Raw genomic sequence first — 52819 nt, 5'->3', positions numbered from 1 at the left:
GGCTCGTCCTGACCGCGCCGATCTGCGCCTTACAACGTTCATCGCAACCTCCAAACTCCTGGTGTTGCGACGACCGTTTGAATCCGCCCAATACGTATCCATTAAGTACACCGAGCGCCTGGCTGAAGCAGGTATAGAACCTTCCGTCGGCAGCGTTGGAGATTCCTATGACAACGCTCTCGCCGAAACGATCAACGGCCTTTACAAAGCAGAGGTGATCCATCGGCGTGGACCATGGCGCAGCTTCGAGGCCGTAGAGTTCGCGACCCTGGAATGGGTGGACTGGTTCAACAATCGACGGCTCATGGAGCCCATCGGCAACATCCCGCCTGCCGAAGCCGAGCAACGCTACTACGCCATGCTGGAACAACCCGCCATGGCGGCATAACTTAAACCAAATGGCCTCCGGCAAACCCGGGGCGGTTCAGACTCATTAGTGGTCCGCGTCAGATCGCGCGCCAAATGCGCGACTCTCGACATAAGGGATTGAATCGGACGTAGCGTCAGATTGTAAGGTCTTCAATGCAGCTGGCGACCGCGCCTGGCCGTACAACAGCGTCCGGGCGACCAATTGGGAATGTGTCCTTTTGAGCTCAGATTGCAGAACGCCCGTGATGCCTTGAAACGCCTCAGTGAAGTCGCCTCGGCGAATCATTGCAAGATCTCGCGATGAAACGGGGAGTGCAGGAGAACCGGATGCTAAGATCGGAGCAGCATCGCCTCGTGGTGATTGCCGATTTGAGATATTGCTCATGGTGGAGGTCGCCTTCCGGAGATCAGCGCTTCGCTGCTCAGAGTGGAATGGAAGTTGGAGGCCATGCAGCTGGTTGTGATCCGCCTCCCGCGAACCTGTAAATGGCTTGCTCGCGCCGAAACGGAGCAGGGCTGTAGGCATACACGTTCGCACAGTGTTTGGTTCGCATCCTCCTATCGCGACATCTTCGTCATGCCTGGCTGCAATGATTGAGCCATCGTACGAAAGCTGGTCGGATTATGAGCTGGCTCACAGCTTGCTGAGCAATCTCAGGAGGGTTCAGGCCTTAGGGATTACCAACGCCTCCTCGATACACGCAGCGAACGCTCAACGAGCCCGACTGCATGCCTGCCTCATTCGAGGCCCAACAATCGGCTCCTTTCGAACAGGTCGCATGTCCGAGGCGGCCATCCTATGGCCCGGCTCGCCGCGCGAGTTGAGCAAGTAGAGACAGTGGAACGGCTTCTCGGTCCCGACGGGTCGCTTGCCACCTGGCCGCGTCGCAATTCCACTGGTCGCACCCAAGCAGTGGAGCGACGCCCGACGAAGTCGAACGAAATCCGCCGGATTACAAACTTTCGTATAGTCCTTCAAAACCGTTTCGATGTGGAACGTTTACCTCCGTACAGTTGAGCGATCGATGCAATGTCTATACACGTCCAGAGTTCAGTGCTTCTTGAGCGTGACGCTTCCGCATCGGAGGCCGACGCGATTAAAGGTCGTCGATCGCGGGACGACATTAACATGCGCAGAGAAACGATTTGTCAAACCAAGCGAGCAAACGGCGGATCGCTCTCATCACCGGCATCACCGGGCAGGACGGCGCCTATCTCGCCGAATATCTGCTGTCGCTCGGCTATGTCGTGCACGGCATCAAGCGGCGTTCGTCCTCGTTCAACACCGCGCGGGTCGATCATCTCTACCAAGACCCGCATGTCGGCAAGGTGCCGTTCCTGATGCACTACGGCGACATGACGGATTCGACCAATCTGATCCGCCTCGTGCAGCAAATCCGGCCGACCGAGATCTACAATCTCGCGGCCCAAAGCCACGTCGCCGTCAGCTTCGAAAGCCCCGAATACACCGCCAACGCCGACGGCATCGGCGTGCTGCGGCTCCTGGAAGCGATCCGCATCCTCGGCATGGAAAAGGAGACGCGGTTTTATCAAGCTTCGACCTCCGAGCTCTATGGCCTGGTCCAGGAGATTCCGCAGAAGGAGACCACGCCGTTCTATCCGCGCTCGCCCTACGGCGTCGCAAAGCTCTATGGCTACTGGATTACGGTGAACTACCGCGAGGCCTACGGCATGTTTGCCTCCAACGGCATCCTGTTCAACCACGAGAGCCCGATCCGCGGCGAGACCTTCGTCACCCGCAAGATCACGCGCGCTGTCGCCCGCATCGAACTCGGCCTCGAACAGACGCTCTATCTCGGCAATCTCTCGGCCAAGCGCGACTGGGGCCATGCCCGCGACTATGTCGAGGGCATGCACAAGATCCTCCAGGCCGACAAGCCGGACGATTTCGTGCTCTCCACCGGCGAGATGCACTCCGTGCGCGAGATGGTCGAGCTGTCGTTCGCGCAGGTTGGTCGCCGCATCGAATGGCGCGGGGAGGGCGTTGACGAGACCGGCGTCGACACCAAGACCGGCAAGACGGTGGTGAAGATCGATCCGACCTATTTCCGCCCCACCGAGGTTGATCTCCTCGTCGGCGACGCCAGCAAGGCGCGCGAGGTGCTTGGCTGGACGCCGAAGCGGAGCTTTGCAGAGCTCGTCGCGGAGATGATGGTGAGCGATCTGGCAGACGCAAAACGGGACGTGGCGAGTGGCAAACGCAACGTTTGAGCTGACCGGCAAGAGCGTCTACGTCGCCGGCCATCGCGGCATGGTCGGCAGCGCGCTCATGCGCCGGCTCGAAAGGGAGGACGTCAAACTCGTCACCGTGGACCGGCGCGAGGTCGATCTCTGCAACCAGGCCCAAGTGTTCGACTGGTTCACGCGCGTGCGGCCGCAAGTGATCTTCCTCGCCGCAGCGAAGGTCGGCGGCATCGTCGCCAACAATACGCTGCGCGCCGAGTTCATCTACGACAACATCGCGATCGCGGCCAACGTGATCCAGGCCGCGCATCGGAACGGCGCCGAGAAGCTGATGTTCTTGGGTTCGTCCTGCATCTACCCGAAGCTGGCGGAGCAGCCGTTGCGCGAAGATTGCGTGCTGACCGGCCCGCTCGAGCCGACCAACGAGCCCTATGCAATCGCCAAGATCGCCGGGATTAAGATGGCCGAGGCCTATCGCAGCCAGTACGGGTGCGACTTCATCAGCGTCATGCCGACCAATCTTTACGGGCCCGGCGACAATTATCACCCCGAAATGAGCCACGTGGTCGCGGCCCTGATCCGGCGCTTCCATGAGGCCAAGGTTTCGGGCGCAAAAAGCGTCGTAGTTTGGGGCACCGGGACGCCGCGGCGCGAGTTCCTCTATGTCGACGACATGGCCGATGCCTGCGTGCATTTGATGAAGACCTATTCGAGCGCGGAGCTGATCAACATCGGCACCGGCGAGGACATCACCATCGCCGAGTTAGCCCGCATCGTCGCCGAAGTCGTCGGCTACATCGGCGAGATCAGTTTCGATACCTCCCGGCCCGACGGCACGCCGCGCAAGCTGCTCGACGTCAGCCGTCTCGCGAGCCTCGGCTGGCGCGCGAGGACATGGCTTACACATGGAATGCGGCAGGCCTACCAAGCCTTCTTGGCGGCACCGGCTACATCGGACAAACGGAAGAACCATGCAGCTGCTAGCCGCTGATGGCGCTCATTGTTCGGTTCCAGAAAGTTGCTTTAGGATCTTCCGGCGAATTCGACCGGGCTCCGGTGTTCCTTGGAACTCGCGCACCGCCGGGTGACGCGTGCCCGATGGAGGGCAGGCACGGGCTAGACTGGCCGAAGCTATGGCGAGCGAATTGGTCAGGCGAGCCTTGCGGGACGCTTTGTTTTGAACTCGAGGTAAACTGATTAGCATGTGCGGAATTGTCGGTATCTTGGGGCGCGGTCCGGTCGCGGATCGACTCATCGATTCACTTAAGCGACTGGAATATCGCGGCTACGACTCAGCAGGCATCGGAACGCTCAAGGGAGATCATATCGAGCTTCGGCGCGCCGAGGGCAAGCTGAGGAACCTTGAGACACGCGTTCGCCGCCATCCGCTCTCAGGCCATGTCGGGATCGGGCATACGCGCTGGGCTACACATGGCAAGCCGACCGAGCACAATGCTCATCCGCATGCAACGGACAATGTTGCAGTGGTCCATAACGGCATTATCGAGAATTTTCGCGAGCTGCGCGCGGAGCTGAAACAGCATGGCGCCTGTTTCGCTTCTGAAACAGACACCGAGGTGGTGGCGCATCTTATCGACTCTCATCTGAAAAAAGGCTGCTCGCCGCAGGACGCGGTAAAAGCCTCGCTCCCGAGGCTAGTGGGCGCGTTTGCGCTTGCAATCCTGTTCAAGGGTCAACACGACCTCATGATCGGCGCCCGGAAGGGCTCACCGCTTGCGATCGGCCATGGCGAAGGCGAAATGTATCTCGGATCGGATGCTATCGCGCTTGCGCCCCTTACCGACTTGATCACCTATCTTGAGGACGGCGATTGGGCCGTGCTCAACCGCAACTTCAGCGTGGTTTACGACGCACAAGGCACGGTCGCCCGCCGCGAGGTGGTGAAATCTGGCGCGTCGTCGGTTCTCGTCGACAAAGCAAACTACCGCCACTTCATGGCCAAGGAAATCCACGAACAGCCAGAGGTGATCGGGCAGACGCTGGCGCATTACGTCGATGTCGCCACCGAGAGCGTGGCGCTGCCGCAGGAGCTTCCGTTTGATTTCAACGAGATCGGACATATCTCGATCACGGCTTGCGGTACGGCAGGCTATGCCGGCCATATCGCCAAATACTGGTTCGAGCGGCTGGCTCGTATTCCGGTCGAGCTCGATGTCGCCTCCGAATTTCGCTATCGTGAGGCACCGATGCGCAAGGGAGATCTTGCTATCTTCATCTCGCAGTCCGGCGAGACGGCCGATACGCTGGCCGCGCTCCGCTATGCCAAATCGCAAGGCCTGCATACGCTCTCGATCGTGAACGTTCTGAGTTCGACCATTGCGCGCGAAAGCGGGACCGTGTTGCAGACACTCGCCGGACCTGAAATCGGCGTTGCCTCGACCAAGGCGTTCACATGCCAGCTTGTCGTCCTGGCGGCGCTTGCGGTCGCTGCCGGCAAGGCGCGGGGTGAATTGTCGGAGAGCGACGAGGTCGATCTCGTGCGAGCGCTGATCGAAATTCCCCGGCTAGTGATAGCGGCGCTTGGCAGCGAGCCGCAGATTGAGAAGCTCGCACGCGACATCGCCAAATCACGTGACGTGCTATATCTTGGTCGCGGCACCTCGTTTCCACTGGCGCTGGAAGGGGCCCTGAAGCTGAAGGAAATCTCCTATATTCACGCCGCTGGCTATGCGGCCGGAGAGCTCAAGCACGGCCCCATCGCCTTGGTCGACGAGAGCGTTCCCGTCATCGTCATCGCTCCTTGCGACCGGCTCTTCGAAAAGACCACCTCGAACATGCAGGAGGTCGCCGCACGCGGCGGCAAGATTATCTTGATAACGGACGCTTGCGGCGCCGCGGAGGTGTCCATGGATACACTCGCGACGATCGTGCTGCCGGAAATGGGGACGACATTTACGCCCATTGTCTATGCCATTCCGGTGCAGCTCCTGGCCTATCACACGGCCAACTTCATGGGCACGGACGTCGACCAACCGCGAAATCTTGCGAAATCGGTTACCGTCGAATGAGCCAAGGCCAATTGCCGAAATTATGCCGGAAACGTCAGGCGCTTACAGGTTGGTCGATCGTGCCCTGATGGCAGATTCGCGGCCATCAAACGCACTCGGCTGGCGTGAGATTTTCTCCGGAACCGGCCATTTCAAACGAGAGGAACCTCGCCATGTCACCACCGTCCATTGGGCACGCGTCAAATGCCAAATCGCGCATTGGTGCCATCTTACGTGCGACGAGCGGCAACTTCCTCGAGCAGTTCGACTTCTTCTTGTTTGGGTTCTACGCCAGTGCCATCGGAAACGCATTCTTTCCATCAGGAAGCGAAACGGCTTCACTGCTTAACACTTTCGGTGTGTTCTGGCTGGGTGCCTTGATGCGACCTGTTGGCGCGATCGTGCTTGGAGCCTATATTGACCAGATTGGCCGTCGGCAAGGCCTGATGATCACGCTTTCGATCATGGCCATTGGCACCATCATCATCGCCTTTTGTCCCGGCTATGCGACGATCGGCATTGCCGCACCCGTGATCGTGCTGTTCGGACGGCTGTTGCAGGGATTTTCTGCCGGGGTTGAGGTTGGCGGCGTTTCCGTCTACCTCTCCGAGATTGCCACTCCGGGCAACCGCGGTTTTTACACATCGTTTCAGTCCTCGAGCCAGCAGGTTGCGATCTTTGTCGCGGCTCTTATCGGATATTTTTTGAGCGAAGCACTTCCGGCCGAAATGGTTGCCTCCTGGGGCTGGCGGATCCCGTTCTTCCTTGGCTGCTTGATCGTTCCGCTTATTTTCTTCCTGCGCCGGACACTGGAGGAAACTCCGGAGTTTCTGGTCATGAAGAACCACCCAACGGCCCGCGAGGTCTTCGCCTCCACAGTTGCGAACTGGCGCATTGTCATTCTCGGCATGATGATCGCGATGCTGACGACTACGACCTTCTATTTCGTCACGGTGTACACGCCTACATTCGGCAAGCACGTATTGCAGCTGTCGTCGCAGAACACGCTCTTGGTAACGCTTTTGGTCGCCGTGACGAACTTCATCTGGAACCCAATTGGCGGGGCGATTTCAGACAAAATCGGCCGGAAGCCGATCTTGCTGACGATTGCCGGCCTCGCCTTGGTGACCGTATATCCGGCGTTGTCTTGGCTCGTGACCGACCCAAGCTTTGGCAAGATGCTGGTGGTGGAGATGATATTCTCGTTCTACTTTGGGACCTATAGCGGCGCCATGTTGGGCGCTCTAGTCGAAATCGTGCCGAAGCACGTTCGCACAACCTGCTTTTCTTTGGCCTTCGCACTCGCCGCAGCTCTCTTTGGCACGTTGACGCCGTTCGCATCGACTTGGCTGATCCATCGGACCGACGACAAGGCTTCGCCAGGTTTTTGGCTGATGTTTGCAGCTTTGCTCGGCATCATCGCCGCGCTGACGATTTATCCAGGAAGCACAAAAAGAGTTGCGAAACCGTCGAGACCCGAGCGGTCTAACAGGGCCGTAACCGCGCAATTTGCCACGCATTAGCACGCGCCCCCACGGGGACGTTAACGGCCCGAGACCGCACCGAACTTGGTGCGTGACCGCCCTTGCGGTGATCTCACGGTGGTGCGCGGCCGACTCTGCCGGTCACGGTTCTTCCTATGCGATCGCGGGCAGTATCGGGACGAGCTGGCGCTGATGTTGACCGGGAGTGGCTGAGCATTATCAGCTAAGCCCGGTTCCGTCTGTCGTCGAAGGGCACGATGATAATGCCCGCACGTTGCAGTCACGCGAAACACTCAGATCTCGCGCGAGGGGACAGATCCCTCGCGCGAGCTCCGCGCAGCGAATTCGGCGGGGTACTCTGTACGGCTGCCACACAAACTGAACGGCCACCTCGTCAGGCTGCATGAATTTCCCGAGCGAACCGGTGTCTCGCACCACGAGAGCGACGGGCCAATGCATGACCACGACCCAGGCCATCGCTGGCTCTGCTCGATCGGCCGCGACTTCACGCGCCGGTCGCTTGTGCGGACGAGGTACCGCGCGCGAGCTGTGCGAGCTCCTCCTCAAGCATAGGGTTGCGCTTGAACATGGCCTCGATCAATGCTTGCGCCGGCTGCTCGGCCGCCTCCACCCACGTCGCCTTCTCCGCGCGCGCGGCGGGCGCGAAAACACGTTTGACCACCGTCGGAGACCCCCTCAGACCGCATTTGGCCATGTCATCCACGCCAGCATTTTGGGCGCTCCACTTTACGATTGTGGCACGGGCGGCGCGCAGCGCATCTATCATTGCACCGCGGCGAATTTGATTGGTTGCCTCCAACATGCTGACCAGACACGGCAGCTTGGAACGCAACACCTGGACGCCGCCTTCGCAGCGCCGTTCCGCCTCGATTGTGCGTGCTTTGAAGTCCAACGCTTTGACTGTGGAGACGTACGTAAGCTGCTGGACCCCGAGCCTCTTTGCGATGCCAGGCCCCACCTGCGCCGTATCGCCGTCGATCGTCTGCTTGCCTGTGAATATGACGTCCGGCGGGCCATATTCCCTCCCGATATTGCGAACGGCGCACGCCAGCGCGTAACTCGTCGCCAGCGTATCGGAGCCCGCGAAACTACGATCAGTGAGCAGGACAGCGCGATCGGCACCAAATGTCAGTGCCTTTCGGAGAGATTCTTCGGCCGACGGTGGCCCCATTGTGAGGACGGTAATTTCGCCGCCGAACCTAGCTCGTAGGTCGAGCGCAGCTTCCAGTGCGAAGAGATCATATGGGTTGATGATTGTCGGCACGCCCTGGCGCATGATCGTATTGGTAACAGGGTGCACGCGGATTTGCGCGGAGTCGGGGACCTGTTTGATGCAGACGATGCTGTGCATTACTTCTCCTAGGATGCTGAGCCGGCTCCCGACGAGCAGCAAATGTCATACCACCCCAGGCATTTCGCCGATGAGGAAGGCATGCAAAGACTGACGGCGACTCGGTTGTCGCAACTACGACGGCTTGAGCATGGGCGCGTCTTGAGCTGATCTGAGTTACGGGCAGCAACGGAGCCGCAGCAATCACGCGCCGGTTTCACGCCAAGCCAGTTTTCAGGGGGAATACGTTGCAAACAGACGATGACAAAGCCCGCCGACGCGAAGACGCCCTACACTTCACCGGCGAGCGCATCCCAACCAAGGCATGAGGCTAGTATTCGTATCATGCATTTTAACTGGCAACCGCCTCTTCCCACGCTCTCCTATCCCAGTCGGACGAGCGCGAGAGAGGAGCGGCCCGACGCTTTAGAAGCGCTTGATCTCGATACCGTGTCTTCGCAAGGCATAGCCAATCTGGCGCGGGGTTAGTCCAAGCAGGCGCGCCGCTTTTGCCTGTACCCACCCGGATCTTTCCATGGCTGCGATGACGCGCTCGCGATCGGTGAGTTTCGCAGCACCCACCGCGGGTCGCCCCGGTGGCCCTAGCGGTGTCAGCTCGCTGCTGACCGGCTGAACGGCTGTTATAGCTTCTGGAGGCGGCATGCTCAACCTCGCGGGCAGTGAGAAATGGGGGCTCGGCTGTCGTGCCATTTCCTCCGCTCCACACTTCCATAGCATGGCCGACAGGCACTGCCCGTGGCAGCATGCAAAATCATGTCTTACGATCGACGATCCTTGCGCGAGGGTTGCGGTCCGCTGCACGCAGTTCTCGAGCTCGCGGACATTACCGGGAAATTCGCAAATCGTGAGGACCTCAATCGCACTTGAATCGAACACCAGAGCACGTCCGTTTTCATTGTTGAAGTTCTTCAAGAAGCGAGCGGCGAGAAGCGGAATATCAGTGCGTCTTTCGCGCAGCGGGGGCAGTAGCAGAGGAACCACGCTGATGCGGTAGTAGAGATCGGCACGAAACTCCCTCCTTGCCACCGCCTCTTCAAGATTTCTGTTCGTAGCTGCAATCACGCGGACGTCGACTTTGATCGTCTGATTGCCGCCGACCCGCTCGAATTCCTGCTCCTGAAGCACGCGCAGGAGCTTCGCCTGGAACGACGCCGAGATCTCACCGATCTCATCTAGAAACAACGTTCCCTTGTCGGCGAGCTCGAAGCGACCCTTGCGCGCATTGAAAGCACCCGTAAACGCCCCCTTCTCGTGACCGAACAATTCGGATTCTAGCACCGTCTCAGTCAGGGCTGCGCAATTCAGCTTGATAAAGGGGCGTTTGGCCCGCGCTGAATGCTCGTGAATAGCCTTCGCGACCAGCTCTTTTCCGGTACCCGATTCGCCACGCAGCAGAACCGTGCTGTTGGATTTTGCGATCACCTGGACCTTCTCAAGTAACGCGCGGAGCGCCGGGCTGTCGCCAATAATTCCGTCGACTTGAACCTTCTTACGCTCCGGCCCATGAGGCTTTGGTTCGGCCAGCTGCTTCTGCAGTCGGAACTCCTCGTCCATAAGGCGCCTGCGATCGCGCTCAACAATGGAATGCAGCTTCGCGGTCTGGCCCACAAGGCTAGCGACCATGGTCAGCAGGTGGAGGTCGTCATCGAGCTGCGCGCGCATCCCGTTGTCTGCGATACGGTCAATGCTCAGCGTACCCGCAACTTTCTCGTCAATGTCTATGGGAACGCCGATGAATGCAACACGCGTATTACCGGCGGCATCTAGCATCTCGACGTCCGAAGAACTGAAGGCCGAATGCAGCGCTACGTTCTCAACGATGAGCGGCTGCCCCGACGCCACGATTTGATCAATTGCTCCTTGCGGCAAGCGCACCCCGCGGCGCGAATCGCGGTCTTCGTCCCGACCGTCGCCTACGATCATCTGGGGCACGCCGTCATGACCGAAGAGACACACGATTCCGCGGCGCATCTGCACGAGCGATTGCAGACGCTCGATGACGCTCTCCAGCTTGGCTTCGAGCTCGGCTCGGCCGGTCAGCGTGTGCGCCATTTCAAAGATCGTGCTTAGCGATTTCTCTTGCGACGGCACAATATAACCGGAGGGGTCCGCGTCGGAGGTTGAGTTTAGTTTTTCGCGCAGGGAAACGTTGTCCAGCATAACGACTTCTCCGTTCCTTTCTTGATCCTCCCGTGATCTTGATCGGACTTGTTGGACGCGTGTTGCATGCCCCTCGATCTGACATCCGGTTCTCAGGGCGGGGCGAGAGATGACGCCTCTTCATGGCACGTCGGCAGCACCTACAGTGACTAGGTTTGCTGCGTTAATCTTTCAACTCCCTGGCGGATTCGCCCTGGCCAAAATGACTTCCATCCGGGATGGCCCAGATGAACCGGGCTTCGCCAGGGGCGAGTTCATCACAAGTGTTGTCCGCCATTGATCGGGACTTCGGCGCCAGTGACATAACTTGCCGCATCTGAACATAGGAAGAAAATGACCTTGGCGACTTCCTCGGGTATACCCACTCGGCGAAGTGGGATCTTTGGCACAAGATGCGCTTCCGTGGCAGGCGACAAAATGTCCGTCTTGATTTCTCCGGGCGCGACCGCATTGACGCGAATGCCATGTGAGGCGTAATCGTGCGCCATTTCGCGCGTGAGACAAGCGAGCGCAGCTTTCGAAGTCGCATATGCCGTGCCTGCAAATGGATGCACGCGCGAGCCGGCGATCGAAGTCACATTGACGATCGAGCCTGAAGCCGCTTTTAGCTCATCGAACAGACCTTGGGCGAGCAGGATCGGCGCCACCAGATTGAGGTGGAACACGCTCATCCAGGTATCGACTGAGGTCGCCAGCGACGTCAGCCGGGCACCGTTCGGCATTTTTGGTGACGTTCCGGCATTGTTTACCAGTCCATGCAATGGTGCGCCGGCAAGGCACTCCTTGATCTCGGCAATCACGCGCGGCAGCGTCCGATGGTCGCTCAGGTCGACTTTGATATAGCTGTCGCCCTCTGAATTCCATGGGCAGCGCACCGCGTCGAAGGGTTGGCGCGCGCAAGAAATGACGCGCCAACCGGCTTGCGAAAACAATTTTCCGGTGGCACGACCGATGCCGCGCGATGCTCCGGTCAATACCAGCGTCTTCCGCTCACGCAGCAGGCGGCGCGCTCGATCGGCGTGAATTGGACCGCCAAAGTCCGTTTGCGACGATCGAGCTGGGACCGCTTTGTCATTTAGTAGACCCAGATTCACATGCCGCTCCCGTCCGCTTCCCTCGGCTGAGCACCTGGTGCAGGATCCGGGCCAAAGCGATACAGGGCACAAGCGGCGAACCTTTGCGACCCAAATGGCAGGTTCCGAACATCTCGCCTGTTCGCTTTTCGACAATGGCAACGCCCCGGCAATGGCGGGACCATCGCCGTGTTTCCGGGCGCGTTACAAATGCGTGCGGGCTCGATCTTCGAGCCGAGAAGCCGGCGTTTACACCGCGAGCTGACTACATCGCTCTCCCCAGGTGGCCTGAGGCTCATTCGCCAGGGAAGATAGATCAGCTCCCTTTGGCGGAGATCAGGACCGATGCCAGTTTCGTGCAATACCTTCTCGGCCGCTGTGCGCGCGCGCACATGCGGCTGTTGATCAATCCGATACGATGGGCCAAGGGTCTTGCTGTTCGCAAGGTCCAACAAAAAGGACGCGATGAGCGCATGAATGAATAAGACTAGCTAGTGGCAAACAGATGGCCCAGCAAAGGCGATCTATCCACCGGGCGCGCCCTTGTTGCTGCTGGAACATTCACACGTGATTGGCCTGCTGCGTTGAACGTCGGACAACAATCACTGTGCTCTTCGCCGTCTGCCCGGGGATCGCAGTTTTTGGCTGCGACGATGATACGCCATAGCCCTTCCGGACGACACCGCTTAAGCATGGCGGCGCGAAGCATTACGTAGCCACGCCGCTGGCGCTCGTGGTATTGGCCGAGGCTTCGCACCCGTACGCCTGATCGTGCCGGCATCACATCCGTCGCACAAGCAGCCGTATTACCGGTCGGCCGGCCAGGCGTCGCACCCGGGGCGGAAATCACCACCGTTTCGTTTCTGCGATATACCTCGCCAAGCAGATGGTCGACGCCAGCACTGTCAGGCCGATGATCTCGGCAGGCCATTAAGTAGCCCGAGCAGCCTCGTGGTAAGTGGTTCGGCGCGGAATAAGGCCCCCTTTGGTCCGCGCGCTAAACTGGTAGCGCTCGCGTCCTCAGAACTGGTCGGGATTGCGGAGCCAGAGAAGCGCGGGCTGTTCGAGCATCGTCGCGGCCTCCCTCGCGGTCGTTTTGGGTCTCGACGATGTCGCGGTGATGGGCGCCGGATTTTGGAATCGGCGAGCACGGTCGGCCATTCCCCGGTCGACGTCAGGCTCAGCCAGGACGGCCTGCGCGATCGCCTTGGCCCGCCAGCACGTAGCTGGCGGCCAGCACTCAATGCCGCGCCGCAAGCTGCGTGCCTGGCTTTCGTGGTCACCTAAACCACGCTCTCCGCTTCACGCGGCCGTGAGCATAGGACTCCTGCAGTCGGATGCGGCCGCCATCATTGCGGCTACATCCAACAACAGTGCTAGTCACATGAAATCATCCTCGTACGCGTATCTGGGGGAACCTGGTGCGCTCTCGGTATCACTGCTCCTGTTCTCCTCAGCTTTGGAGAGATAGAGTCGAGGTTTGTCCGCACTCTGCCATTCACCGGCACTGTTCTTCGTCCACTTGTCGGGATGCTGCGCAGGATCGAGTACCATGCCTCCATCAGCTTGGAGGTCTGTCATTCAGGAAGTACGCTGGTGCTCCCGCAGAAGATGAGCTTCCGCCAGAAGTCGATTCGTCTAAGCGCATCTGTGCAAACGTGTCAGCGAAGCTTTCGGTTCCCGCATCGGTTTGCCAGCTGGCGTCATGCGTGTAGGCGCTATCGGACGATCCACCAATTCGACCATACATAACTGTTCGCTCTCCTATTTTTTGCATTCGGTTCAGGCCAGCAAGGCGCGGGAGATACCCATAAATTGCTTGCTGACGACTAGCTGTTCTCCCCGACGCACAAACCAATCAGAATTGGCTCAAGTCGACGAAATTAGGTTGCAACTCGGCTTGACGAAGCTCGCGCATCGGTTCTGCTACGTCCGCCGGATCAAAAAACGGAAGGGCTGTTGCTGGCTCGAGGCGACGGGGCCTGCTACTGCAGCGTCGGCTCCCGGTCGACGGGCTTCACTAGGCTCGGCCAATCATTGCTTCATGCCCCTGCGTACCAAACCTAAACGTCGCCACCAGCCCGCAAGATCGGGTGGGACTGCGCGGCCGACCTGCTGTAAACAGCCCGACTTGGGTAAAGGCAGTGTGACCAGCGAGACCAGAATAGCGAGCGCCGGGAGCAAAAGCCCATGCGCCCGCTGTCGAGATTTGGACCTGATTTACGCTCGAGACAGCGGCTTCTGGAAATGCCAAATATACAGCTCTGACCGAACGCCGCACTCGATCACGTGCCGCAAAGGGGCAGGCCTCTTGTTGAGAGGCACCCACCAGATGGCACCAATATCAATTGGCGTCGCGGTTGGTCTCAATGGGCACCAAAAAGGTGAAGCTGCTAACGCCGAAACGGCGTCACCTTTTGAATGCCGACTGAGACCACTGCAAGCCGATCAACGCGGCAGTTCATGAAGCCGCAAAATGCTCGTATGGATTATCGATCATGCTCAAATGCTCCGGATTGCTCAGATCGAATTCAATAATGCGGGGCACGAGCAGACGAGCGTAGCGCGTGAAGGCGCTGGTTGGGGGAAAGCGGATCACGGTAGCGCATCGCGCAAGAAGATACATGTCGACGAGAGCGGAAGCTCCACCTTCAATTCCCATTTCCGCACTATGCAACGGCCCTGCCCGATCGGCCTGGAAACGTTTTGGTACGGCGAGGACATTGGGAAACATACCCGATACGTGATCGAGCACCTGTGCACTGTCCGTGCACAGGAAGATCTTTACAGGCTTTGGATATGGCAAAGCCTCGGCTTTGCGGATTGCCATGCAGACCTGACGAAGGGCGAGCTCCGAATCGGCCCAGTATGGCGCATGCTCCATGATGTCTTCGCCATTGCCGTGCCGAACATGAACGCCGATGATGCTATGGCCGCTAAAGTGTTCCTCACAGAACGCGTCGATCCGCGCTCGAATCTCAGGCCTGAGTTTGATGTTCCGAAAGATCAGTCGCTCGGCTTCCTCGCTACAACGCCACATCAGGCAAGCGTCACAGACAATGGTGTTGGCTTCGTTATCTTCTCTTGACTGGAACAGCTCGGTCAGTTCGTCACGTTCTCGGAAGATCTGCTCATCCGGGCGATTGATGCAGTCGATCGATGGCCTATTCCACCACCGCGGGAAGAACGGTCCGGGAAACGAGAGCTGGTTGACCCGATCATCGCAAATCACCGGCACTCCAGCGATGTCCTCAACCGGCTCGAAGAACACCGAAAAGGCGTTGCTGAACGGTTGGTCGACGTAACAGGAACCGCGCCAGTCGATGACGAGCGTCCGCCCGGTCCGCTGCGCGTACGACCAGGCTGACGCCAGCGACCAGAGGCAATCACCAAAGCCGGTACGCCTCCGAGAAATAACAAAGCGTTCCTTCGTCAAATTATCAAACCCTTCTCGTTGCGCAAGATCAGTTTTGTGTGGCGTACCTACTCTTCTGCGATTCCGATCCCCGCCAATGGACACGGCTGGTCACCTGGACGCAAGGCGATCAACCCGCAAGCCTATCCTTCACGGCCCCCGATTGACAGGTCATGCAAGAGGCGGAGCCCTCTTCCGCATTGCTCACCTTTTACGACCGCGCAGGATGCAGCCGAATACGGCGTTGATCCCAGAGCCCGCGCAGTTCGTTGACGAGACCTTCGCGCCTAGTCCTGTCAGAGGTGACTCTTGCGAGAAGATCGGCAAGAACAGCTTCCTTCTCAATTTGCATCAGCATGTCGAACAGGTCATGCGAGACGCGCACGCTGTCATGGCTGGAGTGACCCATGCGGATCTCGCAGACTGTCTCCTGGCGTTCTCGGCTCGCATGAGCGCGAACCCGGTAAAGAGATGCATGCGGCGGCAGTGATACAGCGAGTTCAGTCCAGCTTTCGAGCGTTGTTGCCCGTTTCTTGACGAGGAATGACCCGACCACAAGACCATCGAGCTCGGTCGACAAAAACGCCGTAATCGCATCGGCAACGGAATCGACGATCGGTTCGGCATTGTTGTTGAATGACGTATTAAGCAGAATCGGGACGCCTGTCCGGCACTTGAACGCATTGATGAGATCCCAATAGGCGGCATTGTTCGTGCGGGAAACCGTTTGCAGCCGAGCGGTACCATCGATATGCGTGATTGCCCCTAGCAAAGCACGCTTGGATTCGCGCACGCGAACGACGAAATTCATGAAGGGATATTCTGCGCGACCATCCGGCAACTCAAAGAACGCGCCCGCATCCTCCTCCAGAACCGACGGCGCAAATGGTCGATAACTCTCACGCTTCTTGACCATCGCGTTAATCCGCTCCTTGTTAGCGGCGGGCCTCGGGTCCGCAAGAATACTGCGATTGCCGAGCGCACGAGGGCCGAACTCAGACCGGCCCTGTACCCACCCGATCACGGCGCCATCAGCGATCCACTCGGCTGCTCTGGTTGCGACGTCAGCGGTCCGTTCCATCTCCAGGTGTCCGGTCCATCGCTTCAGTTCCTGTTCGATGCTGTCGTCGCTGCCGACATCTGGCCCCCAATAAACCGCCTGGAGTCGCTCGCGGGGCGCCGGCTGCCCGGCCTCTTTCGACACCATCAGTGCCGCGCCCAATGCGCATCCGGCATCATGCGCAGCCGGCTGCACGAAGATGTCCTCGAAGAGGCCTGAATACAGGAGTTTTCCGTTCAGAGTGCAGTTGTGGGCGACCCCGCCGGCCAGGCACAACCGTTTCATTCCCGTCGACTCACGGTAGTGCCGAAGGATATGAAACACGATCCGTTCCAGCGCCTCCTGCAACGATGCGCTCACATCTTGATGCTGTTGCGTGAACGGCATTCCCTTTCGCCGGACTTCGATATTGCGCAGCAATGACGGACCGATCCGGTCGAGGTGAACGCGGTAGCCACCGTTTGCGGAGAGCTCATAGAATTGGGCAAAGAGCTCGCGATAGCGTGCGGGATCTCCGTAAGGAGCCAGTCCCATCACCTTATACTCGTCGAACAAGCCGTAACCGAGATATCGGATCGTCTCCAGATAGAACAGTCCGAGAGAGTTATTCTCTGGAAACGTCATAAGCTCGGTCATTTCGGTACCCGACCCAACCGCCAAGAGACCCGAGAGGAAGTCGCCACAACCGTCGATCGCGAGAACCAAGCTTTCTTCAAACCCCGACATCGCCAGAGCGCTCACGGCATGGGCCTGATGGTGGCCTACGAATGACACCCGCGACGGATCAATTTCGGTTCCGAACTCCGCCGCCAGAAGGTGCCGTAATAGCAAATTGGCATTTAGCGGAATTGAGATCTCGGGTTGTGAGATGAACAGCCGTTCGAGCATCGCGTTGCAATAGGGTTCGGTGGCGTAGAACGCAATACGATCGACGTCGCGAAGCTCCACACCCGCAGCTGCAAGACAGTATTGAATCGCACCGCTCGGGAGCTTGTTTGAGTGTTTGATCCTATTGAGGCGCTCCTCTTCAACGGCAGCGATGACGCGCCCGTCCCTGACAAGTACGGCGGCGCCGTCGTGCAGAAACGTGTTCGGCAGTTCAAGCGGATTTTCATAGACCCTATCGAGCCCGCCACTCAGTCCTAGACACAGCATCTTGTTCTCCGTTCATCCTGAGAGGCCTGTTGGCCTATTCGTATCGCTTGCTTTGCAAGTAGACCGCACATCGCGGCGGGCAGATCCGGCATTGCGAGCGTAACAAGGCCCACATAAGCGTCGCACGCGCATTGCGTTACGCCCGATATCTGATCTCGCCCACGCGATGCTTCGCTTGAGGTCTTGTTCCTCTCACCGCATCAGGCGTTGCCGAAGCAACGCGGCCGAGACGAGGAAGGGAAATGCCGCGTAGATGCAAAGTGCGCCCACATGCAAGCCGAGGCTATCGACCGGCCGGCCGAGCATTGCTGGACGAATGAGATCGACCGAATGAGTCAGTGGCAAGAAGGCGGCTATGCGTTGAAATGACCCTGGCAACTGGCTCATTGGGAAGATCGCCCCGCTCAAATACATCATGGGCGTGAGAATGAGTGACTGGTAGAAGATGAAATAGTCGTGGCTCGGTGCAAGTGCTGAAACGACCATTGCGAGGCTCGCGAACGTAACGCCAGTGAGGGCGATGGCTGGTAACGCATAGGGGATGGATGACCACTCGGCATAACCCAGTGCGACGGCAACAATCGTAATCGCCGTACCAGCCAGCAAGGCCTTGCTCGCTGCCCATGCCACTTCACCGAGAACAATGTCGCCGAGCGTAAGGGGCGTACAGAGCACTGCCTCCCATGTGCAATTTGTCTGCATGCGAGCGTAGGCCGCATAGATCGTTTCGAAGGTTGCGGAGACCATCGCGCTTGTGGCGACCATGCCAGCGGCGAGAAACGAGATGTATGAGGTCCCCTCGACGCCACCGATGATCATTCCAAGGCCAAAACCAAGGCCAAAGAGAGAGCTCATCGGCTCGGCCAGATTCCCAAGAATCGATGCCAAAGCGACTTTCCGCCAGACCAGAAAATTCCGCCGCCATACAGCGATCCAGTTCCATGGATTAGCAGGGAGCGCCGGCGCAAAACGTTGCCACATCGTTCAGTCCTTCATCTCTCGCCCGGTTAGCCGCAAGAAGACATCCTCCAGATTTGGAGGACGCTGCAGAAGGCGGAGATCCGCGCGGTTGGCAAGCCGGACGCGCACCTGCTCTGGATCCCTGACATAGCAGAACAACGTCTCTCCGCTGACCTCAGCGCGCTGCACTTGGGGTCTGACCAGCGGCAGCAGTTCATGCGGATTACCACCGTAAATCTCGATCACTTGGCAGCCGATCTGCTGCTCGATCAGCGCGTGAGGCCGGCCTTCGGCGATCTTGCGGCCGTGCTCAAGCACACATAGGCGGTCGCACAATCGCTCCGCCTCTTCCATGAAATGGGTGGTGAGAAGAATTGTTTTGCCGCGCGCTAATAGCGAGCGCAAGCGTTCCCAGATCAGGTGACGGCCGTGCGGATCGAGGCCGGTCGTCGGCTCGTCTAGCACCAAGAGATGCGGGTCATTAATGAGGGCACGAGCCAGCGTCAGGCGCCGCTTCATGCCACCGGACAGTTCGCCTACCCGGGCATCCGCCTTGTTCTCCAGGCGGGCGAATTCGAGCAGTGACGGCGTGACCGCTTTGACCTCGGTGGCGCTCATGGCGAAGTAGCGACCGAAAACGAGCAAGTTCTCGCGCACCGTGAGCTGAAGATCAAGGTTGTCGAACTGTGGGACAACCCCGATGCCCCGGCGCGCCAAGCGAGCACGTGTCGGCACCGGCTCGCCAAGCACACATATCTTACCTGCGTCGGGCGATGAAACACCCAGGATCAAACGCGCAAGCGTGCTTTTACCCGCGCCGTTTGGTCCGAGCAGACCGAAACACTCTCCCGGCGAGACCGTAAACGAAACAGCGTCCACGACGACCCTGTCGTTGTACGACTTGCTCACCTCGAAAAGGTCGACTGCCGCGGTTGACATTTGCTTACGCCATCGCGACGGACGTTGTTCGCGCCGCTTCCTGGGTCGCGCGCCTTTTTGTCCAAAGCAGGCCGTCACACCATACGTGATCAACGCGTCCCCACTGGCACGCGGCGGCGGCATCCGGGAAGAAGCCGCGTCCATGCAGATTGGCGCTGGTATTGCAAAGCAGCGGAATGCCTGTGAGCTTCTCGTACGCGATGAGAAGCTCGGCCACTTTATGTGGAGAGGTTCTGGAAACGGTCTGTAGGCGGGCAGATCCATCGAGATGCACGACGGCCGGAATTTTGTCCCGCCATTCCGGTCGCGTCTGGTGATCGAACAGCATGTACGGATCGGGTACGCCAGGGCTGAAAATCTCGACCGCGCGATCCTCCAGGCATATCGGCGCGACCGGCCTGAAATGCTCGCGAAGTTTGATATCGTTGAGATGATCTTTCATTCCTTCCCAGGTCGCGGCTGCGAGAATGCTTCTGCCACCCAGAGCTCGTGGTCCGATCTCGGCGGGTCCAGCAAGGAAGACGACCGGCTTGTCGCCCGCGAGAATTGCCGCAAGTTCGCCCATCGTGCAGGGCGCGCTCTCCCATTCGGGCGGGCCTTCGCTGGGACGAACGGCCGGTCCACTGTAGACCGACCATTCCAGAGCTTTAAAGCCTTGCTGTGCCGCCAGTGCAGAGCAAGCAGCACCGATGGCTGAGCCGCTGTCGTTTGGAAAGGGGGGCACCCACACGGCATCGAACAGGCCGGTCGCACGAAATGCACTATTCCACTTAATATTCAAGCCACAGCCGCCGGCGATGCAGAGGTTACGCGCCCCCGCAAGATCCGAATGCCGCTGCACAACATCAGAAATTGTGCGAACCAGCAGACGCTCTAGAAAGACGTGAAATGACGCAAGGACGTCTTCGGCTTGCTTGGCTTTCAATCGCAGTGCGCACGCATCGAAGAAGTCGTGCAGAGCTTCAAGTGGCGATCGTGAGCTGTTGGTTTCTGCAAGCTCACGGCAAGCGCGGTCAGCATGCGTGGCAAAGTGCGCCTCATAGAGTTCCTGAAACGTCTCGATAATATCCCCGTCGGGCGATCCCAGCGCGATATAGGCCATCAGCTTGCCGGCTATACCGAGATCCCAGCTGGTCCGGTCCGCCCGCCTGTAAGGTCCAAAGTGATGTCCTGCCGTCGCATAGGCGTGACCTATCATCGGAAACAGGCATTCGATGAAACGGATGCCGTGGGGCTCGACATAGTAGAGGCGTGGAAACATGCAGCCGTCCCACACCAAGCAGAAAGCAGATTGTGCGGATTTGGCAAACGAGCTGGCGCAGTATGCGGATGCTACGTGCCCGGTGACATGGGGATAGCTTTGATAAGGATATAGCTTCCCGTCTAGCATGAGGCCGATGCGATCGCGGGACGTCAGGGGGCTGTCGCCGTGCCGTTCGACATACGGCGCGCCCTTGAGCTTGACGGTCGTCGGCCCACTAAGGACTTCAAACTGTGATTCGAACTCTCCATCCCAGCCATCAATGACGAACTGATCAACATCGCTCGGATCCAGCCCGTGCTCCGCCAAGGCGCCAACAACGGAATCCAGGTTGTCAATGGTTTGATAACGCGGATTGTTGTTCAGCTTCTCCTGTTCGACACAAAACACCAGCCGGCCGTCCTCGATCAGAGCGACTGCCCCGTCATGCGTCAACTTGATACCGCAGATACGCATAGTGGCTCCTTTCAAGCTCGGCCGTTAAGACGGACCGAAGAATGCTCCGGATTGTGAAAGCGGACCAACAAGCAGTCTTCGTCAGCTGACTGCCCCTGGCACTGCGCGCGTTCGACCTCAATGAGCGCTTCAGTCAACATCGCGATGACCGTCTCGGCGCCAGCGACATGCCCCCATCGCTTGCAGGTGGCATCACGTGCAGATCCGAAGATCAGATGCCCACCTGGAGCAAGCATCTTCACCATATTGTCGACCGCGATACGCATCTGTGTCATGTCTTCGAGATAGTAAAGAACTTCAGCGACCACGATCAGATCGAACAACTCTGCGGTCGAGAACTGCAGAATATCGCTCGCCGCCCAGCTGATATGCGACCACCTCTTGGTCCGCTGGACCGCTCGACCGATCGCTCGCGGCATAACATCGATGACCGTGAGTCGTTTGCAGTGAGGAGCAAGCTTCTCTGTGAATGCACCGGCCGCGCACCCGACCTCGAGGCCGTTTGAGACGGCGCCGTCCGACAGCGATAGCCGCAGCAATTGGGTGTGACGCTTACGTTCGAACGGATTGTCGTCAAGCCGCCACGGGTCGTCGTTAGCCAGCTCCCGTTCTAACGATTGATATGTGTTGTCAACACCCACGAGTTTATCCCTCTACAAAATTGCTTATTCAGTCTCGGCCGCAACGTCATCCGACGCGATCAGCCGCTGGGAGGCGCGCAAACGACCTGCCCTGCGAATTGAGCCAGGCGTTCCCGATCCTGGGTTAAGGCTTGGTCCAGTTGTCGCCTTTTCGGTCGAGGCCTTCGATCCATCAACGTCTGATTTCGCTACTTTGCGCGAGAGCCAGTCGCTGTTGCTCAAGGTACAGAGCGCGTAGGCCTTCATTGGGAGCAGGAGGAAGATGTTGATCGGGGTGTGCAGCGCGAATCCGAGAAATCGAAGCTCGCGGGCGCGAAACGCCGCCACGCTGCACCGAACCATGGTCATCGCGACGATGGTCAGACCGGTCCACCAGGGCACGCTGTCGGTGAGCGCGAGCTGAGCGAGCGCGGCAATCGACGAGATGGCGAGCAGCAGCGGCCCGAGGTTCTGTCCGAGCACATCGAGCGTGAGGTACCGATCGAGGCCGGGCAGCAGGTGCAAACCGAGTAGCGTGTCGCGGTAAGTGCTCCGCGCCCAGCGGAGCTGTTGCCGCAGATACGGCAAGAGCTTGTCCGGGACCACCGTGGCGGCGATGGCGTCCGGAACGTACTCGGTTCGAAATCCTGCCTTGAGCATGAGGATCGTCAGATGGCGGTCCTCACCGAAGTCGCTTGGCTTTCCTCGGAAAAACTGCGTCTCGTACTGGTCGAGCAACAACATGAGCGCGGAACGGCGGTACATGGCACACGGCCCACAGCAGCACATGACCGCACCAAAACGCGTCTGCGCCGCACGCTCCTCGTTGCAAGCCAACCAGTACTCCATGTCGATCAATCCGGTCAGCCAGCTGTCGTTGCGGTTGCTGGCCGTCAATTGACCCATGGCCGCGCCGACGGCTGGATCCTGCATCTTGCGTACGAGCTTGCTGACAACATCGCTGGCGATTTCCGTGTCGGAATCGACGTTGAGTACGAGATCGCCGAATGAGCGGCGTATCGCGGCAATCTGCGCCTTGCGCTTTCCGACATTGCTTGGCAGCAGAATGACGCTGACCCTCGGGTCATGTGCGTAGCTTGCGTGTACGGGTGCCACTGCACCGACATTTGCGGAACCGTCATCGACCACATAGACCTGCAATCGCCCTGGGTAGTCCTGGCCTGCAATAGACTTCAGGCAGGCCGCCAGCGTACGCGGGTCCTCGTTGAAGCAGGGCACGATGACATCCACGCTGGGCAGAGCACCGGTGTTGACCGGGTCGCACGGCGGCAGTGTGGCGTCGGTTCGCAGCGCATAAAGCGCCTGGGCGCTCTTATGGACGCTGGAGAGCAACGCGTAAGAGGCAACAGCAACGGTGCTGATGGTGGCAAGCAAGGTCATGGGCATTGATCGATTCGGTTAGGTTGAGGAAGCGACCGGATTGCAAATCCACGGTCGTGCAGTGCTGGAATGAGCTGGGCGAGCGCCATTACGGTCTGGTCACGCCGACCAGCATCAGGGCGGCGTCCCAGCTCGTCGGGAGGGCATCCGTCGTGCAGGAGCACGATTGCCCCCGGTTGCAGCGAGGTCAGCACTGCGGCAACAATCGCCTCGACGCCGGGACGAGCCCAGTCTTGCGGATCGACTGACCAGTGCAGGGCTGCTAGATCAGCCTTCGCCGACGCGGCGAGTGCCTCCTTCGTCCATATCCCGTACGGCGCGCGCATGTGCCGCACAGAGGCTCGGGGGCAGGCCATTCCGATGACCTTGTTCGTGGTAAGGATCTCGTATTGCGCTTCATCCCGCGTGCATTTGGACAATTCCGGGTGCGTCATTGTGTGGTTTGCGATTTCGTGCCCTTCAGCAATGATGCGCTGGATCAGCTCCGGCTGGCCCGCTGCATACGCACCGATCACGCAGAAGGTGGCGGGAGCCCGATGCTGGGCCAGCACGTCCAGGATAGCTGGCGTGCAATGCGGGTTTGGACCATCATCAAAGGTCAGATAGACGCAGTGCTCTCCGCCGGCCTCGGCGTAGTCGCTCCGCGCTTCAGTCACGTCGTGTGTTGACGTCACAGCTCTGGCCCGTTCCGTTCAATCATCTCACCGGCCGGCCATTCGCTCATTGGCCTAGCAATCGGCAGAACGAGGCCGACCACGTCCTCCACGCGCGTCGGAGGCACAGTGAGATAGATATCCGGACGAGCGGACCGAACGCGGAGCCCTGGTAGAACAGTCGCCAAGCCCTGTCGTCCGAGCAGCCTGGTAATATGTTTCTGCAGGGCAGCTCGGACCGTGCCAAAGCCGAATGGCACGCCAAGATCTCGCAATACGGGATACATCACGCGGATGGAGTGGCTGATTCCGAGCCCCTCGAGATCCGGGCGTACCCCGTACAATCCGAGCTCAGCCACGAGCAGATCGACCTCACCAACTTTTATGAAGCGGCGCAGTGCGCCGATGTGAATCGCGACGCCACGATCATCGTAGCCAATTGCCCGGATCTCAGGCCTTGCGCCGGCCCAGCTTCGATGACCTTCAAAGGGCTTTGCATTGAATTCCCCGGTCGGACCATAGGTCTTGCGGAAGAAGTCGGACAATTCGATATGGTCAGCAATTTGAAGCTCATTCTCCCAGCACAGCCTCCAACGAACTGGAGGGCGCGCCGAAACACCTCGTGTGGACGCGGGCGCGATCATGTTCATGGAGAGTAACTCCTATTCATTATCTGGCTCCTGACGCAGGCCAGCAGTTCGCAACGTTCGAAAGGTTTGCTCAGGAACTGGAGTCCAGCTTGCAGGACTCGGCTCACGTGGTCTCCGGAGTGGTCTGTGAGCAGAACGGTGGGAATCGCGCCTCCGGATGCAACCAGATGATGGAAAAGCTCAAGGCCACTCATCACGCTCGACTGCATGTCCGCGATCAAGCACGACGTGATCAAACGGCGACCCGATTTCAAGAACCCGTCTGCGCTCTCAAAGGGTTCTGGCACGTAGCCCGCGGAAAACACCACATCCGTGAGAGCTTCACGCACTGACTGATCTGCATTCACAATCGAGACCACATCGAGCGTGTGCGCAACTCGCATCAGATTCGCCAAGGACGTCTTCGCTTGCATGTTCCGCACGATTTCACCCCAGCAAGGATGCGATCCAATCGACTGCGACCACAACACATTCGGCACCCGCAACCGGGAGGGTCTGACTGGATGGAAATCTACGGCCAAGTTGAGCGTTCGCTCAATTCTACGGCGGTACACGGCAAATATAGAATGGGTTGGCAAAGCCAAACGAAGGTTTGCCCGTCGTATACGCCAACGCAAGTTTGCGGATGCCCACCGTCCTCGATCGAGATATGGCTTGCGCAACACGCGCGAAGCTGCGACGGCACGGTCCAGACGTCTTGATCGATCCCCTGCGCTGGGCTGAGACGCGCAACGATGTGTAACCATTCTGGTAGATCTGACTTCTCGCTATACGATCGTTTGCTATCCTCATTCGGTACAAAGGGTAAAATCGATTGTGTCGATAGAACACATTCACAGCGTGGATCACTCACGATTATGCGTTTCAAGGGCCTCGATCTGAATCTCCTCGTCGCGTTCGACGCCCTGGTGACGCAAGGCAACCTCACCACGGCGGCAAGAAGCATCAATCTCAGTCAACCCGCCATGAGTGCCGCCGTCGCGCGGCTACGCACCTACTTTCGAGATGAGCTATTCACGATGAGGGGCCGAAAACTGGTTCCAACGCCGCGGGCTGAAGCGCTCGCAGCCCCGATTCGCGAGGCCCTCGCTCACATTCAGCTCTCCATCATTTCTCCGGACCACTTCAATCCGTCCCAATCAAATCGGCGATTCAGGATCATCCTGTCCGACTTCATGACTGTCGTATTTTTTCGAAGGATCGTGGACCGCGTCGTGCGGGAGGCTCCTAGAATCCGCTTCGAATTGCTGCCACCTTCAGAGGAACCCGATGAGCTTCTCCGGCGCGGTGAAGTTGATTTTCTGATGTATCCGGAGATGTTCATGTCGAGTGCGCATCCAAAGGCGGCACTGTTCGAGGACACTTTCGTTTGCGTGGGCTGCCCCATGAACAAGCAGCTGACATCGCGACTTACGTTCGAGAACTACATGTCAATCGGGCACGTGGAAGCTCAATTTGGACGTTTCTTGAGGCCCTCCTTCCGCGAATGGCTCTTGCTCGAGCATGGTTTCAAAATACGCACCGAGGTCGCTGTGCAAGGCTTTGGTATGATTCCGCCTATGTTATTGGGCACCAACCGTATCGCGAGCATGCCCTCAAGACTCGTCAGCCATTTCGCAAAGACGATGCCCCTGCGGGTTGTCGAACCTCCGTTGCGACTTCTGACATTCACCGAGGCCGTCCAATGGCCCGCCATTCATAATACTGATCCCGCAAGCATTTGGATGCGCAACATATTCTTCCAAGAGGCATCCACGATGGTCTCTCCGCCCGAGACCAGCCAATTTCACAGCCCGTTGTAGGATTGTTCGGGCCGGTTGCGAGCTGCTCTCGATTAACCAGATCTACGCCAGGCTCGAAGCTTCGGTCCTCTGACTGACGTTGGGCAAGGGTCGAAATGGGCGCGCTTGAGCGCGGTTTGATCGGGTCGTTGGCGCTATTGATCTCGCGCTGCCATGACGATCTTGCGCCTCAAACAGGCCGCTCGGCGGCACTCCGTAACAATTTGCGCTGATCCGGGCCGGCAGCATCGCGCCGGTCCATGTGAGTCGAGCACAGAGCTCGCGAAATCATCCGGCGAATCAGGTGAACAGTATCGGCCTCAGCACTAAAATTCCCTTGAACCGCACGCTGCGTCAGGTTGTAGACCAGCACCTGCGATCGAGGCTGCAAGGTGGACGCTGGTAGCGCACTCCCACACCGCTCATCGCCTGACGGTTGGCATTCTCCTAGCCGTCAACTGGGGCCCGGCGATCGAAGCAATGCCGAAGCACACCTGTAGCTCGACGTCTATGTGGCGGGCGACCTACCGGGGGCGATGCTCGCTTGTTTGCGTCGGAACAGCTTGTTCTGCCGAACGCCAATGCCCGCCACGGTCGCGCCCGCGAAGCCCAACGCGAGCTGACCTAAACTCGGGAGAGCCGACCGGCAAGTGAGAGGCATTGCGTAAGGCTGGAATGGAGGTGGGGACACGCCATCTCAGCGGCGCATATCTTACCCTTATTGTGCTCGATCCGGGATGATCAGGGCAACCGCAAAGTCGCTGGCCGCAGGCTCAACCTGGATACAGGCCATGAGCACGGGGCATGGTCCCGCTGCGCGCGTGTTTCGGTGATCAGTGTTTATGATGAGAGGACGGCAACTGTGCCAATGTCTGCGCACGGAAGGGAGGGGCTCGCCGCTTCCATTCGCCAAGCCCTGCTCCAGCGACAGTTTTTGATCATTTCGGCCGACCTGTTCACCCAAGCCAAATCTGATGATGTATGCGGGGTCCTTCTTTCGGATCTCGCGACAGTAGTGTCCTTTCGAAAGTGTCGTGGCGTGACGCGCGCGGTGCCACCGCCGTCGGTCTCGAGTTGCTACCCCTCACCGCTGAGCCCGATGGGCTCCTTCGGCGCGGTAACATCATTTGTCTATCTTCCCCGAAGCATCTATGCTCAAAGCACGCACCCAAAGCGATACCGCTCGAGGATGATATTGAGTGAGTGAGCTGCCGGACGAGCAAGCCAATACCGCGACAGGAGAAACTTCGAGCCTATGTTCGATAGGATACTTGCGGTGAATCCCCAGAAACTGCCCCTCTGATTCGAGGGGTCTTTGGCTTGAGTATGGTCTTAAGATGCGCATTAAGATCCTCCTCCAAGCTATAGCATCATCCTCCTTTGCTATTGCGGACCCCGTATGGCGCGGCTGCCAGCAAGGCTCGCCAAGCTTTGTGAAGACTACGCCGCTGCGGATCCTTGCAGCTTCTAGTGCATTGCATCTGGCGAGACCGTCCGATGTACTGCGCTGCGCGACACTGATCCGGTACAGGTCTGGATATGCGAGTTATTGCGGTAGGGGCCATGGCACGTCGGCGTTTGCCCGGCCTGACCGCGTGGTGGCGGGGGCCCGTCGACCCATTCTGAACGCCTCCACCTTCAGCGGATGCCGGAGCGCTCCTTCGAAAGTCGGTCCTCAATCGCGAGCAACGTTTCGCCCGCCGCCAAATGCGCTTGCGTTGAGATGCATGCCGGGATTGCTTTTGAGACTCGCCTTCGCTCATTCTGCCGATGCTTTGCCGCCGCGGACTTGCGCCATTAAAGAGCAGCCATCATCTTGTGGCATTCCAAAAACAGATGTAGCCATGCGCGAGCAACGCCTTCGCGCCCACAATGCCATCTCAACCGGACTACCATAGGCGCCGAGCCGGCGGCGCGCCACGACGTGGCGGTAGAACTGATTTGCGATGATTTACCGATCAGCGTCAGGCTCAACGAGGGACATCACAGGAAGGATTGCGACCGAAAGAGGCCCATCTGATCAGGACTGTGTCTGGGTCCGCCGTTTCGTGAAGCAGCATCTAAAGATCAAGCGGAGCTGCATGCACATGGCGGTCGCTTCTCGCGCCGATCAGACAGCAGATTGCTACCGCTGCGGCAGTATCCAGGAGAAATTACATAGTTTCAGCTAGCGACGCCTTGGACAAAAGGAAGCGTACGCCGTGTTGCACAACGGCATCACGCGGCTCCTCCTGACATATTCTTTCGCACACGTCGCCGCTCCGTCTCGTTTTTGCCCCACCACGGCCAAACGGCTTCGTCACGTGCGGCGCGAGTGCGACAATGAAAGGAGCCTACTCTTGGGTGAGTCGAGTGGAGTCTACGATCCGGAGGATCTCGCGATGTTGGGACACCTCTTTGATCAAGCAATCACGTGTTTACCGACATGCATGCGAACCAGCGAGAACCGCGCGGCGATCGCGAGACTTGTTCTGCAACGCGCAGCGAGTGATGAATTGGGGTCGCTGGCGAACTTGATGCTTGCACTTGTCTCGGCCGCTTGATCAACAGCGTGCTCTTAGTCCTTTTGCGGTACGCAGCAAGAGACCATCATCTAGATCATTGAATTAACTTGATTCTCACGTGGCGTCAGGTTGTAGGCATGTAAATAGAGGACCATGACAAACGCCAGACCACGACGGCGCCGATGGCGCATTGGAGAACTTGCAGAGGCGACCGGTGTAACCGTACGCACTCTGCATCACTACGAACATATCGGGTTGCTGATGGTCTCGGAACGTACTGATGGCGGTCACCGCATGTACGACCATGAAAGCCTACAACGCGTCACCCAGATTCTCGCGCTGCGTAATCTCGGCTTCTCACTTCCTGAGATCCGCAAAGCAATCGAGGGGCGAACGTCTCTCACGGACCTGTTGCGCAACCATCTGGAGCGGATTGAACGTGAAGTCGCGCAGGCGACATTATTAAGGGACCGAATACGCAGTATTACGACGCAAGGTGAGACGCAAGTCAGTGTCGACCAACTGCCGGCCACGTTAGACGCAATGTCGCGGATTGAGGAGCCTACCCCCTCGGCGATGTGCGCCGCTAACGCAGAACGGTGGCGGAAGATTCGCGACGAGCTACGAAGCTGCATGGATCAGGGCGAGCCTCCATGCAGTGAACGAGCAAAAGCGGTCGCGCGTCAGGCCCGTTCGCTGCTGACTGAGATCGGAGGAGCTGATTCGACAGTCTCAATGGTACTCAAGGTGCTGACGCGATTGACCGAACCACACAATCTCGCCGGCTGGGATGCGAGCCTCATGCAATACCTCGATCTCGCCCTCGCCGCGCTAGAGGACCAGCTCGGAAAGAGTTGACGCCCGGTTGCGCACGCAATCGGTTACCGGAATGTCTTTAAACCCAATGGGTTGATAGTGCCCCTTCGAGTCTGAGGACGATCGTTAGCCGCTAGCATTTCGCCCTCGAATCTACGTTGTCTGTGACTTTTTGGGTCTTTGGCTCTGTGGCTCTTGGCGATCAACCTCGACGAGCACGCTTCGAAGTACTTGATTCGTACGTAACGTCAAATTGTACCATCTAACGCATCGTCTCAGCGGCGGGGCGGACAGAGCGTCGGCTAGACCGATGGAGACTCCAATGATTGGCATGGCTTTCGGAATTTCCAGGTGAGAGGCCTCGGCGAGAACAAGTCGGCGGATGATCGTCCGGGCCTTTCAAGCGCCTCGTCGGCACACATCTGCCGCGCACAGGAGATTGATGAGTCTACGGGGCACCGGCAGGATGCTCGATATGGGTCCTGTTGACGCCTAGAGAACGCCCTCCTGGCCAGTCCCGCAAGGTCCGTTCGTCCGTGCCCGCCGGATATTTATGGATGAGCCTCGCAACAACTTGAGCCGTTCGTACCAACCTGAGTTCGATTCAAACATCATTGCGCCGGGCTGCTGGTCGCCGCGTCGTACCAACGGCGAAGCCGATCAAGAAGTCGCGCCATATCGGGAGCTCCACATGTCGATTCTTCCCGTTCATAACCTTGCAACTGCCGCGCTCCTTTCTTCAATCCTAAGTTCGAGCGCCTGGGCAAAAGATGCTTACATTGCGGTAGCGGGCCCAATGATGGAAAGCACTGCGGCGCTGGTCGCGCAGATACGCGACGGAGCGTCCGCGGCAGTGGATTCGATAAATGCATCGCGTCTGCTGCCTGACACAAAGCTCGTGTTGAGGATTTCCGACGACGCATGGGATCCCAAGCAGGCCGTCGCTGTTGCCAATCGCTTTACAACTGACGGGATCAAGCTTGTCTTTGGGCACTTTTGTGCTTCAGACATATACGCCGAAGCCAAGGTGCTTCAGATTTCACCTGGCTCGACGAATCCCTCTCTGACAGAGCGTGACGCAACCACGCTGTTTCGGATTTGCGGCCGCGATGACCAACTAGGCGGGTTTGCGGCCGACTATATCGTGCGGCACCACCAAGGCGCAAAGCTCGCGGTCCTCGACGACAAAGGTACAGCAGGCAAGGTCAGCACCGAGATCATTGAATCACAGCTTCGTGCAGCTGGCGAGCACACTGTTCGACAAAGCTATGCTGCCGGCGGCGAGACGGATTACACCGCTCAGGTTTCGAGACTGAAGAGAGAGGGACTCCAGATCGTCTATCTCGCCAGCTATTACGACGAGATCGGCCTAATCGTGCGTCAAAGTGGGGAGGCGGGCGCACGTCTGGCCGTGATCGCAAACGATCCGCTGATGCCAATCGAGTTTTTGGCCATTGCCGGCGACGCCGCAAACGGCACGCTCTTCACCTTTATGCCGGACCCGACGAAGAATGCTGCAGAGCCAGCCGCCGTCGCCAGGCTCAAGACTTCGAACCTATCTGCCGCGGGTTACACGCTCTACGCTTATGCCGCGGTGCAAGCATGGGCAGAGTCCATCAAACAAGCCGGCACCTTCGATCCCACCCCGGTCGCTGCGGCCCTACGCTCGGGCTCATCAAAACGACCATTGGCACGGTTCGATTGGACTCCAAGGGAGACAATGCCGCTCCTGGCTTCATCGTTTACCGCTGGCGCGACAATAGCGTCGACGCGGTCGAGCAGAACGGATCGCCAGTCCCAGCACTGCACGGAGCGTTCGAATGATGAACCATCCTCGACATAGCGATTACGCCCTGCTCACGTGCCTGGCAGTCGCTGCGGTCGCCGCATTTCTCGCTCTCGCGGCAGTGCTATTACAGCTGTCGTGCGCGCCCGAACAGTCGCCCGAAGAGTACGTTCCCATTCGCCTGGTGCCACTGCAGTGAGCACCAGGTCCAGACTCATAAGGGCGACGAACATCCGCACCTTCTTCCAGCTAGTCAAACTGATGCGCGTCTCGCTCTCGGGAGTGAGCCGTCCGGGCCTCTTCAGAAGGAACGCACCCTGTGGCAAGATGTCAGTCGCGCGCAGTCGGTCTGCTGATTGCGCCAGTTCAAGGCAAGGGTTACCAGCGTTGTTCGGCCGAGTGGACGTGGCGTTCCATCCCCTCGTGGAAACGAGTATTCGCTGGGATAACGCCGTGCGGCGCCTGATCCGCGCGATCGCTACCGGCCCTTGAGACAGGCTCTGATCCGGTGCGACGCTTAGTCTAAGCCGACCTATCGCCCCCAACGCTCGCATTCAGTCGTGCCTTGCGCTTCCCGGTCCCGAACATAGCGCGCGTATCGACTAAGCTCGATGAGCGGCCTCAACCGCTCTCGTCGACACACCAAAGGGAGAACACCTGGTTGGATGCGAAATGCGAACTCTGCTCTCCTCCCTCTCGCCAGTCGCCCGCGAGCTGGGTGCTCTGCCGTCCGGCCGGCCTACCCCGGACAATGGTTGCGTGAAACTGAACACAAGTGAGAACCCATTTCCTTTGCCAGGCATCGTGATGCGAAGCGCAATTGCGGCTCTTGAGCTGCAATACCTTTATCCAGAAGACGACAATATCAGCTTGAGAGAAGCCGCCGCAGCTGCCTATGGCATCGCAACCGATCGCGTGATGGCTGGCAATGGATCGTCTGAACTCCTCAGTCTGATCTACAGAGCCTTTCTTGCCCCCGGCGATGGCATCGCGATGATGTCGCCGGGCTTCTCGTTCGATCGCAAGCTTGCCATGTTGCAAGGGAGCCGCTTCATTGAAATTCCCCGGTATGAAACTGACTGCTTGCCAATGGATGAGCTGCTTTTCGGTCCCGCTAAAGATGCCAAGTTCATTCTGCTGGCGAACCCAAACAATCCGACCGGAACCCGTTGTTCCGCTCGCAGAACTTGAACGGCTCGTTATGCGATCTGACCCATTGATTGTATTGGACGAAGCCTATGGCGATTTCGCACCTGAGGATGGCCTACGCCTTGTTGAGCGCCATTCGGCTCTTCTGGTACTGCGCACGTTTTCCAAGAGTTATTCCGCTGCTGGCATTCGCGTCGGCTTCGGTTTCGGCCATCCCAAGCTAATTGGGCGGCTTCGCAACATCCAGAATGTTTTTGACATGAATGTGGTGGCTCATGCGCTGGGCATGAGCGTCCTTGCGCATCGCGACGCCTACGAGGAGAACCATCGCCACGTCAGGCTTGAGCGGCAACGCGTAGCGGCCGCCCTTTCAGAATTTGGGTTCTCTTTAACGCCTTCCCACGCGAATTTCCTCCTCGCCCGTGTGCCCGTAGGCCAGAGTGGCAGATGGTGGCAGGCGGCGTTGGAAGAACACAACGTCCTTGGCGCCTTTTTTCCGGATGCCGGGCTGGAAGAGTACATTCGGGTTAGCATCAGTACAAAGCGCCAGATGGATGCGTTGCTTAGAGCTGTGGCGGCATTCTTAAGAAAGTTGGATGCCGTGGCTAGTGGCCCCTTCAACTCATGTCACGGATTCCCGTTCGTGATCGATCTGGACGAACATCTGATGCGGCTTCGCGACGCAGCCGGAGTCAGTTTTCATCCAATCAGCGCATGACGCGCCGTTGAGAACGGCTTCGCAGCCTATGCAGCGCATTGCCAGCGCGCGCCTCTTGCACCCACGCAATCCGGCGGACTCCCGCCCCCTCTATTTAGGAGATAACTGAGTGAGAAACGTTCTTCCCACAAACCTGACCTGGGGCATCTTTGATCATCTTGACGAGGACGGCCGCGATATCGCCCGGCAATATGCGGACCGCCTCGCGCTGGCGGAGGCCTACGACCGGCTGGGTTTCTATGCCTATCATCTGGCGGAGCATCATTGCTATCCTCACGGAAGGGGCCCTTCGCCGAACTTGCTTCTGTCGAGCGTCATACAACGCACACGGCGACTTCGCGTTGGTCCGTTGGTTATGCTGCTCAACCTCTATCACCCGCTGCGTGCATTCGAGGAGATCTGCATGTTGGATCACCTAAGCAGCGGCAGGGTTGAGGTCGGGCTCGGTCGCGGCTCCCTGCCGATCGAACTGAGCTATTTTGGGGTTGGAGCCGATGTTGCCTCAAGCCGTTACGAGGAAGCTTCCCAAATCTTCGTTAGCGCGATGAATGGCGGCCCGCTCTCATACCAAGGGCAACATTTTGCGCTAAGCGACGTTCCTTTGACGCTTTCACCTCACCAGCGTCCTTGTCCCCCGACATGGATTGCTACAAGTCCGCCAGAGTCCGCCCTTTGGGCGGCGGCAAATGGCGCAAGTCCGGCGTGCATGGGGCCTTCTTCTAACGTTCGCAAGGTCAGCGATCGCTATCACGCTCATCGAAGCGCGCAGCGTGACGCCAGCGGTTCAGCACCGTCTCGCGCATTGCTCCGCATGGTCGTAATCGCAAGCTCTGAAGCAGCGGCCCGTTCGCTCGCCGCGCCAGCTTACGAAAGATGGCTCAAACACTTTAAGGTCCTGTACGAGCTCAATGACATCCCGCCTCCATCCAACCTGCCCCTGGCCTTGGAAGCCGCAATCCACAGTGAACTGTGCGTTGTCGGAACGGGCGCTTCGGTGCGCCAAACTCTTCTTCACCATCTGGCAGAGGCAGGGACCAACTATCGTCTTTGCCAGCTCGCCTTCGGATCTCTGACCCTGGATGCCTGCCTCAATACGGCAACGGCGATTCACTCCGAGCTCATAGCGGCACAGCACTGACGGCGAACCCAACAGCAATCCCAGTAACTTCGCTCTTGACTAGGCAGCAAATGGCAACGCCGAGGCCAATGAGTACCGGAGCCGAATGCATTTGTAAGGCCGCTCTTGCGGTCCAAACGGCTTCGACGCGGACTCGGTCCTTTGGACTGCATCACCAAGCGGGAGGCGTAACGGCAATGAATGGCCTGTCCTCCACATTGCATGCGTTGACACTACCCGAGCAGTGGATTGCCTGGTCAGGTAAGTCGGCTCACGCTCGTTCCGCTTTGGCGGGCCGGTTCAACGATCGCATTCTACACGAATCCGAGGTGCGGCTTACTGCTCGAGCGGACCTGTCGTGACGCGATCCCGGCAGCGCGCCGCTCAGACCGAAGAGATCGCGCGTAAGCTCGATGTCGTGCTGGCAGAGTTGGCTTCGCTGCGCATTCTGCTGGCCGAGCACGGCATTAGCACCCCGCGACCTCTCGATGAGGACTACCTCACTGTTCAGCGGTTCGCAGCGATGAACCACATAAGCCCCGAAGCCGTGCTCTCTCGGATCCGCCGCGGCAAGTTGCGCGCAGAGGAACGCGGCGGCCGGTGGTGGGTGAAATGCACGGTTTGCACAGCATAGCCGTGCAGGGACGAGGAGAGTAAGACAGACGACGTGAAACCAATCCGAGACACGGACTCCGGCATAAAAAATGATATGTGCGTTCAAGTTAGCATCTCTTCTGAGCTCGACCAGTCGGTCGATGGAGAGTCAAGAGATCGATCAAGGTCAACGTGGGCGCACGGCCAACACACCTCCGCCAGATCGGGAGGCTCAATCTCGATGCACCCATGCAATGACAAAACGCGTGGGCGCGCCCTGAGCACCGGGTATCGGATGACCCCCGTTGCGTGGACCGGGATCACTCAGTCAATTCCGCCCGAACAACAGAGCGATCCAGTGAACAAGCGGAAAAGCATTGGACGCCTGCCAGGAGAAGTCCAACTCCGATGCCGCTGGCGGTTTGTCGCAAACAGAACCACCCTTCATGTCGGTTTTCGACGTGAGCCGCCGCACGCGCCCTGGTTACGGCCTGGAGCACAGGAAAGATAAATGCCTTGCTCGCAATCGCACGCTTTGCGAGCTCCCCTGAGCAACCTGCGTCTCACGCCCCTGGGCGTAGCAGGGAAATTGCATCCCAGTTATTTGCCTGTTTCAGGGTCGCCGCGCGCGCCGGTGTCAAACGGGAACAGATCTGATTTCGCTGGGATGGTCGCCAGACTCTGGCTGGAGAAGGAGATGGCAATGATATCACCAAGACTGATGTCAGTCCTCGGTTCAATGGTAGCAGTCGAGCGTATGTTTTGGAAACTTCGAGAATTGATCGATGCAGACGGCTCGATCTCACCCGACGTTCGAGAGACGCTTCATGTAATGTTAGATGCAAAGCTTCTTTCCGCAAAAGATAAGATTATGAGCGACGCGCGCGCTGCGATCGACGCGACTCCCGATTTGCCGCAGGCGGTCCGCGACCGAGCATTCCGGTCGCTGGATTTTGCAACGAGAATGTTCATGACCAGCGAACCGCGCCGCACTGAGGATCCTCTTAGCCGAGTCGGCATCTGCAGCGCTAATCGCAAGATGCATTGATCCATGCCCCGTTCCACCCATGCCCGCCGCAACACTTGGCGGTGCACTGTTGATGTTAGCCGAGGCGCTTCGATTGAGCTCTTGAGGCGCTTTGAAGCTGGTGGAATCGAGCGATAGCGACCTCGCTAATTGATAAATCTAATGTCTGCTGGGGCCGGCACGCTTGGCTGGAACCTGCCGAAATGCTGCGGGCTCGAGTTTGGCTCAAGCATCCGGGAGCAGGCTCTCTCTGGCCATCTTTAACGTCCTCTGCGTCGAGCCGATATGCGAGTCCCCTCAGCTCTGTAGCTTAATCATCAAAAAGGGCCGGTCACTCGTCGCCATGGGACAGTGACGAGGGCTCGACTCTGTTCGTGGGAAGCAGTGCTCGAGTTGATTCAACTCAAGCATCATGGTTCGCGTTTTCGCGCTATGGCTGTGATGCTTGGCGATGAGGTTCACCGAACCGGAGGTGGCGTGTTGAGTCATTCCTTATGCGCCTGGGATCAAGAGGACCGGCACACCCACCCGAGGTTAATGAATCCCTCTTGGCCCATCCGCAGCATGGATACCTCCCATCAAAACAATAGATTTTACCAATATTCTCCGTATCCACATAGCTAGCCGCCGGCTATAGCAAGGACGTTCAGGATCAGGCGCGTGACGACGTATTCGCGATTTTCAACGCAATGTGCGGATGACGGGCAAGCGCCAGCACATGATCACCCCTTGCGTCCATAGAGGCAAGTCTTGGTCTCACTATCGTGGCACGCGCGAGCTTCTTGCATGGATTAATCCGGCCCCAACATCAGTCATGAGACAGCATGGGCAGCTCGCCTTCGGATCTCTGGCCAGACTTAGCAGAAGCGGCGCAGCGCAAGCCGATAGCGACGAGGGCGATCTAGCGCCGTTGGGTGCAGCGCTCTTGCAGCCTGATCCCGGATGGATGCGCTTGACGCGCTCCGGTCCGGCGTCGCGTCGATCGTGAGTGCTTTGCGAGTCAACAATGAACTGGAGTGTCTTTGATGCGGGCTCGTCGCCACGGCACATGCGTGCGCCGTATGGGATTTGGACCAAGGAGGCCCTCGCCGCGTCGGCGAAGGCCAAACTGGCAGCCCTGCACTGGTCAGTCGACCCGCAAGACTGGTCTCGTCCTGGCGTCGAGGCGATTGTTGCCGCAGTGCTGGCCTCGCTCCAACCGGGGGCAATCGTGCTCCTGACGACGGATGCCCACCCGACGAGTTGGGACGCCGCCCTCATGCTGGTCGGCGCGACCAGACTGTGATGGCGCTCGCCCAGCTCGTTCCAGCACTGCATGACCGTGGATTTGCAATCCGGTCGCTTCCTCAACCTCACCGAATAGATCAATGCCCATGACCTTGCTTGCCACCATCAGCACCGTTGCTGTTGCCTCTTACGCGTTGCTCTCCAGCGTCCATAAGAGCGCGCAGGCGCTTTATGCGCTGCGAACCGACGCCTCGCTGCCGCCGTACGACCCGGTCAACAACGGTGCTCTGCCCAGCGTGGATGTCATCGTGCCCTGCTTCAACGAGGACCCGCGCACGCTGGCGGCCTGCCTGAAGTCTATTGCATGCCAGGACTACCCAGGGCGATTGCAGGTCTATGTGGTCGATGACGGCTCTGCAAATGTCGGTGCAGTGGCACCCGTGCACGCGAGCTACGCATATGACCCGAGGGTCAGTGTCATTCTGCTGCCAAGCAATGTCGGAAAGCGCAAGGCGCAGATTGCCGCGGTACGCCGCTCATTCGGCGATCTCGTGCTTAACGTCGATTCCGACACGGAAATCGCCAGCGATGTTGTCAGCAAGCTCGTACGCAAGATGCAGGATCCAGCCGTCGGCGCGGCCATGGGTCAATTGACGGCCAGCAACCGCAACGACAGCTGGCTGACCGGATTGATCGACATGGAGTACTGGTTGGCTTGCAACGAGGAGCGTGCGGCGCAGACGCGTTTTGGTGCGGTCATGTGCTGCTGCGGGCCGTGTGCCATGTACCGCCGTTCCGCGCTCATGTTGTTGCTCGACCAGTACGAGACGCAGTTTTTCCGAGGAAAGCCGAGCGACTTCGGTGAGGACCGCCATCTGACGATCCTCATGCTCAAGGCAGGATTTCGAACCGAGTACGTTCCGGACGCCATCGCCGCCACGGTGGTCCCGGACAAGCTCTTGCCATATTTGCGGCAACAGCTCCGCTGGGCGCGGAGCACTTACCGCGACACGCTGCTCGGCTTGCACCTGCTGCCCGGCCTCGATCGGTACCTCACGCTCGATGTGCTCGGACAGAACCTCGGGCCGCTGCTGCTCGCCATCTCATCAATTGCCGCGATCGCTCAGCTCGCGCTCACGGACAGCGTGCCCTGGTGGACCGGTCTGACCATCGTCGTGATGACCATGGTTCGATGCAGCGTCGCGGCGCTTCGCGCCGGCGAGCTTCGATTTCTCGGATTCGCGCTGCACACCCCGATCAACATCTTCCTCCTGCTCCCAATGAAAGCCTATGCGCTCTGCACCTTGAGCAATAGCGACTGGCTCTCGCGCAGACTGCCAGATTCGCCCGACGAAAATGGAAGGCCTGGCAACTTTTTGTACACGGCCCCCAGAACCGATAAACCGAAGGAAATTGTTTGCACGTCGCGCATTCAGCACCTTGAGCACCGGATCGCTTTCCAATTGGAGGTCGTGGCTCAACTGATCTGCCAGGACATATTCGCGCTCGGCGCGGTCAGGCTGCTCGACGAACTCACAAGCGAACTGGTCGCGGCAAAACTGGAACTCGGCGCAATAGGCGAGGCGAGCGCCAGCAGGCGAACAGTCCCAGCGGAAAAACACGGTGACCTCTTCTATCCAGAAGACCTCCGCATCCTAGCTAAACTTTTGGACGAGGCAGTCGCAGCTTTACCGCCAGATCGTCGTACTATCGCCAATCGTACACAAATCGCCAAACTTGTTCTAGCTAGTGGAACGACACGTGAAGTCAAGTCCGACCCAAATCATGGCGCCTGCGTTCTTGGCGATTTGATTGATCACACGTTCAACTCTTCCTCTTCTAATCAAATCGAGGTTTCGCCTAGCACCTGGCGGAATTCTGCATAAGGCGCGGTTAAATCACTTGAGCGGGTAATAAGACATCACCCCAGTTTTTGATAACCGGCGGTCCTTTCGAGATCGCCGAGCGATGTGTCTACAGGCAGCCCTTTTCCTAACAGATTCGTCTCGTCAGCAGGCAGGTCGCGGGACAGGTGGCAGGACCACTTCTTCGGCATCCTCAAGGCAAGAACCCCGTAGTTCAGGCCCTCGGGTCTCAGAGGATGAATGCGGTACGCCTTGCACTGCAATGCGACCGCCTACCGGCCGCCCCCACGCAAATAGTCCACGCGTCCTAACAGCACGCCGACTGCGCAGCGAGCTGGATAGCCTCGTCCACGTTTCAGCTGCCGCCGAACGTCTTCTCCGTTCCCCCAGGCCGGGTGGGACGATGCTGCCGAGACAAGCGAACCACTTTGATCAAACCACAGGTATCAGCACATCACGAATGTCGTTTCCTACAACGATCACGGCGTGGGCTCTTCCGCGCATCTGCAGACTATGCCTGGCTCGCGCACACTGCTGCTGCAGGCCACCTCACGTTCGAATACATTTTGGCTGGGAGTAGCCGAAGGGACTTGAATCGGACGTAGCGTCACGTTGTAGGAACGAGGCAACCGCCGCCTCGCGCCGACCAACTAGTCAACCACTGATGGCGGGAGTGTGACGTAACACATCAAAGCAATCCTTCGGGTTCAGACATCGAGATGACAACAGCACTCCTTTTTCTCACTATAATCTTCTTCGGCGGCTTTGGATTAGGCTACGCCGTGCGCAGCTGGCCTTCTCGCAAACGACGTGAGCGCGCCCGGCTCTATGGTGCTCTCTTTCATTCGGGCACTTCTGCTCCGCCGCCGCTCCACGTTCCCGCACGCCGTAGTTCCTAACGCTGTATTCGGCCTCGCTCAAACAAGGAAATTGTCGATGGGCCACGCTAGGGCGCACGCCAACCGGCGGCAACTCGTCGAGCACAGATTCGCAAGGCAGAGTGGACTCCAGCGAATGTTCGCGCGGAATCAGTCCTAACAGCACGGTGTAACGTATGACTGATCGCCGATTTGACCCGAGACACTGGGCGGTGAAGACTGCGAGTCGGCCCTTCGCGGATCATCGGGTCGGCGGCGGTGGATTCGCAACCGGCCCTCGGCCAGACAACGTACATCTGTGTGATCTTAGCATGTGCGAAGCTAATGCCGGACCGAATTCCGATCAGCGCCGGCGCGAACCGCGGAGAAGATATGTCTGGCACGCGAGCTAGCGCTTGAACTGAATGCAACGGCAAGCACGATTTGGGCAGCGTCTCGATGCCGTCGCGATCTGCCTGGGCGAAAAGAGAGATCCAGAGCCTTCGCACGAGTTCGAATTTCATCTCGCGTCATAATCAACGGTGCGTTGACCGTGACCAATGCTTCCTGACCGAGTTCGAGTCGCTCAACCGGCCTACCTAAACTGAGAGGTTTTGAAGGTGAGGCTTCCTTCGTAGAACTCGATCCGCGACAGTCGGTACAACGGATGCATCATGAAGCCTGACGAGCGTCTCGCCGAACTCCTTGAGGATCGCAGGTATTTTGAAGATGAGGCATGGGAGGTATGGGCAGGGTGCCTCTCACCAGCTGAGCGGCTGGCGTATATTCGCAAGCATCGCTCGCACTTCCGGTTCGCAGATTATGATGAAGTGATAGCTGTTGTACGCGGCCGGCGCTTCACCGGTTGCTCATCGCAGCTCCTTCGATGGCGCCACAATATAAGAGCAAGGACGTTACAAAGCGCTTTGCTGTTCTCGGTTGCGGTGTGGCTCGGTATCATCTGGCTTGCAGTGCGCCTGATCCGCTGAGATCAGCAGCCCGCTTTTCGTCAACACACCTAAGCTACCCATGTTCGCAGGCGACCGAGCATTGCGACGCGGTTAGAGATGATCTGCAATGCCGCAACCTGACGCAGCGTTCGGTTCGAACATTCCTTTCGGCGCGAATGTTGCGATGCAGTTACAGCAATTCGCGCAGACGTTGTTAAGACGCATGAGGCTCGGGGGCACTCAAGACATGAGAGTAGAAATGAAGAACTTGTTGCTCGCGACTGTGAGCATTGTGGCGCTTGACGCGGTGGCGCCCGCATTTGGCGCGGATCTGGCTGCGCAGCCCGTCCAGCCTCTCTACACCATAGCTCCGCAGCCTATCGCCGCTGCAATCTACGACTGGAGCGGCTACTATCTCGGTATGAACGGTGGATTGGGCTCAAGCTCGAATTGCTGGGATTTCAATGGCGGCACGCCCGAGGGCTGTCATGATGCGACCGGCATGACCGTTGGTGGCCAGATCGGCTATCGATGGCAGATGGGCCAGATCGTGCTTGGCGTTGAAGGCCAGGGGAACTGGGCTGATTTGACCGGCTCGAATGTCAGCGTCGCGTTTTCGGATGTCAACCTGACCAAGATTGATTCGTTCGGCCTGGTAACGGGGCAGATCGGCTATACCCTCGACAACGTACTGCTTTATGCCAAAGGCGGCGCCGCAGTGACGAGCAACACCTATCACATCAGCTCGCCCCTCACGGGCGCGCAGCTTGGAAACAGCGAGCACGTTCTTTGGGGCGGCGCGTTGGGAGCCGGAATCGAGTACGGCTTCGCACCGAACTGGTCGGTTGGCCTCGAGTACGATCACGTATTCATGCTGCCCGGCACGGTGAACTTCGCCGCATCCGCTGGTGGGACCGATCGCATCCGCCAGGAGTTCGATGTTATAACGGCACGGCTCAACTATAAGTTCGGCGGTCCGATTCCTCTCAAATATTGATCTGTCGTTCAAACGGCGGATCGAAAGCCCCGGCCCGTGGGCCGGGGTCTTTTGGCCCGTTGGTCTGCTGTACAGGAGCCATACACGGTCTTATGCATTCCGGGAGACTGGGCCTGCTGTATCAAGCAAACCGTTCTCCTGTGCTAATATGTCGGCGCAATCCGAGCGCCAGAAGCTCACATACGGGAACATGTCACAACCGGGGCAGATGAGGCCCATATTCTGTGAAGCTTCTGTTCGAGCTGGGCCCGTAGCGCTGAACGTGCCTTCTGCTCTGGGCGCACCGTCGAACTCACGTTCACAGGCACTAGAGAGCGCTTCCGCAGAACAGGGGAACGGGCTTAGCGGCTCGATTGGGCAGCCAGATTGACGGACCAGAGGAATATTCAGGCGAGCATGTCTCAACCAATTGCAACACGCGCCAATGCTTGAGCATGCAGATGGACGGGCTCGACGACTCGCGCTATGCGCGACTGATCACGCCGGCGCTGAAGATCACTTATCCGCACGCAATCAGCGATACCGTGAATGGTCAGCCATCATTTCCAGCGCGCGCGGCTGACTGGCGGAATCCGTGTGAAACTCTCCGCTAGGCCGGGGTTCCTTGACATTTACGATCATCTCGCTCGATGCAAATACCTGGCGAGTAGGGTCCGGGATCGTTGCACCAGCCGTGCATCATTATCGTCCGTTGCGCCAATGCCGGCGGCGGCATTGATCTCGATTAGAACGCTCCGGCCGGCCGCAACTTTCGCGGACCACTCGCGGCGTAAGGCCTACGAAATCGTCGTGCATCTTGATTTCTTTGGGAACACGGGCCTTCATTAGCAATCTCGTTTGGACGATCTCTTCAAATCGGGACAGCAGTTTGTTTTTCTGCAAGCTTCCAAAGCAGGCGCCAAACGGCGCAGAAATTAAGCGATTCTTGGCGCCATACGCAGGATTCCAGATAATGAACGCCGACAAGACCGATATGACAATTCTCACCGAGTTAACCCAGGCGCCGATGACGGTATCAAGCGAGAGAGATCTCCGCTTCCCTCCAGAATAGGTAGGGGCATTCCCTTCCCTTTTACTGTATTCTTCACCATCGAGATCGACGACCGGTTCGCGATTAAAGAACAGCAATTTGTAGGTGGCCGCGAGCCGGGAAACGATGGTTCGAGACGACTGGAGATCGCGAGAGCTCTGCAGAGGCCTGTACGTAACGAGAATCCGCAATATTCACGAATCGCATCGAAATGGGGCTGTCCATCGCACGTCCGATAAGCAATCCACGCTTCCCAGAAGCATTCCTAGATTCCGCGACTAGCACGCTTGCGATGAGAAGCAGCCAGTGGCAAAGCGGTCAGGTTTGTGTCAGGAGTTGACGCTTGCCAGATTGGATCTCATGAATGCGCTGGCGAGTTTTGCGCTTACTGCCCAGGCCGCGAATATCAATGGCCCCATTGCCCCGCACTTCAGCCAGCCGACCCACGGGATCGCTGCCACTTTCAACAAGAAAGCGGGCCATGTGGCTGTTGAGCGCACACAAGCGGGCGGTTTTACAGCCACATCACTTCAGCCGCGCCTTTCCAGGTGCTTCTTTCAGCCGAACGCTCCCGCCTCAAGGAGCTGATCGAAGATGGTCTGACGATTGGGGGAAAGTCGCGTCCCGGACGATCGGCACGCTCATGCAATGCAGAATTTGGTGAACAGCGCGGGGATGCCAGGTCAAGAGTATCAAAGTCATGGAACGATTATGAACGTGAAGCTTATCGAAGCTCCTTCGTGCAATCGCGCAGCGTCGACTGTCGTCTTCGTTGGGACGAATGGACGTGGAAACTGGGTTGCCCGCGAACGAAACGGCTTTTTTGGCGGCCTGTTTCTGAACCGAGCCCAAGCATTAAAATACGCGTTATCCCAGAATGGCCATCATGCAGAAACTGTCTTTGAAGTGTCGCGCGAAATCGAACTCGATATTCCCAACAATACATAGCTCGCCGGCACGAGGAGCGTGGTCTGATATGTCGACGATTGAGTAGAGGGGCAAATGACTGAGCTTTGCAGCGCGGTGGACGAGCAGATCGTCAATATATGATTGAACTCACGCGTCCAGGTCGGCCAGGGAACTGTCCCTCGCTGAGACGACGTTCCGTCGAGGCGCCACGCCCGTGATGTGCCTTACCCAAAAGGCGGCACGCCGGTCACGCCCCCAGGCCGAGACTTGGTGACAACGCTTGCCTAGGCTTCTCCGTTCCTAGCACTAATCTGGCCATCACGATCTTGACCCGGACATGCGAGAGCGCGCTCTCTTCAACAAGATAACAGAAGCTGCAGCAGATGTTCGTTCGTATTGAAGCAGCTGTCGGTGCCACTGCGGGCTTGTGCAATCGGCCTCACCGCAAAGCTTCAGTCAGATGGGCAAGCGGCGTAATCTCGCAGACCAAATCCATTCGATGGAGCAGGTGGCACAGACCGGGAAGCCTTCGAAAGCTTTGCGAACGCCAGATCGCAGCCCGCCTCGCGGGCTTGGTGGTTGCGAGACTGCGAGCGAAGTGTCGATCCTTACACCATCGTGCGAGCGTCTGTCGAGGGCGCGGAGCGCGCCCGGGGTCGTTGCGGGCGCAGGTTCGACCTTCGCAAACCAGGCCATCGAATCGAAAGGGCGCCGCCTACGCGTATTTTAACATCATCGCCGATTCGACCGAGTTGCCCATGCGCGCACTGTCTGCAACTAGCGAATGACACCCTGGTCCGCCTGGCCGAATAATGCCGCCCCGAAATATGCATTCAGCCTGCTCGGCTTGATGTTCCCCCGGACGCGGCTCCCGATCTGCAATTGGATGAAACCGCAAGGCACGCGATCGAAGACTATGGCTGGGCTCAATGAGGATCCGGCTGGCCCCCCAGGCTTCATACTCGTTTAGGATGGGCCCCCATAAAAGGTACGCGTACGACGAAGGCCGCCTGATCGACGCATGCGCGCGAGCGCGACGAGCTCTATGAAAGGCGTTGCGTGAAGATCAGGCAGCCTGTTGATCGGCGGGAGTGTCGCCTTGGCGGAGGAGCTTCCATTCCCAGGGCAGCAGTTCGTGCAGACGCGATACGGGAAGATCGGCGATACGGGCGACGATATCGGCGAGCCAGGCCTTGGGATCGACATCGTTAAGACGACAGGTGGTGATCATTGTCAGCATGATGGCGGCGCGGTCGGCACCGCGCAGGCTGCCGGCGAAGGTCCAATTGCGCCTTCCCAATGCGATGCCTCTCAGGGCGCGCTCAGCGCAATTATTGGTCAAGCAGATCCTGCCATCGTCGAGGAAGCCGGCGAAGCCGTCCCAGCGCCTGAGCATGTAATTCATGGGCTTCAGAACCTCGGCAGAGCGCGAGAGGGTTTCGCGCTCGCGGAGCAACCAGGAATGCATGTCGTCGAGAAGCGGCTTGCTCTTTTCCTGGCGCACGGCGCGCCGCTCGTCGGCGCCGCGGCCGTTGATGGCGCGCTCGATCTCGAACAAAGCGTCGAGGCGTCTGACCGCCTCCAACGCGATCGGGGAGACCGGTTTGCCCTTCTTGCCTTCCCGAGCATTTTTCTCGATATCAGCCAGCTCGAAGAAGCCCCGCCGCGCATGGGCGAAGCAAAACGCCGGCGTAATCGGCACCACCTTCTTCTGCGGATCGAACAACGGCTCGAAGCCGTTGTAGCAATCAGCTTGCAGGATACCGGCGAAGGCGGCCAGATGCTTCTGGGGATGCTCGCCTCGACGGTCGCTCGAGGCGTAATAGACCGCCGCCGGTGGCGCTGGCCCGGCGAAGGGCCGGTCATCCCGCACATATGTCCAGATCCGACCGGTCTTGCACTTGCCCTTCGCCAGGATGCGGATGGTGGTGTCGTCGCCATGCAGGCGCTCGGCAGCAAGCACATGGCGTTCGATCAAGTGGAAGAGCGGCATGACGGCGAAGGTCCCGTGGCCGACCTGGTCGGCCAGCGTCGACAATGGCAGGTCGATCCCCTCGGCCTTAAAGCGCGCACTCTGGCGATTGAGCGGGATGTGCATGCCGAACTTGTCGAACAGAATCGTCGCCAGCAATTGTGGGCCGATGAAGCCGCGCGGCGTGGCATGGAACGGCGCCGGCGGCTGGCTGATCTTCTCGCAATCGCGGCAGGTGAACTTCTCGCGCACGGTCTCGATGACCTTGAAGCGGCGCGGGATCTCCTCCAGCGTCCTAGTCACATCCTCGCCGATCTTCGCCAGGCGCGCCCCACCGCAACAGGCGCAGGTCGTTGGCGCCTCAATGCGACTCGCTCGCGTTCGATGTCGTCCGGCCAGGGCTTGCGCACCGGCCGCTTGCGCGTGAAGGCGCGCACGCTCTGGGTTTTCGCCGCGGCGGCCCGCGCGGCAAGCTCATCCTCGCTCGCCGTGGTGGCGAGTTCTTCGAGCTCCAATTCCAACTGCTCGATCAGCCGCGCCGTGCGCTCGGAGCGCTGCCCGTACAATTCGCGTTTGAGCTTCTCGATCCGCAACTCGAGATGCGCGATCAGCGCCGCGTTATCCGATAGCTCCGCTTGCGCGCTGGCAGCCATCGCCTCGGCTCGCAGCCGGGCCTCACGCTCGGCCCTCAGCGCTGCCAGGGCACTGACAAGATCCGATGGAAGGTCGTTCGGCTTCGATATCATGAAGCCATTGAATCAGATCAAGCAGCAGATTCAAACCCAAAACGGCTATCCGACCCGCGTCGGACGCTGGGTTTCTTGTGGGTTGCGCCAATCGATTCCGGACAACAGATAGCTCATCTGCGCCGGAGAGATCGTCACTGCATCACCCGCAACCGAAGGCCAGATGAACCGCCCTCTCTCCAGTCTTTTGGTGAACAGGCATGCTCCCTGGCCATCGTGCCAGATCACCTTCACAAGATCGCTTCGGCGACCGCGGAAGACAAACAGATGACCGCTGAGCGGGTCCTTGCGCAGCACCTCCTGCACCTGGAGTGCCAGCGTCGGAAAGCCTCGCCGCATGTCCGTGTAGCCTGTCGCAAGCCACACCCGCGCACCCATCGGAACGGGGATCATCGGCGCACCAGAGCCTCAAGAACGCGACGCAGCGCATCTCCATCAACGTCGCCATCGACCCGGATGCGGTGCCCGCTACCAAGGTCGATCTCGATGATGCCAGGGCTCTTCGGTCGACGCGCCGCCGTCGTCGTCAATGGCGCTTCGGCCATCGCCCGCGGCGGCACAGACGACCCAATCTCGACCGGCACGAACGGCGCTATACTCGCTTCAGCGTGCTTGCAAAGCTCTTTGCGCCACCTGAACAGCTGGCTTACATGAAGGCCAGCCATGCGAGCCACCTCGGAAACGCAGGCTCCGGGCTCGAGCGATGCTGCAACAAGCCGTTCCTTCTCATCCTGCGACCACCGGCGCCGCCGCTCGACCGATGTGATCACCTCCGCCCTCGAAATCGTCATAGCGCTTCTCCTAGGATTACCCCTAGGACCTGCAGCGTTCGCGTCCGTCAAACAAGGCGGCCCTCAACGCAGGAATACCATAAAAGTCGTTACCATAGATCATCAGGTTCCAATCGAGTGGCAGGCCAGGATGCTGCGCTCCTGCCCCACGATTCGCTCTAAAACGAGAGGATCCGAAGGGCGTAACGGACTGCGATCGAACGAAATGGCGGGCTCGACTGGCCGGGTTGACTTCAATCCCCTCGATCAGCATGGAGCCTTGTGAAGCTATTTAGCACTATCGCATCGTTCACTTATGAAACAGTCGTAGCTTGGCCGCATGGGCGTTGCGCTCACGCGGTGATCACGAGCCGGAGTTCTTCGCGAGGCCAGTCGCGATTAGACGCTTCGATAACCAGGCTACGGCAACGCCTTGAGTAGCCGTGCGAACGCGACTGCGGTGCCGCAATCAGGATGGAAGTACCCATCCAGATTGTCGCGCTATACAGTAAAGCCGCCGATCCTTGAACTCGGAACCGCCGGGCTCCTAGACGATCGATTCCATGAAACCTGCGATGCTGGGGCAGGCAGAATGGGCGGAACGGACGGGCACTTGGCAAATTCCTCGTTTGCGGTCGGCGAAACGAGGAGCTGTATCATGGCTGGATGGCGGCGAGCGGTCGAGTTGACGATGACCGACGAAAGAGATAGCAACATTGGCGGCTCTTTCGCGGTCGAGAACTGAATTGGCGAGCCGGTGTCGCGGGCGCAGATGCTGCTGGCGTATCGCGAGAATCCTTCGTTTTGCGCAGTGGGCCAAAGACTTGGTGTCCATCATCAGACGGTGCAGCGCTGTGTCGAGCGAGCGCTGGCCGATGGCCCGATGGCCGCCCTCGACGATCGCCCGCGACCCGGCAAGGAACCAACCATCACGCCTGAGGCCAAAGCCTGGTTGGTGTCGTTGGCGAAGGCGAAGGACCACGGCTATCCACATGAGTTGTGGACGACGCGGCTGTTGGCGCGCCATGCGCGCGAACACGGGCCGGCGGCAGGGCATGCATGCTTGGCCAATTTGGTCGAGGGAACGGTGTGCAAGATCCTGGGCAAGGAGGAAATCAAGCCGCACAAGGTGCGCTACTATCTTGAAAATCGCGATGCTGAGTTCGAACGGAAGATGGCCGAGGTCCTGTGCGTCTATCGTGAAGTCGCAGTTCTGAAAAAAGCCCCTGCCAAGTCGAAGAGACGGGGAAAGCCGGTGGCGATCGTGTCGTGCGACGAAAAGCCGGGCTTTGCGCGCGACCACGAGTACAAACGGCACGGCACGCTCAGCCTGTTGGCCGGGATTGATCTGCTCACCGGGAAGGTCCACGCTCTTGTCAGAGACCGCCAACGCAGCCGCGAGTTCATCAAACTCCTCAGACTTCTTGACGCCGTTTATCCGAGGAGCACCACGATCAAGTTGATCCTCGACAATCATTCCGCGCACATCTCGAGAGAAACCAGAGCCTGGCTCGCTACCCGATCAAGCGGGTGCTCGAGTTCACCTTCACGCCCAAGCACGGCTCGCGGCTCAACCTCATCGAGGGCTTCTTCTCGAAGTTCGCTCGTTCGGTCCTGCGCCACATCCGGGTCGCCTCAAAATATGAGCTCAAGGAGCGCATCATGGCCGGTATCGACGATGTCAATCGCCCCCCCGTCATCCACACATGGTCTTATAAGCTCGCCGAGGCCGCCTGATATGATTCGAACCAAGAAAACGCTGACCTAGTACCCACTTTTCATAAAGCGTGAGTCGTGATTCAACATCGGGATGATACCCGAAGCAAGAGAAGTCGAGCTTTCGAAGAAGGATCGCAAGCTGCTTGAGGCATGTTTCCGCTCGCCGGTGACATTGCAGCGCGATTTGAAGCGGGCTCGGATCGTTCTGTTGGCTGCAGCCGGGCGCAGCACCCGGTTGGTTGCCAAGGAGGTTGGGGTCCAGCCGCGGATTGTCAGCCTGTGGCGGCATCGCTATGCCGACCATGGCCTTGAAGGGCTGCAAGACAAGCCGCGGCCTGGCAAGCAGCCGATCTATACGACAAGCGGATTCTGCGGCTGTTGGACAAACCGCAACCGGAAGGATTTGCGCGTTGGACGGGACCACTGCTGGCCGAGGCGCTGGGCGATGTTGACGTCCAATATGTCTGGCGGTTCCTGCGCAACCACAAGATCGACCTCGTGGTTCGCAAATCCTGGTGCGAGAGCAATGACCCGCACTTCACGGCCAAAGCCACCGATGTTGTCGGCCTCTACGTCGCCCCGCCCGCGAGGCCATTGTGCTATGCGTGGACGAAAAGCCTTCGATCGAGGCCTTGGAGCGGGCGCAGGGTTATCTGAAGTTGCCCAATGGCCGCGCCCTGACCGGTCAGAGCCACGACTACAAGCGGCATGGCACGACAACGCTGTTTGCGGCACTCGAGGTTGCCACCGGAAAGATCATCGCGACGCATTCAAGACAGCGGCGGCGTGTCGAGTTCCTCGACTTCATGGACAGCGTCACCTCGGCTTTTCCGGACCGCCAGCTTCACGTCATCCTCGACAATCTCAACACCCATAAGAAGAACGACCACTGGCTCAAGGCCCAGCCCAATGTGAAATTTCATTTCACGCCGACAAGCGCGTCCTGGCTCAATCAGGTCGAGGTTTGGTTCTCGATCTTGCAGGGGCAGTCGCTCAGCGGCGCGTCCTTCACAAGCCTCAAACAACTCGAGCAGCACATCGATGGCTATATCAAAGCCTACAATTACAAAGCTCAGCCCTTCGTCTGGACCAAGAAAAAGGTCCGTCAAAGCCGATTCAAAGGCCGCCGTATCACCCAGCTCTGATTCCGGGTACTAGAAGGTGACAACCCTTGGCATGACGAGCCTTGCCTCCGTCCGAGCCCGGCCGCCTATGTCACCCACGGCGCCGGCCCGCCTACAACCGGGCCTCCGTCGCTTCAATTGGCGGTTTACACGGGCAGCAGCCGAACGGCTAATTGAGGTCCGTCCTAGGCTCGAAGTCGAGGCAATGGTCTCCAGCGCCGTCTATAGTGACGTGCAACAGGTTGCGCCACGGTCAACTACCAACGTTAGCAATTGATCTAGGTAACAAATGCATGGCAAAGATCATGACCCTAGGCAAGTCACACGTCACAAGGAACGAGCATGCAACATCAGCCACGATCTGTTCTCGCTGACGGATCTGATCGACGCGCTGTCTCGTGGCCTGCAGAAATGCTGCGCGCTCATGTCTGCTACAACAGTGACCTGCCCTTCCTCACGGAAGCGAATGATGTGCTTTCCGATGGGATGACCAAACGCGCTGGCTTCAAAGGTCTCCGGGCATCCGGCCTATTAACAGGCTGCTCTCTCGGCTATCACGATGCCAGCGAAGCCTCATGTAGCCAACTCGTCGATGTAGTCGAGCGGATGATGGAGTCGACTGAACTACCCGTTCTCGTTGACGCCCATAGCGGCTTCGCCAACCTCAACAAATGCGCGCGCACTCGGTCGACGTGGTGTTGACAGCGATGCCCTGTGACACGCAGCGCAGGAAAGGAGCCGCAATGCGCGGCAGTTCGAACGAACTTACCGCTTGGGACCGGGACCACTTCTTTCACCCTTGGACGCTTGTCGGCGCGCATGCGCGCGGCGATATCTCAACCCGCGTGATCGGCCGCGGCGAAGGCATCTACATCACCGACACGTGCGGGAGAACCAGCCTTGACGCCTTCGCGGGTCTTTTTTGTGTCAATGTCGGCTACGGTCGCCAGAAGATCGCCGAGGCGATCGCCGAGCAGGCGAAGGAGCTCGCCTACTACCACGCCTCTGGCCACGGCACGGAAGCCCCGATCACGCTATCTAAGATGATCATCGACCGCGCTCCGAAAGGCATGAGCCGAGTCTACTTCGGCCTGTCTGGCTCTGACGCCAATGAGACGAACATCAAGCTTATATGGTACTACAACAATGTGCTCGGCCGGCCGGCGAAGAAGAAGATAATCTCGCGCTGGCGCGGCTATCACGGCTCGAGCGTCATGACCGGCTCGCTGACAGGGCTGGAACTTTACCACAACGCCTTCGATCTGCCGCGTGCGCCGATCCTGCACACAGAGGCGCCCTACTATTTCCGCCGCGCCGACCGGTCGATGAGCGAGGAGCAGTTCGCGCAGGCCTGTGCCGACAAGCTCGAAGAAATGATCGTGGCCGAGGGGCCTGATACAGTCGCGGCCTTCATCGGTGAGCCGATCCTCGGCGCCGGCGGCATCGTTCCGCCGCCTGCCGGCTACTGGCAGAAGATCCAAGGCGTGCTGAAGAAATATGACGTGCTGCTCGTCGCCGACGAAGTCGTCACCGGCTTCGGCCGTCTTGGGACAATGTTTGGTTCCGACCACTATGGGCTTGAGCCGGACCTGATCACCATCTCCAAGGGCCTGACTTCGGGCTATGCGCCGCTGTCTGGCGTCATCGTCTCCCACAAGGTTTGGCAAGCCCTCGTGAAAGGCTCCGACCAACTCGGCGCCATCGGTCATGGCTGGACCTCTTCCGCGCATCCGATCTGCGCGGCGGCCGGCATTGCAAACCTCGAACTGATCGACGAGATGGGTCTAGTCTCCAATGCTCGCCATACCGGCGCCTATTTCCGCGCCGAGCTGGCCAGGGCACTCGACAGCCACAGACATGTCGGCGAGGTGCGGGGCGACGGGCTGATGGCGGCGGTGGAGTTCGTCAAGGACAGGGACGACCACGTCTTCTTCGAGCCATCGCAGAAGGTCGGCCTGCAGGTCGCCGCCGCGCTGCTCAACCGCGGTGTTATCGGCCGCGCCATGCCTCAGGCTGACATCCTCGGCTTCGCTCCGCCACTCTGCCTAACGAAGGAAGAAGCGGACATCATAGTCCAGAAGACGACCGATGCCATTAATAGTGTGCTTGCCAACTCGTAGGAGATCGACAGCGGCCTTTGGACAAAGCGCGCGCCGTTAACAGTGTCAAAAGATGAGTTCAATCGAAATGCCGATTTCAGCCGCTCCCATTCTCTTCTGAATCGTCGTTATTGCGCGACCGAACCCTGCATGCTTCGGAAGCCATTGTGTGGATCGGCATCGAGCATCCGGATGCACCTTCCAGCGCCTTTGCGGAACAAGCGGGCATCGGAGTCGGTACTCGATGGACTGCGTGTCGATCTTGCGCTTCTCGCAGTGGAAGTCGCGCTCGGCATGGCGTCCCCGACTGCTGCCCGATCGCTTGCCAGATGGCGGGCTTGCCATTGTGGGTCACAGGAGCACTCAATGTACATCGCGAACCCTTTAGATGTTAACGCGCCCATCAACTGGCAGGAAGTACTGGATTGGGCCCAAGCGCTAGGTGAGAGCCTGGCGTGCTGGGAAGATCAGGCGGGCGGGTCTGATGGAGAGACCTGGTGTCGATAAGCTTTGGCCTTCTACAAGCGCGGGCAGTCGCAAGGGGCGACACGCGGAATATGACCGCTGCCTCAATGCCTATCATAGAGCGCTCGACCGTGCCCGCGCAGAGTCGAGGCACGGGATCGGGCGGAGTACGACGTCCGCATCCGCCAATTGCAGCTCGTCATAGCCCAGCGGCATCCAGAAAAATGGTCGGAAACACTTTGTCGGACGATACGGAGGGTCAATTGCAGCCGGCAACCTGATGAGGTGCGGTGGTCTTTTGTTCCAACGGTGCCGATGTGAGTTGTGTGGTTGTGTGGTTGTGTGGCTGCCTGGAG

36 protein-coding genes and 5 pseudogenes are annotated in these 52819 nt (G+C 58.9%); 22 read left to right on the top strand and 19 right to left on the bottom strand.

What is annotated here, in order from left to right; translation table 11 throughout:
* The 5 genes from ABIB80_RS22545 to ABIB80_RS22525 form a co-directional block, all read left to right on the top strand.
* Positions 1 to 388, top strand: a 388-nt coding sequence (locus tag ABIB80_RS22545) for an integrase core domain-containing protein (protein ID WP_354128392.1), incomplete at its 5' end; no start/stop codon positions are given.
* A gap of 1127 nt (positions 389 to 1515) precedes the next feature.
* Positions 1516 to 2601 carry a GDP-mannose 4,6-dehydratase gene (gene gmd / locus ABIB80_RS22540; RefSeq protein ID WP_354128391.1) on the top strand — a complete coding sequence of 362 codons (1086 nt, stop codon included), beginning with the start codon at positions 1516 to 1518 and terminating at the stop codon, positions 2599 to 2601.
* Positions 2582 to 3565: a GDP-L-fucose synthase gene (gene fcl / locus ABIB80_RS22535; protein ID WP_354128390.1), complete on the top strand. Its 984-nt coding sequence runs from the start codon at positions 2582 to 2584 to the stop codon at positions 3563 to 3565. Before gmd ends, fcl begins: the two co-directional genes overlap by 20 nt.
* 211 nt (positions 3566 to 3776) lie before the next feature.
* Positions 3777 to 5603 (top strand): glutamine--fructose-6-phosphate transaminase (isomerizing), encoded by a 1827-nt coding sequence (gene glmS / locus ABIB80_RS22530; protein WP_354128389.1) that lies wholly within the window; start codon positions 3777 to 3779, stop codon positions 5601 to 5603.
* 152 nt (positions 5604 to 5755) lie between these two features.
* Positions 5756 to 7105 (top strand): MFS transporter, encoded by a 1350-nt coding sequence (locus tag ABIB80_RS22525; RefSeq protein WP_354128388.1) that lies wholly within the window; start codon positions 5756 to 5758, stop codon positions 7103 to 7105.
* A 466-nt stretch (positions 7106 to 7571) separates the two neighbouring features.
* Here the strand turns inward: ABIB80_RS22525 and ABIB80_RS22520 are convergent, their stop codons facing one another.
* The 14 genes from ABIB80_RS22520 to ABIB80_RS22460 all read right to left on the bottom strand — a co-directional run bounded on the left by ABIB80_RS22520 (position 7572) and on the right by ABIB80_RS22460 (position 24636).
* The gene (locus ABIB80_RS22520; protein WP_354128387.1) at positions 7572 to 8438 is read right to left on the bottom strand and encodes an electron transfer flavoprotein subunit beta/FixA family protein; all 867 of its coding nucleotides are present in this window, start codon (positions 8436 to 8438) and stop codon (positions 7572 to 7574) included.
* A 405-nt stretch (positions 8439 to 8843) separates the two neighbouring features.
* Complete coding sequence (gene nifA, locus ABIB80_RS22515) at positions 8844 to 10598, bottom strand: nif-specific transcriptional activator NifA (protein WP_354128386.1); 1755 nt, start codon at positions 10596 to 10598, stop codon at positions 8844 to 8846.
* Positions 10599 to 10855: 257 nt separating this feature from the next.
* Positions 10856 to 11692, bottom strand: coding sequence for an SDR family NAD(P)-dependent oxidoreductase (locus tag ABIB80_RS22510; RefSeq protein ID WP_502918742.1), 837 nt, complete (start codon positions 11690 to 11692; stop codon positions 10856 to 10858).
* 1359 nt (positions 11693 to 13051) lie between these two features.
* Complete coding sequence (locus ABIB80_RS39410; RefSeq protein WP_502918741.1) at positions 13052 to 13225, bottom strand: hypothetical protein; 174 nt, start codon at positions 13223 to 13225, stop codon at positions 13052 to 13054.
* A gap of 907 nt (positions 13226 to 14132) precedes the next feature.
* The gene (locus tag ABIB80_RS22505; protein WP_354128385.1) at positions 14133 to 15107 is read right to left on the bottom strand and encodes a nodulation protein NodZ; all 975 of its coding nucleotides are present in this window, start codon (positions 15105 to 15107) and stop codon (positions 14133 to 14135) included.
* A 190-nt stretch (positions 15108 to 15297) separates the two neighbouring features.
* Complete coding sequence (locus ABIB80_RS22500) at positions 15298 to 17301, bottom strand: carbamoyltransferase family protein (RefSeq protein ID WP_354128384.1); 2004 nt, start codon at positions 17299 to 17301, stop codon at positions 15298 to 15300.
* Between the two features lie 192 nt (positions 17302 to 17493).
* A complete protein-coding gene (locus tag ABIB80_RS22495; protein WP_275174135.1) occupies positions 17494 to 18282 on the bottom strand; it encodes an ABC transporter permease in 789 nt (262 codons plus the stop codon).
* Between the two features lie 3 nt (positions 18283 to 18285).
* Positions 18286 to 19200 (bottom strand): nodulation factor ABC transporter ATP-binding protein NodI, encoded by a 915-nt coding sequence (gene nodI / locus ABIB80_RS22490; protein ID WP_354128383.1) that lies wholly within the window; start codon positions 19198 to 19200, stop codon positions 18286 to 18288.
* Positions 19201 to 19204: 4 nt separating this feature from the next.
* Positions 19205 to 20917 carry a nodulation protein NodU gene (nodU, locus tag ABIB80_RS22485; protein ID WP_354128382.1) on the bottom strand — a complete coding sequence of 571 codons (1713 nt, stop codon included), beginning with the start codon at positions 20915 to 20917 and terminating at the stop codon, positions 19205 to 19207.
* Positions 20918 to 20928: 11 nt separating this feature from the next.
* Positions 20929 to 21558 carry a nodulation methyltransferase NodS gene (gene nodS / locus ABIB80_RS22480; protein ID WP_354128381.1) on the bottom strand — a complete coding sequence of 210 codons (630 nt, stop codon included), beginning with the start codon at positions 21556 to 21558 and terminating at the stop codon, positions 20929 to 20931.
* 24 nt (positions 21559 to 21582) lie between these two features.
* Positions 21583 to 22938 carry a chitooligosaccharide synthase NodC gene (nodC, locus tag ABIB80_RS22475; protein ID WP_354128380.1) on the bottom strand — a complete coding sequence of 452 codons (1356 nt, stop codon included), beginning with the start codon at positions 22936 to 22938 and terminating at the stop codon, positions 21583 to 21585.
* Entirely contained in the window at positions 22935 to 23612 is a 678-nt protein-coding gene (gene nodB / locus ABIB80_RS22470; protein ID WP_354128379.1) for a chitooligosaccharide deacetylase NodB, read from the bottom strand. The genes nodC (ABIB80_RS22475) and nodB overlap by 4 nt, the downstream gene beginning before the upstream one ends.
* Positions 23609 to 24241 carry a NodA family N-acyltransferase gene (locus tag ABIB80_RS22465; RefSeq protein WP_354128378.1) on the bottom strand — a complete coding sequence of 211 codons (633 nt, stop codon included), beginning with the start codon at positions 24239 to 24241 and terminating at the stop codon, positions 23609 to 23611. Before ABIB80_RS22465 ends, nodB begins: the two co-directional genes overlap by 4 nt.
* A complete protein-coding gene (locus ABIB80_RS22460; protein ID WP_354128377.1) occupies positions 24238 to 24636 on the bottom strand; it encodes a response regulator transcription factor in 399 nt (132 codons plus the stop codon). Before ABIB80_RS22460 ends, ABIB80_RS22465 begins: the two co-directional genes overlap by 4 nt.
* 462 nt (positions 24637 to 25098) lie before the next feature.
* Between ABIB80_RS22460 and ABIB80_RS22455 the strand changes: the two genes are divergently transcribed.
* From ABIB80_RS22455 to ABIB80_RS22405, 11 genes and pseudogenes are all read left to right on the top strand, one after another.
* Complete coding sequence (locus ABIB80_RS22455; protein WP_354128376.1) at positions 25099 to 26043, top strand: LysR family transcriptional regulator; 945 nt, start codon at positions 25099 to 25101, stop codon at positions 26041 to 26043.
* Between the two features lie 2636 nt (positions 26044 to 28679).
* A complete protein-coding gene (locus ABIB80_RS22450) occupies positions 28680 to 29384 on the top strand; it encodes a MerR family transcriptional regulator (RefSeq protein WP_354128375.1) in 705 nt (234 codons plus the stop codon).
* 511 nt (positions 29385 to 29895) lie between these two features.
* Entirely contained in the window at positions 29896 to 31185 is a 1290-nt protein-coding gene (locus ABIB80_RS22445) for a branched-chain amino acid ABC transporter substrate-binding protein (RefSeq protein ID WP_354128374.1), read from the top strand.
* Between the two features lie 600 nt (positions 31186 to 31785).
* A pseudogene (locus tag ABIB80_RS22440) lies at positions 31786 to 32995 on the top strand (pyridoxal phosphate-dependent aminotransferase).
* A gap of 109 nt (positions 32996 to 33104) precedes the next feature.
* Entirely contained in the window at positions 33105 to 34133 is a 1029-nt protein-coding gene (locus ABIB80_RS22435) for an LLM class flavin-dependent oxidoreductase (protein WP_354128373.1), read from the top strand.
* A gap of 337 nt (positions 34134 to 34470) precedes the next feature.
* Positions 34471 to 34746: a hypothetical protein gene (locus ABIB80_RS22430; protein WP_354128372.1), complete on the top strand. Its 276-nt coding sequence runs from the start codon at positions 34471 to 34473 to the stop codon at positions 34744 to 34746.
* A gap of 657 nt (positions 34747 to 35403) precedes the next feature.
* Entirely contained in the window at positions 35404 to 35754 is a 351-nt protein-coding gene (locus tag ABIB80_RS22425) for a hypothetical protein (protein WP_354128371.1), read from the top strand.
* A 1021-nt stretch (positions 35755 to 36775) separates the two neighbouring features.
* Positions 36776 to 37110 (top strand): annotated as a pseudogene (locus tag ABIB80_RS22420) (chitooligosaccharide deacetylase NodB); the annotation flags it as partial.
* A pseudogene (gene nodC / locus ABIB80_RS22415) lies at positions 37107 to 38312 on the top strand (chitooligosaccharide synthase NodC); the annotation flags it as partial. The pseudogenes ABIB80_RS22420 and nodC (ABIB80_RS22415), both read left to right, overlap by 4 nt.
* 2044 nt (positions 38313 to 40356) lie before the next feature.
* Positions 40357 to 40671: a hypothetical protein gene (locus tag ABIB80_RS22410; protein WP_283018394.1), complete on the top strand. Its 315-nt coding sequence runs from the start codon at positions 40357 to 40359 to the stop codon at positions 40669 to 40671.
* A gap of 220 nt (positions 40672 to 40891) precedes the next feature.
* Positions 40892 to 41629 (top strand): outer membrane protein, encoded by a 738-nt coding sequence (locus tag ABIB80_RS22405; RefSeq protein WP_354128397.1) that lies wholly within the window; start codon positions 40892 to 40894, stop codon positions 41627 to 41629.
* Positions 41630 to 42310: 681 nt separating this feature from the next.
* Here ABIB80_RS22405 and ABIB80_RS22400 read toward each other — a convergent pair.
* The gene (locus ABIB80_RS22400; protein ID WP_354128370.1) at positions 42311 to 42757 is read right to left on the bottom strand and encodes a hypothetical protein; all 447 of its coding nucleotides are present in this window, start codon (positions 42755 to 42757) and stop codon (positions 42311 to 42313) included.
* 220 nt (positions 42758 to 42977) lie between these two features.
* Complete coding sequence (locus tag ABIB80_RS22395) at positions 42978 to 43142, bottom strand: hypothetical protein (protein ID WP_354128369.1); 165 nt, start codon at positions 43140 to 43142, stop codon at positions 42978 to 42980.
* A gap of 165 nt (positions 43143 to 43307) precedes the next feature.
* On the opposite strand from ABIB80_RS22395, the gene ABIB80_RS22390 reads away from it, so the two are divergent.
* Positions 43308 to 43607 (top strand): hypothetical protein, encoded by a 300-nt coding sequence (locus tag ABIB80_RS22390; protein WP_354128368.1) that lies wholly within the window; start codon positions 43308 to 43310, stop codon positions 43605 to 43607.
* A gap of 1027 nt (positions 43608 to 44634) precedes the next feature.
* On the opposite strand, the gene tnpC is transcribed toward ABIB80_RS22390, so the two are convergent.
* The 3 genes from tnpC to tnpA form a co-directional block, all read right to left on the bottom strand.
* Positions 44635 to 46286, bottom strand: a protein-coding gene (gene tnpC / locus ABIB80_RS22385) for an IS66 family transposase (RefSeq protein WP_354128367.1) whose coding sequence is annotated in 2 segments (ribosomal slippage) — positions 44635 to 45908 and positions 45908 to 46286 — 1653 coding nt in all. Because the reading frame shifts where the segments join, the coding sequence is not laid out codon by codon here.
* A gap of 45 nt (positions 46287 to 46331) precedes the next feature.
* The gene (gene tnpB / locus ABIB80_RS22380; RefSeq protein ID WP_502918740.1) at positions 46332 to 46664 is read right to left on the bottom strand and encodes an IS66 family insertion sequence element accessory protein TnpB; all 333 of its coding nucleotides are present in this window, start codon (positions 46662 to 46664) and stop codon (positions 46332 to 46334) included.
* Positions 46665 to 46675: 11 nt separating this feature from the next.
* Complete coding sequence (gene tnpA, locus ABIB80_RS22375; protein ID WP_354128365.1) at positions 46676 to 47077, bottom strand: IS66-like element accessory protein TnpA; 402 nt, start codon at positions 47075 to 47077, stop codon at positions 46676 to 46678.
* A 751-nt stretch (positions 47078 to 47828) separates the two neighbouring features.
* On the opposite strand from tnpA, the pseudogene ABIB80_RS22370 reads away from it, so the two are divergent.
* The 5 genes and pseudogenes from ABIB80_RS22370 to ABIB80_RS22350 form a co-directional block, all read left to right on the top strand.
* Positions 47829 to 48527 (top strand): annotated as a pseudogene (locus ABIB80_RS22370) (IS630 family transposase); the annotation flags it as partial.
* Positions 48528 to 48586: 59 nt separating this feature from the next.
* Positions 48587 to 48793 carry a hypothetical protein gene (locus ABIB80_RS22365; RefSeq protein ID WP_354128400.1) on the top strand — a complete coding sequence of 69 codons (207 nt, stop codon included), beginning with the start codon at positions 48587 to 48589 and terminating at the stop codon, positions 48791 to 48793.
* Between the two features lie 73 nt (positions 48794 to 48866).
* A pseudogene (locus ABIB80_RS22360) lies at positions 48867 to 49920 on the top strand (IS630 family transposase).
* 321 nt (positions 49921 to 50241) lie between these two features.
* Positions 50242 to 50601: an isocitrate lyase/phosphoenolpyruvate mutase family protein gene (locus ABIB80_RS22355; protein WP_354128364.1), complete on the top strand. Its 360-nt coding sequence runs from the start codon at positions 50242 to 50244 to the stop codon at positions 50599 to 50601.
* A gap of 41 nt (positions 50602 to 50642) precedes the next feature.
* Positions 50643 to 52019, top strand: coding sequence for an aspartate aminotransferase family protein (locus ABIB80_RS22350; protein ID WP_354128396.1), 1377 nt, complete (start codon positions 50643 to 50645; stop codon positions 52017 to 52019).
* Positions 52020 to 52819 lie beyond the last annotated feature (800 nt).

The organism is Bradyrhizobium sp. i1.15.2, from assembly GCF_040548425.1.
GTDB lineage: Bacteria > Pseudomonadota > Alphaproteobacteria > Rhizobiales > Xanthobacteraceae > Bradyrhizobium > Bradyrhizobium canariense.
This window is presented reverse-complemented; position numbering and strand designations above follow the sequence as displayed.

What these genes read in the sequence shown, in the direction of transcription:
- glmS (WP_354128389.1), top strand. Translation starts at nt 3,777, where the DNA reads ATGTGCGGAATTGTCGGTATCTTGGGGCGCGGTCCGGTCGCGGATCGA.
- ABIB80_RS22525 (WP_354128388.1), top strand. Translation starts at nt 5,756, where the DNA reads ATGTCACCACCGTCCATTGGGCACGCGTCAAATGCCAAATCGCGCATT.
- ABIB80_RS22520 (WP_354128387.1), bottom strand. Translation starts at nt 8,438, where the DNA reads ATGCACAGCATCGTCTGCATCAAACAGGTCCCCGACTCCGCGCAAATC.
- nifA (WP_354128386.1), bottom strand. Translation starts at nt 10,598, where the DNA reads ATGCTGGACAACGTTTCCCTGCGCGAAAAACTAAACTCAACCTCCGAC.
- ABIB80_RS39410 (WP_502918741.1), bottom strand. Translation starts at nt 13,225, where the DNA reads ATGGTACTCGATCCTGCGCAGCATCCCGACAAGTGGACGAAGAACAGT.
- ABIB80_RS22500 (WP_354128384.1), bottom strand. Translation starts at nt 17,301, where the DNA reads ATGCTGTGTCTAGGACTGAGTGGCGGGCTCGATAGGGTCTATGAAAAT.
- ABIB80_RS22495 (WP_275174135.1), bottom strand. Translation starts at nt 18,282, where the DNA reads ATGTGGCAACGTTTTGCGCCGGCGCTCCCTGCTAATCCATGGAACTGG.
- nodI (WP_354128383.1), bottom strand. Translation starts at nt 19,200, where the DNA reads ATGTCAACCGCGGCAGTCGACCTTTTCGAGGTGAGCAAGTCGTACAAC.
- nodU (WP_354128382.1), bottom strand. Translation starts at nt 20,917, where the DNA reads ATGCGTATCTGCGGTATCAAGTTGACGCATGACGGGGCAGTCGCTCTG.
- nodC (WP_354128380.1), bottom strand. Translation starts at nt 22,938, where the DNA reads ATGACCTTGCTTGCCACCATCAGCACCGTTGCTGTTGCCTCTTACGCG.
- ABIB80_RS22465 (WP_354128378.1), bottom strand. Translation starts at nt 24,241, where the DNA reads ATGAACATGATCGCGCCCGCGTCCACACGAGGTGTTTCGGCGCGCCCT.
- ABIB80_RS22455 (WP_354128376.1), top strand. Translation starts at nt 25,099, where the DNA reads ATGCGTTTCAAGGGCCTCGATCTGAATCTCCTCGTCGCGTTCGACGCC.
- ABIB80_RS22450 (WP_354128375.1), top strand. Translation starts at nt 28,680, where the DNA reads ATGACAAACGCCAGACCACGACGGCGCCGATGGCGCATTGGAGAACTT.
- ABIB80_RS22445 (WP_354128374.1), top strand. Translation starts at nt 29,896, where the DNA reads ATGGATGAGCCTCGCAACAACTTGAGCCGTTCGTACCAACCTGAGTTC.
- ABIB80_RS22425 (WP_354128371.1), top strand. Translation starts at nt 35,404, where the DNA reads ATGGCAATGATATCACCAAGACTGATGTCAGTCCTCGGTTCAATGGTA.
- ABIB80_RS22410 (WP_283018394.1), top strand. Translation starts at nt 40,357, where the DNA reads ATGAAGCCTGACGAGCGTCTCGCCGAACTCCTTGAGGATCGCAGGTAT.
- ABIB80_RS22405 (WP_354128397.1), top strand. Translation starts at nt 40,892, where the DNA reads ATGAAGAACTTGTTGCTCGCGACTGTGAGCATTGTGGCGCTTGACGCG.
- ABIB80_RS22395 (WP_354128369.1), bottom strand. Translation starts at nt 43,142, where the DNA reads ATGGCCCGCTTTCTTGTTGAAAGTGGCAGCGATCCCGTGGGTCGGCTG.
- ABIB80_RS22390 (WP_354128368.1), top strand. Translation starts at nt 43,308, where the DNA reads ATGCAGAATTTGGTGAACAGCGCGGGGATGCCAGGTCAAGAGTATCAA.
- tnpB (WP_502918740.1), bottom strand. Translation starts at nt 46,664, where the DNA reads ATGGGTGCGCGGGTGTGGCTTGCGACAGGCTACACGGACATGCGGCGA.
- tnpA (WP_354128365.1), bottom strand. Translation starts at nt 47,077, where the DNA reads ATGACGATTTCGAGGGCGGAGGTGATCACATCGGTCGAGCGGCGGCGC.
- ABIB80_RS22355 (WP_354128364.1), top strand. Translation starts at nt 50,242, where the DNA reads ATGCAACATCAGCCACGATCTGTTCTCGCTGACGGATCTGATCGACGC.
- ABIB80_RS22350 (WP_354128396.1), top strand. Translation starts at nt 50,643, where the DNA reads ATGCGCGGCAGTTCGAACGAACTTACCGCTTGGGACCGGGACCACTTC.